Source organism: Paenibacillus sp. P46E (genome assembly GCF_001909095.1).
In the GTDB taxonomy this organism is placed as follows: Bacteria; Bacillota; Bacilli; order Paenibacillales; family Paenibacillaceae; genus Paenibacillus_AQ; species Paenibacillus_AQ helianthi.
This window is the reverse complement of sequence record NZ_LVYZ01000003.1, coordinates 1-57,671: the sequence shown is the minus strand read 5'-3', so window position 1 is coordinate 57,671 and position 57,671 is coordinate 1. Positions and strand designations below refer to the sequence as shown.

Below are 57,671 nucleotides of genomic sequence, written 5' to 3'. Positions count from 1 at the left end.
GCTTCTATATACAACAGGAGCGTAAGATTGAGGCTGTGTCTGAGCAGGCAGGCTCCTTTGGCATAGAGCAGGGTGAGCCGGCTGTGGGGAAAGGTAAGCACCCAATCCCTATTCCGCTGCCCTGGAAAGGAGGCCATATGAAGAAAGGAGATACCCATGCTCACGGTCCACAGCAGGAGGGCAACAGTTATGAACGGAGACCGCTGCGATGTGTTGAAGCCCGGGAGGTACATCCCGAGAAACAGCAGCAGAGGGAATAGGACCAGCACGGTCAGACTGCGCTGCTTCTTGCTGAATCTGGCTGGACGATAGCGGCTGTATTCCAGGCCGATTAGTGTTCTGAGCGCGCTCATGCGAACACTTCCCGGTATCTGGATTCCACTGATTTGCCGGAGCGGCGCAGAGTGTCAACATCCTCGATACCCTGGATTTTCCCTTCGCCCATCAGGATCAGCCGGTCGAACAATAGCTCCATCTCACGGATATCATGGGTTGCAATGAGAAAGGTCCGGGCGCCATCCGCCAGCTCGCTGACCACAGCCGAGGCGATGCGTTCTCTGGAAATCAGGTCAACGCCGGTAAACGGCTCATCCAGCATAATCAGCGGTGCCTTCCGCGACAGGCATGTCAGCAGCTGGAGACGTGCCTCTTCTCCCCGGGACATTGCGGAAATGAGGACCTCGGTTGAGACGGAGAGCTGGAGCAGCAGCTGTTCAGCTTTGTCTGCGTCCCAGTCCGGGTAGATGCCTTGGGCAAAACCAAGCCATTGCTCTACAGTCAGCCAGCCGGGGAGATTCGCGCGGTCAGGCAGCATAGACAGTACACCGAGCCGGTCAACTCCCGAAGGCTTGCCGAAAACCTGTGCAGAGCCTGAATCCGGCAGGGTCAGGCCGGCAAGAATACGCAGCAAAGACGATTTGCCTGCGCCATTCGGTCCGAGCAGGCCGGTAATGCTGCCTGTTGGGATCTGAAAGCTGATTCCGTCCAGTATCATTTTTTTCTTCACTGTTAGTCTTATATCCTTGCACTCCACCGCCACGGGTTCATCATAGGGTACGGAAAGCCTGTTATTGTCTGTCATTTGAATCCTCCTTATCGAAATTCAGCATTTGCTCTGCCGAGAGTCCGAGCGACTCCGCTATGATCTTGAACTCTAGGACGGCCTTGCGCATGATCGTCTTGCGTGCCTCTACAATGACCGCCTCCTCAAGGGTAACGAAGGTTCCCTGGCCGCGACGGGTGACGATTAGACCGATACGCTCAAGCTCCTGGTAGGTTCTGGCCGCAGTCGTCGGATTTACATTTCTTCCCGCGGCCAGCTCCCGAACAGAAGGCAGGCGCGAGCCGGGCGGGATGAGCCCGGTTACGATCCGTCCACGGATGGCGTCAACAAATTGCTCATAAATCGGGAGCGAAGGATTGATCTGGAATTGCTCCGGTAAAAGCTCATAGGATTGCTCCATCGGTTCCTTCCTCCAACCTTTGTTGTTATGTGTGTATGGATACATGCCATACACTTGATGGGTGAAGTGTACCATGTTACACCATACAATGGCAAGAGCAGGAATGATGGATGTAAAATGAACCTTTGTGAAGTTGGGTAATAACGATTATAATTTGTATGTTTATTACGTAAGTTGCGAAAGGATGAGATGTTTGGCTTCACCCATTCCAAAAATTACAAATTTCAGATTTCTGAAGCTGTCTCCGCCGCAGATTCTGGTGCTTGGCTTTGCTGCCGTCATTCTGACCGGGACCTTGCTTCTGATGCTTCCGATGTCGAGTACATCAGGAGTATCGCTCAAATTCATTGATGCATTGTTTACTGCAACCTCGGCTACCTGTGTCACCGGGCTTGTGGTGGTGGATACAGGTACGTACTTCACTGTGTTTGGACAAATTGTAATCATGCTGCTTATTCAAGTCGGGGGACTAGGGTTCATGACGATGGCGACCCTGTTCGCCCTGGTGCTGAAACGCAGAATCTCCCTGCGTGACCGGCTGATTCTTCAGGAAGCCATGAATCAGAGCTCTATGGAAGGCATTGTAAGGCTGATCCGCAAGGTGCTCATCTATTCACTCGTCATTGAAGCAGCGGCTGCAGCCATACTCTCACTGCGCTGGGCATTTGATATGCCGCTGGGGCGTGCCGTCTACTTTGGTATTTTTCATGCGGTTTCGATGTTCAACAATGCAGGGTTTGACATCTTTGGAGACTACCGAAGCTTGACCGGATATGTAAACGACCCTATTGTCAACTTCGTGGTCATGTTCCTGATTATATCCGGAGGCATTGGCTTCATCGTTATGTCAGATTTGGTGGAATTTCGGCACACGCGCAGGTTGTCTCTCCACAGCAAGGTGGTTCTGTCGATGACAGCGGCGCTGATTTTACTTGGAGCAGTTGTTATTTTTGTATTTGAATTCACCAATTCCCGGACCATGGGGCCGCTGAGCTTCGGGGGTAAAATCTGGGCTGCCTTCTTTCAATCCGTCACCCCGCGTACAGCGGGAGCGAATACATTGGACATTGGCAGTCTTCGTCAGGCCTCGCAATTTTTCATCGTCATCCTGATGTTCATCGGTGCTTCACCAGGCTCCACAGGCGGGGGCATCAAGACTACGACCTTCACCCTGATGATCGGTGCAGTAATCTCGATGCTGCGCGGCCGCGAGGATATTGTCTTGTTCCGCTACCGGCTTGCACAGGAACGTGTATTCAAGGCGCTGACGATTACGCTGCTGGCGCTGCTGCTGGTTGTGTCTGTGTCGATGATCCTGTCCACCACGGAGGATCGGGCGTTTCTTATGATACTGTTCGAGACTACTTCGGCTTTCGCTACAGTGGGCCTCAGCATGGGGCTAACTCCGGAGCTGAGCCAGTTCGGTAAAATCCTGATCAGTCTGACCATGTTCGCCGGACGGCTTGGGCTTCTAACACTGGCGTATGCAATTGGGCCGAAACAGGGTAAGCAATTATATAAATACCCGGAAGGCAAAATGATAATTGGATAAGGAGTTACGGATATTATGAAAGCACAGCAGTTTGTCATCATCGGTCTTGGCCGCTTCGGCTCAAGCCTTGCCCTGGAACTGATGGCCATGGGCTATGAAGTGCTCGGTATTGACCATTATGAGGAACGCGTAGAGGAAATGAGCGGCCAGCTGACCCATGCCGTCGTTGCGGATGCCACAGATGAGGGAATCATGCGCTCACTGGGTGTGCGTAACTTCGACTGCGGCATTGTGGCGATTGGCGATAACATGGAGCGGAGCATCCTGGCGGCGATTCTGCTGAAAGAACTGGGTGTGAAGCAAGTGGTGGCCAAGGCGATTTCGATCCTTCACGGACGGGCCTTGTCTAAGCTTGGCGTAGACCGGGTGATTTTTCCTGAACGGGATATGGGCATACGTGTCGCTCATCAGCTGACTACGCCCAACCTGCTGGACTATATCGAGCTCTCCAAGGATTACAAGGTGGTCGAGCTGACTGTTCCCGCCTGCATGGATGGTAAGAGCCTTTCTGAGCTCAATACGCGGGCCAAATACGGCTGCAGCATTATTGCCCTGAACCGGGAAGACGGTGTAATTGTCGCCCCGACAGCCCATGACCATGTGCATCAGGGGGATATTATGGTGGTTATCGGTTCCAATGCAAGCATCGTGGAGTTCGAGGACGAAGCGGTGAATGTGGAGTTGTGAGCAATCGCAGGTAATGTTACACGATAGAAACATAAACAAACGCCCGGATACGCATCCGGGCGTTTGTTTATGTTTGGAGCGAGGCAATGGTGATGAATATCCGTGAGTAGGCATCTTTGATATTGGCGGAATTTACTTTGTCATTGTGTAGTCCGTAGCCCCAAGATTGCATTTTTCCGCCAGCCTGATAATAGCCTGTGATATACATTCCTGACTGCATCTACATCAGGACTCGCTGTCAGGAGAAAATAAAGTTCTCTACTGAAAATAAAGTAATAGACTTGGCAAATATAAAAGTAGACTGGGAAAATAAAATATGGGACTGACGATGCTTCATTAAGCTCTAACGGGCAGAAGAGTGCGGTGGAACGGCTGTTTATTATTGCTTTCTTTTTTGCCAGAGTAACACATCCGCTTCACCTACAATATGATGAGTCTAGAAATCTAAAGAGGTGAGCCAATGGCAGTCGTGAAATCCAGGAAACAGGATATTGATATGTTGGCAAGGTTGCTTCGAGCTGAAGCTGAGACCGAAGGCGAAATGGGCATGCTCCTTGTTGGAAATGTTGGCATTAACCGAATAAGAGCGAATTGCTCCGATTTTACAGGAATCCGGACAATTCCACAAATGATCAACCAGCCGCATGCATTTGAAGCGTTACAACATGGTATGTACTATCAAAACGCAAGGGACAGGGAACGCCGTCTGGCGCAACGGGCTGCGAATGGGGAGCGGAATTGGCCAGGCGAATTCTCCCTATGGTATTTCCGTCCAGGATCGTTCGAAAATCCCGGACCATGTCCGCAAACTTGGTATGATCAGCCGTTCGTAGGACGATGGAAGAAGCACTGTTTTTATCAACCGACCGTGCAAGAATGTGAAAATATATATAATACGTAAACGAAAAGAGCTCATTAGGATCTCTTAACCTGACCTGTCACAGCCATATGTCGGTTGACAAGAACTTTATCTCATTAAGTGCCGCGTAAATCGCGGCTTCTTTGGGTTTAGTTGAATAAAGTTGTTGTCGGGTTAGAGATTGAACTAACGGAGAACTTTAGTTCAATGAAACAGCGACAGTCTTTGACGTTATTATCTCGTCCTTGGCTGTCGCTGTTTCATTTTCTAAGGTCAGTCTAAAACTATTTTTTCTGCTGACACTCGCAATTTTCCCCTTCTGAACTCAACTGCAGGCACAGCAAGGCATCGCTACTCCCGGCCCGGCAGGAACACGGCCTCAGTTACCTGTACGAGGCAGCGTGCAGCCGTGCTCAAGCTTCCGTTGCTTGGATAGATCAGACATGTCGTCCGCTGGGTCTGCTCCAGCTCCTTGATGTGCAGCGAGACCAGGCCTCCGCCGTTCAGCAGCTCGGAGCGCAGATAGGACTTCGGCAGCAGTGCCGCGGCTTTGATCGTCGGCAGCAGCCGGACAATCGCCTCGAAGGAGTCGATCTCCATACGCACATCGGGATCGGTACCGCTGCGCTGAAACAGCTCGTCGGTCATACGGCGGTACCAGGTACCCTTGGAGAAGAGGATCATCGGGAGCCGGGAGAGATCACTCATGGTCAGCTTCGCAGACAGCGCCAGCGGGTGATGCTCCGAGACAACCAGACGGAGCTGATCCTCGAACAGAGGGATGCAGCGCAGACCCGGCTCCTGAGTGGCGGAAGCGATAATTCCGAGATCGGACCTGCCTTCGCTGACCGAGGAGACGATCTCATGCGTCTTGCCGGTGATCAGCTTCAGCTCGGCTGCCGGATACTTCTCCATGTAGGCGTTCACCAGCGGCGGCAGTGTGGTCTGGAGTGTAGTGAGGCTGGCACCGAGTGTTACAAGCTGCGGCTCTCCTTCCTTGAACTTCGATAGCGCTTCCAGAAATTTGGAACGCTGCTGCCTTTGCTCCAGCGCATAGGTATAAGTAAGGCGCCCTACCTCCGTCAGCTCCAGCCGTTTACCGAACCGGTTGAAGAGTGCAACACCGAGCCGTTCCTCCAGCTTGGAGATTTTGCGGGAGAGGGCGGGCTGGGACAAATTAAGCTGGCGCGAAGCCCGGTTCAGGCTGGAATGCTCCACGACGGCAGCAAAAATATCCAGATCATCAAACATAAGCGCTCCTCCTAAAAGTTTTGTAAGCATAAACTTAGTTTTGTGAGCATGACTTCCTGAGTCTACTTCGTAAACCTAAACTTGGTGTCCGTAAATTCAGTCTTGATGGAAAGTGATAAATGACATATCCGTTATAAGGAAGTATCCTTTGCAAGCAAGGGATAGCAAGGCTTTTCCAGTAATTATCACGTTCTAAATGAGAATTATTATCACATTAAAAATATTCTTATGCGTTTATTGTATAACGATTAATAATTAGATTGCAATTCCCTTATAAGAGAAAAAGGAGTAACATGAAAAGTGACACAAGATATTCACATATTGTGAAACATACAGCAAAGTCCGGGAAAACAATGAATAGCGGTGAAAAAAGACATTTTACGGGCTTTCCGAATCCCGATGCCCCCTGTTTCAACTGTACTCCCGGCAGTGTATGCTCATTAATGAAAACGCTGTTTTATATCGGAAAGGGGACACTTTGCATGAGAGGATTTTATTCCAGAAAGATTCATTCCTTGCTTGGCGTTATCCCGCTCGGGTTCTTTTTCCTGGAGCACATGCTGACGAATTTCTCGGCAGTAGAGGGAGGCGCTTCCGGTTTCACGGACAGCGTGTTGTGGCTGAACAGCCTGCCGCTCGTCTTCTTCCTGGAATTGTTCGGCATATGGCTTCCGCTGCTGTACCACGGGGTCTACGGGCTGTATATTGCTTATCAGTCCAAGCCAAACCTGAACCGTTTCAATCTTGAACGGAACTGGCGGTATACGCTGCAGCGGATCAGCGGAGTGATCACCTTCATCTTCATTGTCTGGCATCTGTACGAAACACGGTTTCAGGTGGCGGTCGGCAATGTGGAGCACGAAGAGCTTGGCGGTGTTATGCATAACATCGTAACCCAGCCGCTGCTGCTGGCTGTGTATATTATCGGTATCCTGGCAGCCTGCTTCCACTTTTCGAACGGTCTCTGGTCGTTCCTGATCAGCTGGGGCATTACCGTGGGACCGCGTTCCCAAAGAGTATCTTCCGTAATCTGCCTGGGTCTTTTCGTGATTGTCAGCTTCATGTTCCTGTTCTCCCTGGTTACCTTCCGCGATGATGAGTTCCAGGCTACGGCTTCGGCTGTACAGTCGCTGCGTAGTCTGATTTAAGAAATATAGAAAGCGCGTCCATCTTTGGACGAACCTTAGGATGTAATATACAGGTAGAAATTCCGCATAACAATTAGGAGGGAACAATCATGGCATCAGCCGATATCATTATCGTGGGCGGAGGGCTTGCCGGCCTGATGGCTACCATCAAGGCGGCGGAATCCGGCGCGCATGTACATTTATTCTCCCTTGTTCCTGTCAAAAGATCGCACTCGGTCTGCGCGCAAGGCGGCATTAACGGTGCGGTGAATACCAAAGGCGAGGGCGACTCGCCCTGGGAGCATTTTGACGACACCGTATACGGCGGTGACTTTCTCGCCAATCAGCCTCCGGTCAAAGCCATGTGCGAAGCGGCACCAGGCATCATCCATCTGATGGACCGGATGGGCGTTATGTTCAACCGCACCCCGGAGGGGCTGCTTGACTTCCGCCGGTTCGGCGGCACGAAGCGGCATCGGACAGCCTTTGCGGGCGCGACGACCGGCCAGCAGCTGCTGTATGCACTGGATGAGCAGGTCCGGCGCTGGGAGGCCGAAGGCATGGTCACCAAAAGCGAGAACTGGGAATTCCTCTCGGTGATCCTGGATGACGAGCGGGTATGCCGAGGCATCAGTGCCCAGAATCTCAAGACGATGGAGATTCAGACCTTCCCGGCAGATGCGGTGATTCTGGCGAGCGGCGGTCCGGGGATTATTTTCGGCAAAACGACGAATTCGGTCATCAACACCGGAACGGCTGCCAGCGCAGTCTACCAGCAGGGTGTGCATTACGCCAACGGCGAATTCATTCAGATCCATCCGACCGCAATTCCCGGCGATGACAAGCTGCGGCTGATGTCCGAGTCGGCGCGCGGCGAAGGCGGACGCATCTGGACCTACAAGGACGGCAAGCCGTGGTACTTCCTGGAAGAGAAATATCCTTCTTACGGGAATCTGGTGCCGCGCGACATTGCTACCCGGGAGATTTTTAACGTATGTGTGGATCAGGGGCTTGGCATTAACGGTGAGAACATGGTGTACCTGGACCTCTCCCACAAAGACCCGAAGGAGCTGGATGTGAAGCTGGGCGGCATTATCGAAATCTATGAGAAATTCATGGGCGATGATCCCCGCAAAATCCCAATGAAAATCTTCCCGGCCGTACATTACTCCATGGGCGGCATGTGGGTCGATTATAACCAAATGACTAATATTCCCGGGCTGTTTGCTGCCGGGGAATGCGAATACCAATACCACGGCGCGAACCGGCTCGGCGCGAACTCGCTTGTATCTGCGATCTATGGCGGCATGGTTTCGGGGCCGAAGGCTGTTGAATATATTAAAGGGCTCAAGAAATCGGTACAGGACATTTCCTCTACCGTCTTTGACACCTTCCATAAGACGCAGACGGATAAATATGAGTCTCTGCTGGCGATGTCCGGCACAGAGAATGCCTACGTCATCCACAAGGAGCTTGGAGAATGGATGACCGCCAATATGACGGTCGTACGCGAGAACAAGAAGCTTGAATCGACCATCAGCAAAATCAAAGAGTTGAAAGAACGTTACCGGAGCATCAACATGAATGATACGTCACGCTGGAATAACCAGGGCGTAGCCTTCACCCGCCAGCTATGGAACATGCTGGAGCTGTCCGAGGCCATGACGCTCGGGGCCCTGCTGCGTAACGAGAGCCGTGGTGCGCACTATAAGCCGGAATTCCCGACACGCAATGATGAGGAGTTCCTGAAGACGACCAAAGCCAGCTGGACAGCAGAAGGTCCGCAAATCTCCTATGAAGCGGTAGATGTGTCACTGATCCCTCCACGGGTGCGTGATTACTCGAAGGATTGACCTGCGTGGAAGCAAGTTTTATACGAAGCGATTTCATAGTTGCAATGCTCACAAAACTTTTAGGAGGTAACAGATATGGCGGAAACGGCTGCAGCTCCCAAAAACGTAAAGTTTATCATTACCCGCCAGGATGAACCGGAAACGGCCCCGTATACGGAAGAGTTCGAGCTGGCGTACCGTCCGGGGATGAATGTAATCAGTGCTCTGATGGAAATTCAGCGTAATCCGGTCAATGCCAAGGGGGACAGCACGGTTCCGGTCTGCTGGGAATCCAACTGTCTGGAAGAAGTATGCGGAGCCTGCTCGATGGTAATCAACGGCAAGCCGCGCCAGGCCTGTGCTGCCCTGATCGATAATCTGGAGCAGCCCGTGCGTATCGAGCCGATGAAGACTTTCCCTGTGGTACGCGATCTGGTGATCGACCGCAGCCGGATGTTTAACGCGCTCAAGCGGGTTAAGGCATGGATTCCTATTGACGGCACCTACGATCTGGGCCCGGGCCCGCGTATGCCGGAGAAGAAGCGCCAGTGGGCCTATGAGCTGTCCAAGTGTATGACCTGCGGTGTCTGCCTGGAAGCCTGTCCGAATGTCAATGAGAAGACCAACTTCATCGGTCCGGCGGCCATTTCTCAGGTCCGTCTGTTCAACGCCCACCCTACGGGCGAGATGAACGCCGACGAGCGTCTGGATGCCCTGATGGAAGACGGAGGCATCGACGGCTGCGGTAACTCGCAGAACTGCGTACGGGCCTGCCCGAAAGGCATTCCGCTGACGACTTCGATTGCCGAGATCAACAAGCAGACTACCAAGCATATGTTCAAGCGCTGGCTGGGGGTATAAACAGCAGAACTACATTTGAATTTTCCAGAACCATCCCGGGGCGTGGGTTTCCAGCCAGGCCGGGATGGTTTTTTTTATCTGCTTTCGGCATTGCCCCATTAAATTGCTTGTTCAGCTCTGAAGTGAGAAGGCAGATTTGCGGTTATTTTGTATGAAGAGGCCGTGAATAGCCGCCATAGCCGGGAAACTCCACTCGTGCGCGCCGGATTTAATTTTGCAATGCCCTGTTTTGTTTAATATCGCCTTATGGTGATCCGTCGTTCCCGGGAGGTATGCTAAAGGAAGCTAGTCATCGCCAAAGCGGCGGGAAGAGAGGTGGAGCCAGAGCCGCAAGCGGGCGGATAACATCATGATGCCATTCTCACATTGTACAATGTCCAGTCTTCTTCCGGCCGGTCTGCAGCAGTGGCGAACTACGAATTGGAGGTTACCATGATCAAATCCGAACGCAAAAAAGGACAACGCTTTATCGTATGGTTGGGTGTGCTTGTATTGACGCTGGCGGTCAGCATCCCGTTGTCTCCTGCCTTGGTATCAGCTGCCTCTGCGTTTAGTCAAACGCCTGCTTCCGGCTACAGCAGCCAATCCGGAATCCAGCTTGAGGCCTCAAGCGAAGGCGGTCAGAACGTCGCATTCATTGATAATGGAGATTATATTGCATTTAACAATGTGGAATTCGGCAGCGGTGCGGCTTCCATCGATATAAGAGTCGCGAGCAATAACAACGGCGGAAATATCGAGGTGCGGCTGGACAGTGCCACCGGAACGCTGCTGGGAACGGTTGCCGTTCCGGGAACCGGGGGGTGGCAGTCGTGGCAGACCAAGTCCGCTCCGGTCAGTCCGGTAAGCGGAGTCCATACGCTTTATCTTAAATTCACCGGAGGCACCGGCAATTTGTTCAATGTACTCTGGTTCAAATTCAATGCGCCGTCCTCCGGAGGAGATGTTGTCGGCAAGCTGTTTGCAGGGTATCAAGGCTGGTTCAATGCGGCCGGAGACGGCTCTCCGAACGGCGGCTGGGTACACTGGTCCAAGAACAGCAGCGCACCTGCGGCGAACAGCAGCGTGAACTTTGAACTGTATCCTGATATTCGGGAATACTCCAAGCTGTACCAGACCAGCCTGGGAAGTCTTGGCAACGGATCTCCGGCCAAGCTGTTCTCCTCGTATGATCAGGAGACGGTCAACAAGCATTTTGAGTGGATGCAGACCTACAATATTGACGGGGCTGCACTACAGCGGTTCGGAGCTGATGAAAGTGACGCACCTAATGGCTGGAAGACGAACCGCGACAGTGTGGCGGTTAAGGTTAAAAGCGCGGCGGAAGCGTATAACCGCAAATTCTATGTCATGTACGACACTTCCGGTATGAATGCGGGCAACTGGGTGAACGCGATCAAGCACGATTGGACGGCAAACGTCGTGAATGCCATGCATCTGCCGTCTTCTCCGGCCTATGCGAAGCAGAACGGCAAGACGGTTGTATGTATCTGGGGCATCGGCTTTACGGACCGTCCGGGGACTGCAGCCGAATCCGCCGAGTTGATCAGCTGGTTCAAAAGTCAGGGGATCTATGTGATCGGCGGAGTGCCCACCTATTGGAGAACGGGAAATAATGACTCTAAGTCCGGTTATCTGGACGTCTACAAATCACTGGATATGATTTCACCATGGTTTGTTGGACGCTTCGGCAATCTGGCGGAGGCTGACAGCTTCAAGACGAACCTGCTGCAGCCGGACTTTGCCATGACCGAGCAGAACGGCATCGCCTATCAGCCGGTGATCTTTCCGGGGTTCTCCTGGGCCAACATGACCGGAGGCCCGCAGAACCAGATTCCCCGTGCACACGGCGATTTCATGTGGAGGCAGGCCTATAATATCAAGAGCTCCGGCATCAGCACCGGTTATATTGCGATGTTCGACGAATACGACGAAGGAACAGCGATTGCCAAAGGGGCTGAGAACAGCTCAATGATTCCAGCCAACCAGTATTTTCTGGCCTTGAATGCAGATGGCACTGCGGTGTCTTCAGACTTTTACCTTCGTCTGACAGGGGATATCAACCGGCTGTTCAAAGGTCAGATTCCGCTGACGGTGAATCATCCTACCAGTCATCAGTAGGACTGATGTTATCTTTCGCAGCCTTCAGGGGGACACAGTCTCCCCGGAGGCTTTTTCAAAATAAAGAAATTATATGCTTGAATCCAAAAACCGCAGGAGGATCTTATAAACATGAGAAATCAAAGCATTCCGGCAGACTGCCATAAAACCACATCGATGAACCCTGTGATTACAAGTATTTATACCGCCGACCCTTCGGCGCATGTGTGGGAAGACGGCAGAGTGTACATTTATGCCTCCCATGATGTCGATCCGGCCAGAGGCTGTGACCTGATGGACAGATATCATGTGTTCTCGTCCGGGGATATGGTGAACTGGCGGGACGAGGGGGAGATTCTGGGCTCGGAGGATGTGAAATGGGGCAGACCCGAAGGCGGGTTCATGTGGGCGCCTGACTGCGCATGTAAGAACGGCACCTATTATTTCTATTATCCGCATCCCAGCGGCTCGGATTGGAACAGCACCTGGAAAATTGGTGTGGCAACAAGCCTGGAGCCGACCCGGGGATTCACCGATCAGGGTTATATTCAGGGACTCGGTGGTTTTGCCATGATTGATCCGGCTGTGTTTGTAGACGAAGACAACCGTGCTTATATGTATTACGGGGGCGGCGGGAAATGTGCAGCCGGGGAGTTAAACGAAGATATGATATCGGTCAAAGGCAGCATGAAGGAAATGGAGGGCCTGGAGGACTTTCATGAAGCGGCTTGGGTCTTCAAAAGAAACGGCGTGTACTATCTGACATATTCGGATAATCTGGAAGGCAACAACTGCATGCGGTATGCGACCAGTGATCAGCCGCTGGGCCCGTGGACATACCGGGGGATATTTCTGGAGCCTACCGGCTGTTCGACGACCCATGGCTCCGTGGCAGAATTTAAGGGCCAGTGGTATATGTTCTACCACAACCAGGAGCTGTCGGGAGAAGGAACGCTGCGGAGCGTGTGTATCGACGAGCTCTATTTCAATGAAGACGGAACGATCCGGACGGTAGTGCAGACCCGGGAAGGCGTGAAGCCGGTGGGGGAAGCTCCACTTCCGAATCCGGAGATGAAGAGTTATGATGCAGCGGACAGCGAGGCTGGCGGCGGTGCGTTTATTTCAGTAACGGAGGAGGGGCGAGCTGTTGCCGCTGGTATGTATGCCGCAGAAGCGTACTGCCGGTTCCATGCTGTAGATGGCGGTGCGAAGGGCGGACGGGCTGAGATCCGGCTTCAATATGCTGCGGCAGAGCCGCTTGCCAAGCTGCGGCTTATGGTGAACGGCAAGGACTACTCGCTGATCAATGCGCCTTCAACCGGCGGGAAAACGGCATTTACAGGCTGCACCGGCCTTACTGTACATTTGGAGCCGGGAAGCGGCAATTTCATTACCTGGACAGGCGGCAACGGGGATATCCGTATCAGCGGGATGACCGTCAGTCCGCTGGATTAAAGGCGTCTATGGATTTAGTACAGGAAGTTTAGGGGTACAGGCTTGGAACCGGTGAAGCGAACAGCGGCTGGAGATCCAAGCCTTTTTGCGCTGCTGCGAAATCATAAATACCCGTGAGGAGAAGCGGCTAAGCTGCGGCGCTCTCTTCACGGGTTATATGATAGACATTATTAAGGCTTATGTGGGCTTCGCATAGAACGGCTAGCGTCCCTCCATCCAGGAATACCGGGGCTGCCACCCCAGGGTTTCCTTCGCCAGCCGGTTGCTGACGACAGCTTCCCGGCCTTCGAACCGGCTGCGGCGGTCGTGCACTTCAGGGTAAAACTCATTCAGCAGACGCTCCGTAGGCCAGTTGCTCAGCGTATCATCCGCTGTAATATTGAGATTCTCAGCTGCACCGTCTCCATGCTTCAGTGCCGCAAGGCAGGCATCCGCGGCATCCCGGATGTCGATATAGCTCCATAACGTTTTTTTGAATCTTTCGGGCTGCTCAGGCTGGATATGGGCGTATTCAGCTTCGGTCATCACCGTAGAGAACCGCAGGGAGATAGCCTTCATTTCGCCTCTGCGGTTGAACATGGCGGCAGCAGCTTCATTGACGACCTTGGACAAGCCGTAGCATTCGCGGGGCTGCTGCGGATGCTGCTCATCCACCGGCACATACTCCGGGGAAAAGGGCAGCGGCGCCCAGGCGAAGCCGTAGGAGGATTCGCTGGAGCCCAGCACGACCCTGTGGATGCCAAGCAGTCCGGCAGCTTCCAGAACGTTATAGCCGGAGAGGACGTTATTGGCGAAAATATGGGCCGGCGGATAGAGTAGCGGCGCCGGAATGGCGGCCAGGTGCACAATGGCATCGGCACCCTGCAGCGCACCCGCCAGCTGGCCCAGATCGCTGAGGCCGACCACCAGCTGTCGGCACTTCAGCTCCCCGGACTTATGCTGATCAAGTGAGATAACGCCGTATCCGGCCAGCTGAAGTGCCTGGATGACGGCCGAGCCAAGCTTGCCGCTGCCACCTGTTACGGCTATGGTTTCCATAAGCGGTACCTCCTGTAGAGTGGGATATGCTTCTTAACTCAGGGCCGGATCAGGGTTCCGTCCGCCTTGCGGTCCAGAGGATAGGGATGATAATAGGCCACAGGCTTCCAGCCAGCGCCAAGCAGCCCCTTCGCCTTCACCTCATCGAGCTCTATGCCGAGCCCCGGCTTCTCCGAAGGATATAAATATCCGCCTGTGCGCCGGATATGTCCGGGGAAGGCTTCCAGCTCCTCTTCCCGGAAATGATTGATTTCCTGGATGCCGAAGTTCCAGGCGACCAGGTCCAGGTGAACGGCTGCAGCCTGGTTCACAGGGTCGTTCTCTCCGCCTTCCTGCCAGGCTGTCCGCACGCCGAAGGCTTCGCAGACGGCAGCGATTTTGCGGCAGGCGCTGATTCCTCCCGCCTTGGACACTCTCACGCGCAGGAAATCAATCAGCCGCTCCTGAACCAGCGGCAGCCATTCCTGCGGGTTCGTGAACAGCTCGCCGACTGCCTGGGGGGTTGATGTCCGGGCACGCAGCTGGCGGTACCAGCCGAGCTGCTCCGGCGGCAGGGCATCCTCCAGATAGAACAGCGCATACGGCTCCAGCGACTTCGCCAGCTGGATCGCCGCAATCGGCGACAGATGCTCATGCACATCATGCGTAAAGCCGATAGTGCTGCCGAATTCAGCCCGGAGTTGCTCGAACATGGCGGGCACAGCCTGCAGATAAGCTTGTTCATCAAAGGCCCTGTCCTGAATCCAGGACGGCTCCGGCAGGCGGCTCTGCCCGCCTTGCAGGAAGCCGCCGCCGCCGTAGCCTCCGAGCTGGCAGCGGATGACCGAGTAGCCTTCTTCCAGATAACGTGCGACATCCTCCTTCAATTCGGCCACTGAATTCCCCGTGGCATGCCCGTAGCAGGGAACTGCGGACCTGACCGCCCCGCCGAGCAGCCGGTATACGGGCATTCCGGCCTCCTTGCCGAGAATATCCCACAGCGCCATGTCAATACCGCTGATCGCCGTCTGCGTAACCGAGCCGTTCCGCCAATAGGCGCTGTGCTGCATGGTCTGCCACAGCTCCTCAATATAGGCGGTATCCCGTCCGATCAGCAGCGGGGCGAACAGCTGCTCAATGACCTGCACGACCGCTTCCGGGTTATACAGATCGGAAGCGGAGCCAAGGCCGTACAGCCCATCACAGTCTGTAATGACCTGAACGATGGTCCAGCTTCCGTCCGCTCTTGTGCGGATGCAGCGGATGGCTTTGATTTTGGCCATGCGGATCACCTTCCTTTCTAGCGGACAGTCCCGGGAATCCCTACAGTTACAATCTTGAAGCCCTGTACAGCAAGAGCAGAGCCTATTGGAGCATCGGCGGCTTCTTCCAGAATGGTAGTCTCATAAGGTGCAGCTTCCGTGTGCAGCTTGAGCTCGGTGTCCTCTGCCGCGAGATTGTACCAGCGGGCAACCGCATCCCCGCTGCTCTCGGCGATCTTGAGGCTGGAGAAGGCGAGCCGCTCCCCTGACCACTCGAGCCACCCCGCATCCGGCGGCAGTTCTCCGGTATGCAGCTGCGCAGCCGATGTAAATGCCGGGACGGGGAAGGCGTAAGCCTCACGGTAGGCTTCGTAGCGGTCATCCGCGCCGCCATGGGGAATGATCATCCATTCGGCTTCACAAGGGCCAAGGCACTGGGCCTCCGGTGTCGGGAACACCCCCCAATCTCCCAGCTCTCCCACAGAACGGAGCAGCGTAACGGCAATCGTGCCCTGTCCGTCCTGAAGTACCTCGTATTCATTCAGCCCCTTGCCGGATATCACCAGCCCCCGGTCCGGACCGTGCACATCCACAAACGTCTGCATGTGGTGGCAATAGCTGGGATTCTTCCACTCCGGCGCCGGAACCGTCTGCCGCTCAGCCACCTCGAAGATCGAATCGGCGTAATGCACCGCAGTGTCGATACCGGCGGGGAACAGTGCACGCAGCCGGTGGTCACAGGCCTGATTATCGAAGGAGGCCGTCACCTTCACACCGGCGCCTGAGCGCTCCAGGCTGACCCGGGTTGCGATGCGGAGCGGTACAGTGCTGGCGGAACGTCCGGCCTGACGTTCGTTGAAGAGCACCATTGTACGTACTTCCTCCGCAAGCTGTCCGTCCGCCGCTGCCGGGATTTCCAGGTGATGCACAATCTCTATCGTGGCCCGCCATGGCGTATCCTCCACGAGCGTGATTTCCGCAGGAAGCCCTGCTGTGGTAATGGGAGTTTCTCCAAGCGGCTGGTAGAAAATATACTCATTGCCGATATCCCCGGCATCCTCGTATACTCCCAGGCCTGCATAGGTCATGCCGGTCTTCTTGTCGAGAAGCGTCAGGCTTCCGTTCTGCTCCACAGTTACCCGCATGAAGTCGTTCTCCAGCGTATGGGGGGATACGGCCAAGGAAAGGCTGCGGCCTTCATCCCCAGTCACCGCTGTTAGAGCTTCAACAGGATCTTCACCGGTATCAGGAATCCAGGCGAAGGAGCGGTAGCCTATTCCGGGCAGTCCGCGCGCTTCGAAGGTAATCCGCAGCGCCCGCGCCATATAGGGCTGTCTGAATTTGTCGTCCGGCAGATCGTAACCGAAGCGTACGCCGAGATCGGTGATCTCCGCATCGAGCGCTGTGCCCTGCGCATCAATAAGCCTTCCCGCGGCATGAGAACGCCGCTCCACCTCGCCGGCGATTTCGACCGGATTCTCGCTTTGCTTGAAATAGCGGCGGCTCCACTCCAGCTCCAGTGTCACCACCCGGGATTCACCGTAGCCGCTGGTATTGAACACGGTGAACGGCACTGCATCCGCCCCATAGGCCGAGAAGCTGGAGGTATTGATGCGCGAGCTGATGAAATCTGCACTCGACCGGGCCAGATTTCGTCCGACCTCCATGCTCTTGGCGAACCGGGTTTCCATTTCGCGGTACACTTCATCTACGCTGCAGCCGCAGATGCTGTCATGCGGGTGGTTCTGCATCAGCGTCTTCCAGGCATAGCGGAAGAGCGCATGCGGATAAGGCGAACCCAGCGTATGCGCCAGGGCGGCCAGCGGCTCAGCGGTCTTCTCCAGCAGCGTCTGCGCCTGCTGGTTCAGCTGTTTGATCCACACGCGTGCCGAAGCTGTGTTGACGAGCGAATACCAGCCGTCCGTGCGCTGGCCGCGCAATTCGCCGCGGATGCGGGTCAATTCCCCGGGCAGCTCAGCGCGTAGGCTGCGGATGTAGCTGTCATAGTCCGAGTGCAGGAACTCGGTATCCGGATACAGTTCCCGGGCGGTGCGCAGCGCTGCGGACAGGTTCTGCTGAACGGGCTGGTGATCGCAGCCGTTCAGCAGCAGCAGATGCGGTGTGGACGCATAGCGCGTTGCCTGCTCCAGCCGCTGATCCCAGTAGATCCTGGCTTCTGCGGGATCCTCCGGGATCTCCATGCCGTTGTTATACCAGTTGGCAAAGAGGATGCCAAGCACCTCAGAGCCGTCCGGCGACTCCCAAATGAGCTCCGAGAATGGAGACTCCAGGTGTCCGCTGTCCAAGGCCTGATTATTGAACCCGGTTGCCTTCACGCCCCGGCCGAACACGGCAGTCCCGATTCCGGCCTGGCGGAGGATCTGCGCCGCCTGTCCCATGTTGCCGAAGGAGTCAGGGAAATACCCGAGCCGGGAGACCGTGCCAATCTCCTGCGCATCGCGCAGGCCAATCTGCAGGTTGCGGATATTGGCCTCACTGCTGGTCAGGAATTCGTCCTGCAGCACATACCAGGGGCCGGCGGCCAGCTTGCCTTCGCGGCTGAGCTGCAGCAGCAGTTCTTTTTTCTCGGGATGAACCTGCAGGTAGTCTTCGAATACGATCGTTTGCCCGTCAAGGTAGAAGCTGCGGAATTCCGGATCACGCTCGAAGGTGTCCAGCAGTGTGTTCATCGTTTCGATCAGCCGGACATGATGGGCTTCATAAGGCATATACCATTCCCGGTCCCAATGTGTGTGCGAAACGACATGAACCGTTTGTTTTGCTTTCATGGAGGAGCCTCTTTTCCTTGGGGTTTCGAATATACATCCTTCATTGTAGAAAGGCGGGGGAGGGCCAACAAGGAGACGATCGCAAACTTTAACGGGAATTATTGGCTTATCACGCCGGACCGCTTGTTCCCTCCTGTGCATGGAGGATAAAATAAAGGCACCGGCTTCCGCCGGGTGCCTATGATATAACCGAATGAAATATACAGCATGGGACGGTGGCGTAATTGCTGGCACTTATCGTGGATGATGAATTGGAGATCAGGGAGGGGCTGCGCGCGGGTTTTCCCTGGTCAGCCTACGGAATTGAAAGCGTTTTAACTGCTGATGACGGCGATACGGCACTGGAGCTGGCACTGGCCCGGAGGCCGGATCTGATCGTGACCGATATCCGCATGAAGCGCATGTCGGGGCTTGCGCTGATCGGGGCGCTCGGCCGGGAACGGCCGGACGGCTGGAAGGCTATTATGATCAGCGGCTATGACGATTTCGGCATGGTCCGGGAGGCAATGAAGCTTGGAGCGATGGATTATATTCTGAAGCCGATTAACACAGCTGAGCTGGGGGAAGTGCTGGGACGCGCGATTTCACAGCTGGAGCAGGAGCGGACCGACCGGAAGAACCGGCAGCTGCTCAATGACCAGGTACACAGTGCACTGCCCAAAATCCGCGGCGAGCTGCTGCGGGAAATTCTGGAGCACGACTATGACCCCTACCGGGAAACACGGATTTTTCACCGGCTGCGGACTCTGCAGGCCGACTGGATAGCCAGCGGACCTTCCGTGGTTCTGCTGTTTGAAGCCGATGATCTGAAATCGGTGGAGAACCGGGAAGGCCTCCGCCGGGAAAAAGAACTAATTCTGTTCGGCATCGGCAATGTGGTGAAGCAGACGCTCGAGGAGGATTACCCCGAGCCCTTCATCCTATACGAGGATTCGAAACAGCGTTGGGTCGCCGTGCTAAGATGCGCCATGGAAAAGGGCACGGAACGGATCGAAAAGCTGGGGAATCTGTGTATCGAACGCATCCATGCCTTTGTGAAGGTAAAAGCTAGCGCTGCACTGTGCACCGTTCCCGGGGCGATTTCTGAACTGCATGCCAGATATGCCGAAGCGGAAGAGATTCTGGAGCAGAAGGCGATATATGGAGGGCAGCGCCTCTTAACCAGCCGCGGCTGGGAGCTGGAGTCTGAGCTGGAGAATCCGCCGATTACGAATCCCGATGAAGTGCTGGATCTCATCCGTTACGGTACCGAGGCTGACATCCAGGCCGCAATGAACCGGTTCTACGAACTGGTCCAGTCCTGGTCACTCTGCCAGATCAAGGATATCCAGCAGCATATTTTCGAGTGGCTGCTAGGCATCTTCAAGAAGGCAGCCCAGCTGGGCTGGAGTGAGCAGGGCTGGCAGCGCAATCCGATGATTCTCTGGGACCGGCTGGAGCGCTATGATACGCTGGAATCGCTGCGCGGACAAGCGGAGCTCTGCCTGCTGGAGATGGCGCGCGATTTTGCCGAGCTGGCCTCTTCACCCGGACAAATCATTCAGGAGGCGGAGAAGTATATTCTGCAGCATTATGCAGCTAACCTTACCCTGCAAAGCGTGGCCTCGGAGGTGCATGTAACGCCGGTGTGGCTCAGCAAGCTGTTTAAGAAGGAAAAGCACCAGACCTTCCTGGAGTATCTGACCGAGGTGCGGATGGAAAAGGCCAAAAGAATGCTCGCTGAAGTGAAATATAAGATTTACCAGATTTCCTCCCTCGTAGGCTACAAGGACCCTGTTCATTTCACCAAGCTGTTCAAAAAACAGACAGGATGCACACCGAAGGAGTTCCGTAAGCTGCAGGGTATATTCGATGAGTAAGGCACGGATTGCGCTGGGCTCGCTCCGGAACAAGGTTATTCTGATATTTTTTGCTATTCTGATCGTTCCGTTTCTCTTGTTTGCCTATTACACGCATGTCAAGGCGATAGAGGGGATCTCCAACGCCAATACTTTGGTTTCCCACAGCTTTCTGATTCAGGCGCGCAAAAGCTTCGAGGTGTACCTGTCGCAGCTGAACAGTCAGATGAATGATTTGATCGGGAACAAGCAGCTGCAGGATCTGCTGAAGACTACACCGGAGGGCTGGGAGGATGAAGAGCTGTTTACGGTCAACATGCTGACGCTGCTGAATAATCAGGCGCTTGCGATCGACGCCTTCCGGGTGCATGTCTATCCAATCGACCCCGCCGCTTATACAGACTATATGAATACGATTGGAGAGCCGGGTCTTGAAGGCAGGGAGGAATGGTTTCAGAAGGCCCGTTCTTCGATCAGTCCGGCCTGGCATTTGTCGATGCCAAGCAGCGGACGTTATGCCAAGCCGCTTCTAACCTATACCAAGCGGTTCACAGGCCTGTATGACCGCCAGCCGCGGGGCATCATTGCCGCAGATGTATCAGAGGACCAGCTTGCGCGCTATATCTCCCCGTCGGGGAATATCGCAGGACAAAAGCTGCTGCTCCTGGATGACGACGGGAGCGTCCTGTACGATTCATCTGCCAATGAATGGACGGGACGGCCGGAAATGGCGGGGCGCTTCCACAATCTTACGAATGGCCCGGAGATGTCACGGACGATTGGCATCGGGGGCCAGAAGTATCTGGCCTCCAGCCTGAAGCTGGACAGCCGCCCCTGGTATCTGGTCAGCCTGTCGCCGTTAAGTGAATTAACCGGAACGATCGACGAGATCAACCGGGTGATGCTGATTTTCCTGGTGCTCTATCTGCTGTGCAGCATAGGTGTGGTCATTTATTTCACGGTTCATTTCACCCAGCCTGTCGTCCGGCTCGTCCAGCTGATGCGCAAGGCGGAGAAGGGGTATTTCCGCCACCACTCCGTGTGGTCGAAGCGCAATGACGAGGTGGGCTGGCTGTACCGCGGTTATGCCAGTCTGACGACCCAGATCGAAACTCTGATTGAAGAAGCCTCACGCTCGGAATGGAAGAAAAAAGAACTGGAATTCCAGGTGCTGAGCCACCAGATTAATCCCCATTTCCTTTACAATACGCTGGAATCCATCCGCTGGAAGGCGGAGACACACGGCCGGAGCGATATCAGTGAGATGGTGGCCGCACTTGGCAATCTGCTGCGGCTCAGCCTGAACCAGGGCAAGGAAATTACGACGCTGCGGCGTGAGATTGAGCAGCTTCAGGCCTATGTGCAAATTGAGCAGGCCCGGATGGGCCAGACCATCCGGATCTTGTACGCCATCGAGCCTGAGCTGCAGGCGCTGCCGTTCATGCGGCTGCTGCTGCAGCCGCTCGTGGAGAATGCCATCCAGCATAGCATCCACGACAATTTCGAGCAGGGTAAAATTCTGGTATCTGCCCGCCGCGAGAATGAGGATATTGTCCTCGATATCATCGACAACGGCAAGGGCATCCCGCCGGAGACCCTGGACAAGCTGAACCGGGATACCCAGGAGGAACCCAGCCAGTCCACCGGCAGCAAGGGGGTTGGCCTGAGGAATGTCAACGAACGTCTGCGGCTGTATTTCGGGGACGCCTACCGGCTTCAGATCGAGTCTGATCCCTCTTACGGCACGAAGATCACACTGCGCCATCCGGTGATGAATAAGGAGGAATCCGGTCCGGATGGCGTGGGCACGCCTGCGGCTGGGGCTGCCCGGTAACGCCCGCATCCCTTCACCTGAACCGTTATGTCAACTGCCGTCCGCATGCCGGACGGCTTTGTTGCTGTATGAGGGGCTGGGTGAAAGCATGCCGGGGATAAGCCAATTTTAGACCAGAAAAGAACAAGATAGGCTCATGGTCTTCCCCCTGAGTGCAGCGGTATCATTAAGACATCACCTAAACAGAAAGGTACATGCTAATGAAAACGATAACCGCGACTTCAAGCGTGAAGCCCGGCCGCACCGCTGTCCGCAGGAAATCAGGCGTGCTGAAGGATCTATACCGGAACCGGTCACTGCTGGTGATGTTTCTGCCGTTTGCCGTCCTGCTGCTGCTGTTCAATTACCTGCCGATGGCCGGGCTGGTCATTGCCTTCAAGGATTTTGATTTCAGCAAAGGGATTTTCGGAAGCTCGTGGATGAACCCGCTGCTCAGCAATTTTGAATACCTGTTCTCTTCCGATGCCGCTTTCCGGGCGATGCGCAACACCGTGCTGCTCAATATTCTTTTCATCACAGTCGGATTGGTATTTGAAGTGGGGTTCGCGCTGCTCCTGAATGAGATCCGCCACAAATTTTTCAAAAGGGTTACGCAGTCGATTACCTTTCTGCCCTTCTTCATCTCCTGGATCGTTGTCGGCGTATTCTCCTACAATCTGCTGAACTATGAAAGCGGGTCCATCAACCGGCTGATTGAATGGATGGGCTTCTCCGGGATTGACTTCTACAGCACCTCCGGACTCTGGCCGCTGATCCTGACGATTGCCATCCGCTGGAAGGTTACAGGCTATGGGACGATCATTTATCTGGCAGCGCTGACCTCCATTGACCAATCCTATTATGAGGCGGCCGCCATTGACGGCGCTTCCCGCTGGCAGCAGATCCGGCATATCAGTCTTCCGATGCTGCGGCCGACGGTGATCATACTGACGCTGCTGGCGGTAGGGCGGATCATGAATGCGGACTTCGGAATGTTCTACGCAATGGTGGGCGACGCTTCGCTGCTGTTCCCGACTACCGACGTTATCGACACCTTCGTATACCGCAGCCTGCGCAAGACCGGCGACATCGGCATGGCCTCGGCCGCAGGGTTCCTGCAGTCGGCGGTAGCCTTCGTGCTGGTGCTCAGCAGTAACTATGCCGCCCGTAAAATTGATAAGGATTCTGCCATTTTCTAATCGGCCAAGGAGGTTCTTCCGGCATGACAGCCCAAAAATTCTCAATCAGTCAGCTGATTCTCATGCTTATTGTAGGCGTGTTCAGCCTGACCTGCCTGTATCCGTTCATCATGGTTATCTCAGGCTCACTCAGCAATGAGCAGGACATCGCCGCTTACGGCTATACCCTTTTGCCCAAGCATGTCACCTTCGATTCCTACCGCATTCTGCTGCTGGGTTCTCACCGGATTGTAGACGCTTATGGAGTCAGTATCCTGGTCACAAGCGTGGGTACGGTATTATCGCTGCTGCTCACGGCAATGGCTGCCTATTCGTTATCAAGAAGATCTTTTAAATTCCGCGGGGTGCTGTCGGTATACGTCATTATCACCATGCTGTTTAGCGGAGGGCTGGTTCCCTGGTACATCATCTGTGTGCGGTACCTGGATCTTAAGGATACCCTGTGGGCACTGATCCTGCCTTCACTCGCAAATGCGTTCAATCTGTTCCTCATCCGCAACTTCATGCACTCCATTCCCGAGGAGATCCACGAATCCGCCAAAATCGACGGAGCCGGCGAATTCCGCATCTTCTACCGGCTGATTGCTCCGCTGGCGCTGCCCGTGCTGGCCACAGTAGGGCTGTTCATGGCTCTTGGCTATTGGAATGACTGGTTCCTCGGGCTGATGTTCGTCGATAAGCAGGAGCTTCAGCCGCTGCAGCTGCTGCTGCGCACACTGATCTCGAACGTCGATTTTCTGCGAAGCTCAGGCAATGCAGCCGCAATGCAGCGAATTTCGGCACAGATCCCGTCGGAGTCTATGAAGATGGCGCTCACCGTCGTCACCATCGGCCCTATCGTTTTCCTGTATCCGTTCTTACAGCGTTATTTTGTCAAAGGCCTGATTGTAGGCGCTGTTAAAGGCTGAGTTACCCGTCTACCGGCTTTACCGGCTCCGGCCGCGAAAGGTATATACATTAATCAGCAAGGGGAGAGGTTCTACATGCGAAAAAGGAAATCGGGGTTATTCCTGCTTACCGCCATTTTGCTGCTCAGCTTCACATTATCGGCCTGCGGAGGAGGCGGCAACAATTCCGGAAATGCATCTGACGGCGGCACCAGCGGCAATACCAGCGGCGACAAAAGCAATGACACCAAAGCCAGTGAACCGGAAGTGACGCTCAAATTCTACTTCGGAGGCGATAAAAAAGCGGCCACAGACGAGGTCTGGAGCAAAATCAGTGAATATGTCAAAGGTAAGGGACTGAATGTGAAGTTCGACATTAACACGATTCCATTCGGCGATTTCAAAGACAAAATGCTGGTTATGGCGGCTTCCGGCGACAGCTGGGACATGAACTTTGACGGCGACTGGCTGTCCTACAAGCAAATGGCGGCTAAGGGCTCCTATATGGCGCTTAACGATCTGCTGCCTAAATATGCCCCGAACCTGTACAAAAAATATGAAGAACAGGGCACTTTGTCTGCTGCAACGGTAAACGGTGATATCGTAGGCTTGCCGTGGACCATGAAGATGAATGAACGTAAATTCGCCGGTTGGCGCTCCGATCTTGCCGAGAAGGCCGGCATCCAGATTGCACCGAATTCCGTGAAGACGGTCGAGGATGTCGACAAGCTGCTCCGTGAGTTCAAAAAAGCCTATCCGAACGACAAGCTGTCCCGCACCACGCCGCTGTCGATGTATATGATCCGCGACGAATGGGTGGACCTCAATTTCCATGGTCTCGGCTTCTATCTGAGCGATCCGAAGGTAACCGTTCAGCCGGTGGAGCAGCAGCCGTTCTATCTGGAATCCGCCAAGCTCTCCAAAACCTGGTATGACGACAATCTGATCAACCGGGATGCCATGATCGACAAGGAAGGCGAGGAGGTACAGTGGAGAAACGGCAAGAAGTTCTTTACAGTCACTTCACATGAATGGGCTTACGCTGATCCCGGTTTCGTAGATCCTTCCTACAAACAGGAAATGTCACTGCTCTATCCGGACAAAAAATACGTCAACCGCACCGCGCTGGCCAACGTACTGGCGATCAACCGGAACTCTGAGCATCCCGATCTTGTACTCCGCTTCCTGGATATGGTTGAAACCGACAAGACGCTGTATGACCTGCTGCAATACGGAATTGAAGGCAAAACCTACAAACTTGAAGGCGATATGGCGGTCTATCCGGAAGGCATGGAGTCTTCCACCAGCAATTATATGGAATGGGGAGGACAATGGGCTTTCTGGAAGCCGCAATTCATGCGTCCGACACAAACCTACGGCGCAGGCTTCTGGGAAAGTGAAGCCGCGTTTGCCAGCGAGCCGAATAACGTCAACTCTCCTGTGGATGGCCTCTTCATCGCGGAAGACAACGTGAAGAACGAAGTTGCCAAACGCGACCAGGCTTCCGATGAATTCAGCCGTCCGATTGAATTCGGCGTGGTCAAGAATGTCGAGAAATCCGTCAGCGATTACATCGAAATGCAGAAGAAGAACGGGCTGGATAAGCTGCTCGCCGAAACGCAAAAACAGGTCGATACTTATCTTACAACCCAACAATAGAGCAATAGGACAACAAGCTGGAGGTACGGTTGGTTTGCTGAACGAAGAGCGCCCATAAGCGAATTACGCCCATGGGCGCTTTTTGTTGAACTTATATTCAATTGGATGGAGGTAAGAGAACAGATGGGACAACGATGGACGACAAGGCTTCGGCGTGTGACTTCTTCTCTGCTGACGATGGCGCTTGTGACTGCGGGCTTGTATGCGCCTGCTGCTTCGGCGGAAGTAATGGATTCTGCAGGCATAACTGTCATGCTGGGAGAGACACCCGTAATGAGCGGCATCACCCCCCGGGCAGGCGATAATCCGGCGGGTCTGCGGACGGGCACGCTGGAGGGCAAAACCTACTGGGAGACGAACAAGGCCGAGGACGGCCCGCAGACTGTATATTTCTATATGGATGCGGATGACCAGTACCTGCATGAGAACAGGGATTTCAATGTATCGGTTACGATGGAATACTACGATGAAGGCAACGGTTCGGCAGTGCTGCAGTATGACAGCGAATCGAATGCCTTCAAGGATGCGCCGCTCTTCACGTATACGGACACCCATACCTGGAAAACGCATACGTTTGAGCTGAGTGACGCCTGGTTCGGCAACCGCACGAATGGCGCAGACTTCCGCCTCGGCATTGAGGGCGGCGGAGTAAATGCTGCGGCTAACAGGGATCTTAAGCTGGCTTCTGTCAGCATAAGCAAAAGTCTGAAACTGCTCCCATCGGATGAGGCAGGCATTGTGCTCGGCGCTGCCCCGGTATCCCAGGGTATCACTGCAAGGGGAGGAGATTATGAACCGGGCGTTCTGACAGGTACACTGGACGGCAGGGGATACTGGTCAACGAACCGGGCCGCCCCTGACGGCGGAACACTGTATCTGTACATGAATGTTGCAGACGATTATCTGTACGATAATACGGATCAGGATGTCTATCTTACGGTGGATTACTATGACGAAGGCAGCGGCAGCGTGGTGCTGCAGTATGATGCCGCCTCCGCACCGTTCAAGGATGCCGCTCTGTTCACCTATACGGATACGAAGCAATGGCTCAGCCATACGTATAAGCTCAGCGATGCGAGATTTGCTGACCGCACAAACGGCTCCGACTTCCGGATCGGCATCAGCGGGGCAGGTGCGCCGGATAACAATCCGGATCTTAAGGTAGCGAGGGTCAGTGTGAAGAAATCGCCGCGGATCACAGCACCTTCACAGACGGGTGTCGTGCAGACGGTATACGGGACAGAGGATATTGTTATCGCCAATATTAACGTGAAGGATTACGGGGCTAAAGGTGACGGGGCAACCGATGATACGGCTGCTGTTCAGAACGCGCTTGATGCGGCTTCGGTCCTGGGCGGGGGCGTAGTCTTCGCGCCAGAGGGAACCTACCGGCTGAACGGGCACCTCGTGATTCCCACCGGGGTTACACTCCGCGGCGACCGGCCTGATCCATCGGCAGGAGATGGCACGGTGCGGGGCACGATCCTGGCCGCCTATGAAGGACGCGGTGAGGAGAACGGGACCAGTCTTATCCGGATGGAGCCAGTCAGCGGAGTCACACATCTCTCGGTCTGGTACCCCGAGCAGACACTGGATACTCCGGCAGCCTATCCGTGGACCATCGAGCAGCTGTCGGGGGACAGCGCGACGATCAGCAATGTTACGCTCGTCAATGCCTATAACGGGATCAAGATCGGTCCGGTCTGGAACGAGCTGCATTATGTCAGGGATGTATACGGAACAGCACTGAAAACCGGGATCTTCCTCGATTTCACCACCGATATCGGCCGGCTGGAACGGGTAACGCTGGCTCCTGAGATTTGGTCCGGCTCAGGTCTGCCCGGTGCACCGGAACAACAGGCGCTGTTTGGCTACATGACCGGCCACGCAGAGGGTATAGTGATGGGCCGCTCGGACTGGGAATATATGTCCAATCTTTCCATTTCGGGCTTTAAGACCGGCCTGCGGGTGACGACCCGGACCGACTCGCTGGAAACGGCCAATGCGCAGCTGTACCGGATCCGGATCAAGGACTGCAACGTGGCGCTCAAGATTGAGGGGGTTAATGACTATGGCCTGCTCGTCTCGGACAGCACCTTTGAAGCGGGGGTAGGAGAGGCTCCGGTGGCGATTCAGGCCGCGCAAGGCTTCCATTCCATTGCCCAGTTTAATACGGTAACTGTCGGCGGCAACCCACTGTATGCGGTTGTCAATGACGGCAGCGGAGTACTGTCCTTCGAGAACAGCAGCTTCACGGCTTGGAACGCAGAGGCGGGCGGCTATGCGATTGCGGCCAATGGAGGTTCGCTGCTGCTTGGCCAGTCTTCCTTCGCGATGCCCGGCAGACATGTGCTGCTTGGAGACGCTGCGCGGACGGTGAATGCCATCAATTCCGGCTATGACGGGCAGCTTGAGGTTACCAATGAGAGCGATGCTGCCGAAATTAACGTTCATCAGGATGAGGCGTATGCGCTTGAATTGCTCCCGGAGGGGATTATTACAGACAAGGAGACTGCACCGAAGCCGGCAACGAATCTGCTGTTCGATGTGACGGCCAGTCCCTATAATGCCGACCGGAACGGCTTGCTTGATGGATCTGCGGCAGTGCAGCAGGCACTGGATGATGCCGGGCTGGCTGGAGGCGGGACGGTGTATCTTCCGGCAGGCACCTACCGGATCGACGCCAGACTTACGGTACCTCCGGGTGTGGAGCTGAGAGGCTCCTGGGATGTGCCTCATCATACGATCGGCGGCGGAACGGTGATCTTCACGAATTATGGCGAGGGCAAGCCGGAGGATGAGGCGCTGATTACGCTGGAGGCCTCAGCAGGTATACGCGGGTTATCCGTCTATTACGACAAGCAGAACTGGAGCAATATTAAACCTTACGCCTGGACGGTCCGGGGCAAGGGACACGGCGTTTATGCCATTGATGCCACCCTGGTGAATCCTTATCAGGGCATTGACTTCGGCAGCTATGATACAAGCGGGCATTACATTGACTACGTTGCCGGTTCTCCGCTGAAGGAGGGCATATTCGTGGGCGGGGGGGCGAGCGGAGGGTTTGTGCGCAATGTGCAGTTCAACCCGCATTATTATGGCAGAAGCACCTATCCGAATCATCCTGACAATGATGCAGCCTTCAAGCAGGTGTGGGACTACCAGAAGGACAATCTGGATGCGTTCCGGATTGCTGATGTCAGCGGAGAGACCGTGTTCAATACCTTCGTCTACGGCTCCCAGTATGGCATTCATTTTGCCGCACAGGATGGCCGGGGACCGCAGGCAGTTGTGGTTGGCCACGGGACGGATGGCAGCAAAAAGGGGGCAGTTCTCAACAGCGCTGCACCTGAAGGGCTGACGCTGATTAATACCGAGCTGGTCTCGCTCAGCTCCTCGGATAAGGTTTATGTAACCGTAGGCCAGGACTTCCACTCCAAGGCTACGCTGTTCAACTCCTCTATGTGGGGGGATACGACCAGATCCTTTGATATTTCCGGCGGGACCATAAACATCCAGCAGGCTAATGTCACTACTGTGGGTGAACGGGGGCTGAGTGCGCTCGGCGGTGATATCGCCTTGTATGATTCGTATTTCCAGCAAGCCCGGACCACACATGTCTATGCAGATCCCGCAGTCGGGCGGCTCATCCTGACGAACAACCTGTATAGCGGGGGCCTGCAGCTGGATAACCGCGCACCATCCAGAGTGACGGGTACCGATCTGGTGCCGGTGTCGCTGCAACTTGCTGTTACCCCTTTTGATGAAGCGGGGGCCCGGCCGAATGCTGTATTGACCCTATCCAATATCTCTCAGCCGCAGCCGCTCAAAGGCCGGCTTGAATTGCTGGGGCCTTCTGTCTATCAGAGCATCATGAAGCCCGTGCGGTTCGAAGGTGTGGAGCTTGGCGGCAGCATCGATATTCCGCTGCCCTTCCTGGCCAGTGACTCGCTCAAATTCAAGATTACGCTGGATAACGGAGAAGCTTATGTAACCTCCGTCAAGCTGGGGCAGTCGTTCGCTTCCGGCAGCACAGGCGGTGCCGGCCATGCGGATGCCCCCGCCGTGACGGCGTCTGATACCGATCATTATTTCAGTCTGGGCGGCCAGTGGAAGGGGGCCGGTGATCTCAGTACCGAAGCCAGACTGCGGTGGGATGAAGAGCAGCTGTATGTGACGGTGGCGGTGCATGACGATGTGCACTCGCAGAGCTGGACGGGCGGAGATATCTGGCAGGGAGACAGCCTGCAGCTCGGATTTGACCTGTCCCGGGAAGACGGCAGTGCTAGTATCAACGTCAGTGAGCTCGGCTTTGCCCTGAACGGTCAGGGAACGGTAAGTGCCTGGCGCTGGAGAGCGCCGCAAGGCCTGAATACCGGAATTCTGCCTGGAGTGCAGGCGGACATCAGCCGTGATGAAGAGGAGGGAGTCACGCTCTACAAGCTTGCCATTCCGTTTGCTCAGCTTCATGGACCCGGTACCGCATTCACACCTGGGGATGCTATCGGCTTCACCCTGCTGCTGAACGAGAATGACGGAGCGGGCCGGTCCGGCTTCATCGAATATAATCAGGGTATCGGCACTAGCAAGGATGCCACTCTATATGGCGATTTGTACCTGCTGAAGGGATCATTTACGGAAGCACTGGAAGGATCTGCGGAAGCAGCAGTATCTGCAGCGGAAGCCGGAGTGTCGGTTACGGCAGTTGATGCCGCCGCCAATTTCGTCGCCCTTCTGCCGGAAGGCAGCTTGAAGGACGCCTTGAAGCACCGTCTGGTTCTGCTTGATTCCGGCACAACCCCGCCGACACCGACGCCGACTGCAACACCGACACCAACACCGACACCAACACCGACACCAACGCCGACTCCATCGGCAACACCGGCACCATCGGGAGCGCCGACACCAACACCGGCAGCAGCAGCGCCGGTAACCACTACGCAGCCATCTGCCGTGCCATCAGCGCCTGTAATTACAGTTAGCGGAGATAGAACAGCTGTGATTACGGCAGGAGCTGTGCTTGATTCCGGCTCGCGCACCGCCGGAGTCTCGCTCTCCGCAGAGCTGCTGGAGAAGGCCTTTGGGCAGACAGCGGAGACCGGCGGAGTCCGGAAGGTAGCTGTTCAGATTGCCGGCCTGCCGGGAGCGAAGGGTTACGGACTTCAGCTGCCTTCCGCATTCCTTGGCGGCGCTGCCCCGGACAGGGTCATTGAGCTGATCTCTCCCACAGGGACACTCACTCTGCCCGGCAATATGCTGGATGCGGCAATGCTGGCGGCAGCCGGCCCCAACCTGACGGTGACAATCCGGGAGGCGGACCGGAAGGACTGGGGATCTGATCTGCAGCGGCAGAATACAGGGCGCCCGGCTGTGGATATTGCCCTGACTTCCGGGAACAAGAAGCTCGACTGGCGCAGCAGCATTGCACCGGTGACCGTGTCGCTTCCTTATCAACTTTCCACTGGAGAAGAGCATGAATTCCTGGCCGTCCGTTATATCGATGACAGCCATACAACATCTGCTGTTGCGAGCGGCCATTATAATCTTCCGTCCGGCCGGGTTATTTTCCGGACATCTCATTTCAGCGAATTTGCAGTTGTATCTGCTGCCCCGGCTTTCGATGATCTGAGCCGCTCGTCCTGGGCTAAGCAAGCCATTGGAGCCTTGGCAGCCAAAGGAATTATCCGCGGCCAGTCAGAGACGGTCTTTAATCCGAAGGCTCTGGTCACCAGAGCAGACCTGGTAATGATGTTGTCGGCGGTGCTTGAGCTGAATCAGCAACCGGGAGCAACGCCAGGGAGTATTTACGCTGATGTGCGGCAAGATGCCTATTACGCGCACGCTGTAAGCAGCTACCGGGCGCTGGGAATCGCCGGGGGGACGGGCGGCAACCGCTTTGAACCGGAGAAGGCGGTCAGCAGACAGGATGCCGCCGTGTTTGCACAGCGTGCGCTGGCTCTTATGCCCGGTGTACCCAAGCTTGAGGCTGCACCGGAGGAGCTGTCCCGTTTTGCCGATGTGCAGGCAGTCTCCGGTTTTGCCCGTGACAGCATCAGTCAGCTGCTGCAGGCCAAGTTGCTTCAAGGAGACAATGGCAGGCTGAACCCGCAGCTTGGTATGACCCGCGCTGAGGCTGCGGTATTCATGTATAACTTGTACAATTATATTTACGGGAATTAAACGGGCCTCGCGGTAGATATACAGACCTATCAGGGATTTCTCTCTGGCAGGTCTCTTTTATTTCCTTGTTCCCCACAAGTGTTTTTTCAGTCCCTTCCTGCTGCGGCAGGTGTTTCTTTCAGGCCATGAAAAGGGTACATCATAAGACAGTCTTTTATTGAATCTTGACCATACATAGAGTAACTGCGGACTGCCGGATTCCAATAAATATAGGTGGATATGTTATAATCTCACTAGTCGATGCAATAATCGGGCAGTGGATAAACCAGGGAGGTATGACAGTGATTTGTCGTGAACAGGACGGATATTTGGTAATGCTGAGGCAGCATGAGCACGGTCTGCTGGCCGGCAAATTTGCAGAATGGTTCAAGGAACAGCATGTTCCGGCGGAAGGACGCCGTGCAGAGGTGCTGCGGGCAGTCAGCAATCATGACCGGGGCTGGATCGATCTCGATGAGACCCCTTTCTGGAATGATGCGGAAGGTGCGCCGTATACCTTTATGGATTTTCCGCTTGTGCCGAAGCTAACCTTTTATAGACGTGGACTGGACGAGATTGAGGCGGACACTCCATATGGTGCGTTACTATGCAGCTCACATTATGAGCGGCTGATCGAGGTGTCAGGGGAGGACTGCCCGGAGCTTACCACCTACTTGAAGAACGAGGAGGACCGCCGGGCACGCATCCATCGTCTCCTGGAGAACAGCAAGCCGCTTGCAGAGGGCGAATTGTATTATGATGCGAGATTGCTGCAGTTCTGCGATGACCTCTCCCTTTATCTGGGTCTTAGTGAGCCGGGAACCCCAAAATCGGAGGAGCATCCTTGGTTCCGTGACGGATTCTCGGGAAGTGAGGATTTCAGCTTCACCTCAGGACGCCTGATTTCAGCGGAGTGGCAGGATAAGACTACACTCCTGCTGGATCCTTTTCCATTCACAGAGAATGTCGAGGTGAGTTTCAAGCTGCGCCGGGTCTCCAAAAAGGATGTAGAGCGCAAAGGGATCGCCCTTGCCTTCAGCGGCACCCCCGAAGAAGAATGCCGGATTACTGTGGCCAGCAAGCCGGAATAGGCCGCTTTTATGACATGGAACCGGGAACAGGAGTGTTATGCCCATGGCATGGTGGATGTGGACCCTCAATATAGCTGTAATTGTTATGATCTCATGGTGGTTTTACCGGATGAAGCTGAGCCGGATGGGAAAAGGAGTGCTTTTGATTCCGATTCTGGTCTATACGCTGATCTCCGCCGAAGATCTTCTGAACTGGATTGATCTTCGCACGATTCTGCCCGGGGACCGGGGAATGCGCGCACTGATCCTAATTGTTGCCCTGGCATCCATGCTGTTCTATGTGCTGTTCATTTTTCACCAAATCAAGGAATCCAACAGTAAAGAGGTCAGGATGCAGGAGACGCTCGTGCGTATCAGCATTGCAGCATTCACCTGCATTATTTTTTTCACTGTCGTATATACATCCATATATAAGCTATTTGGACAGTCCTCCTTTGATGGAAATGGACTAGGCGAAGATTTGCTAAGCCAGCTGATTACCTTCCTCTATTTCAGTGTAGCCACTTTCACAACGGTCGGGTACGGAGACGTAGCCCCGGTGGACAATACCTCGCGTCTTGTGGTTGTCATGCAGATCAGCTTCAGCTTCATCACCGTAGCTTATGCGTTATCCATGCTGGGGTTGTTCCGCAAGATTCTGGGTCCAGGCTCGGAAGAGGAGATCGAGGCTGAGATCGATGTGAATATTGAAACAGAGGTTGAAGAACAGGTAGAAGAAGCCAAGGAGGAGATTCAGGCCGGAGAGAATGAGGAATCTTCCCATTCCAAGCCCTCCCAGTAATCTTCGTTCCCCGACAATTATCCTGCAAGAAAGGAGAACCTCTCTATGAATAAAAAATCGTCTGGGGCTTCTCCGGGCCTTATGACAGCTTCTACAAAAGATAGTACCCGGCACAGTGCTCCGCCCCCGCAAACAGGCGGTAGCCGCAAAATCACCCGCCGCCAGTTCCTCGCAAGGGGAGCGGCTACCGTAATTGGGGCAGGTTTGCTTACCAGCGGCTACGCCTGGCAGGGGGAGCCTAACTGGCTGGACATCACCCGGCTGGAATTGTCCTTTAAGAATCTTCCGTCCGCTTTTGCCGGCACGCGGCTGGTTCATTTCAGTGATGTGCATTTAGGCTTTAACAAGGATGTGCATGATCTGAAGCGGCTGGCTGGACATATCAAGGAGGCCCAGCCGGACATTATCTGCTTCACTGGCGATATTGTGGACAGCTATGCCGAGGATCTGAAGGAGTCCGTACCGATTCTGGCAGAGCTGAGCGCACCGCTTGGCAAATATGCAATCCTGGGCAATCATGATTATAAGAATACAGAGCTGCTTACCCGTCTGTTGAACGAGGCCGGCTTCCGCGTGCTGCGGAATCAATCGTATCTGATACAGCAAGGGGGCGCGGCCATCGCGGTTACAGGTATTGACGACATGCTGCATGGCAAGCCTGATCCCCAGGCAGCCCTGAAGGGTGTTCCTGAGGATATGTTCACGCTACTCATGATGCATGAGCCGGATTATGCAGATACGGCAGAAGCATATCCTTTCCATCTCCAATTGTCCGGTCACAGTCATGGCGGGCAGATCCGCCTGCCCTTTCTGGGTGCGGCATTCACGCCATACGGATCAAACAAGTACATAAGCGGTTTGTATTATACGGAGAAGAAGCGAATGCCTGTGTACGTGAACAGGGGTTTTGGCGAAACCTATATGCCATTCCGGTTCATGTGCAGACCTGAACTCACCATTTTCACCCTGCGGAGGGCGTAGTACAAACCGATTCCGGCATAGAAAAGGAGAAGCCCATGAGCACTTTCGATACGGTATTATCCATGGTACGGCAAGGTGAAAAGGTTGAACTAAGGACGATGCCATCCACCGATGCCGGGGTGCTGAGTACGCTGCTGATGCATCCGGAAGTGAAGCCTCATATTCTGCTGCGCCATGGGGACAGTTCACCGCATACCTATCTGGAGAAGCTGGTGACCCGGATGCTGTATGCCTTTGACCCTTGCGCACTTCATGCCGGGATTTATGTCAGAGGACGGCACGAACTGATTGGAACAGCCTCCCTGCAGAACTGGAACCGTTATGAGAACAAGGCTGTCCTTGGCTATATGCTGAATCCGTTATGGTGGGGGCAGGGACTTGCCACTGAAGCGGTCGGGCTGCTGCTGGATTACGCCTTTCAGGAGTTGGGAGTTATGAAGATCGAGGGACGCTGCCGTGGCGACAACCTCAGGTCCGAGCGCGTCATGATCAAGAACGGGCTAACTCTGGAGCGAATCCTGCCTATGCCGGGCAGTTCGGGGGATGTAATGAAAGTATTCACATTGTTACACAAATGAAATAATGCCGTTATGAAACTCTAACAGTGTCCGGTTAAACTAATTACATGACCCCCTTTTGAAAATATAAATGCTGTTGGGACCCGATGATTCGGGTCCATTTTTTTGTGCTGATTCTCCTTTACACCGTTATCGGGAAAATCGAGTAGCTGGTCATGACTGGCGGCCTCCCGGACAATTAGGATATGATGGTCTTTATACAGCAGTAATAGACCAGGAGGTTATCATCCTTTGAACGAAGTGATCCGAACATTAATGAACCACCGCTCCTTCCGGCAGTATCATGAACAGCCTGTGGAGCCGGAGAAGCTAAAAACCATTATTGAAGCCGCCCAGGCAGCCCCGTCCTGGGTTCACGGTCAACAGGTATCCATCATTGCCGTGCGGAGCGAAGAGCGCCGCAAGCAGCTTTCGGTGCTGAGCGGGAATCAAAAGCATGTGGCGGAAGCGCCGGTATTTTTAGTGTTTTGCATGGATTTTTACCGGGCTAAGGTGGCTAGTGCGCTGGAAGGACAACCTTTTGAGGCCGCAAGGGATGTGGATGCTCTGCTAGTAGGGGCTACGGATGTGGGCATTGCCTTATCCAATGCCATTGCTGCAGCGGAGTCGCTGGGGCTTGGTATCATCCCGATCGGCGGAGTCCGCCGTCATACAGCGGAGGTGATAGAGCTTCTGCAACTGCCGGAATATGTATTCCCGATTGTCGGGTTGTGTGTCGGCTACCCTGCCGGGGAGCTGCCGAAGAAGCCAAGGCTACCCATGGAAGCTGTTCTTCATGAGGAGCGGTACAATCCGGAGGTGAAGGGCCTGATTGAAGAATACAATCTGACCCACCGTAAGTTCCTGAATTCCCAGGGATTGACGGAGAGGGATTGGAGCAGCACTATAGCTCACTTCTACACCCTCAATCCACAATATGGAGATGCACAGCATACACTGAAGCAGCAGGGTTTCAACTGCGGTAATCTGACCCAATAACAAAATGCACCACAGCCTCTCACGATAGACGGCAGCAGTCGTCCATCATGTTCAAGGCTGGGTGCATTTTTTGTAGCTGTAGCATAAACTGTATGTTGAACTATTGGAGCGGCACGGATATTTTCCCTTTTTGCTTGAAGTATACCCAATGATCGAACCCGATTTCTTTAAGCCTGGCCACCACAACTTCATGCTGATCAGCGACGCGGGAAGGCTTATGGGCATCGGAGCCGAAGGTGACTTCTACGCCGTAATGCAGCGCGCGCGACAGGATATCATCCGAGGGGTACCATCCGCCGCATAGCTTGGTGCTTCCAGAGGTGTTGATCTCAATAGCGATGCCGCATTCCCCGATTACGCGCAGGCATTCATCGATTTCAGCAGTTGCGGGGATATCCGAGAACTGTGGAAAATTGCCCTTCATGGCATCAATGTGACCGAGGATCTGGAACATTCCGCTGCGTGCGGAAGCGGTAATCAGCCGGTAATACTCAGCCTTGCTGGCAACCTTCCCTTTCAGGTCCAGGCCTTTCCAGCGGCCTTTATTGAAAATGCTCACCCCGTCTACATTGTGCACCGAGCCGATGATGTGATCAAACGGATACGCCGACAAGGTACGGCGGTACAGCTCAGCATGTTCTGGGAAGTAGTCCGATTCGATGCCTAGCAGAACATCAATGGTGCCTGCGTATTCTTTTTGCAGGTCCAGTACCTCTTCTACATAATGCGCTAGTTCGGATTTGGCCATGGCAATATGGGGAAAAGCCTGCTCTGACGGACTACCGAAGTAAGGGGTATGGTCAGAAATGCCAATCACTTCGAGCCCAGCGGCAATTCCGGCTTCAATATAATCCCTGATCGTTCCGTCAGCATGGCCGCAGCGGAAATGATGGGTATGCAGGTCGAATTTCATGGATAGAACATCTCCTTAGGCCAAAATTAGCGGAAGTAAGCTTTAGAAGTATAGTCTTCACTTCGCTGGGGGATTTTATCGGGTGTCCGGAGCATTTGCAATGTATTCAGAATACCTTCACATTGCGGGCTCACTCTGAACCGATAAATTGAGCTTCCGGCATCCCCTTGAGGTCACTTAGAAACTGCCGCATCGCAGAATTGACGTATTTCCCTGATTTTGTAATCACGCCTACAGGATGAGTGACCTCAAGTTCAATAATCGGGACGATCTTAAGGGTACCATTACGAACCTCAGCCGATACTGACTGCTTGGAAATTACCGCCGCGCCGAGATCCAGCTCCACCATCCGTTTGACTTCTTCACTGCTGGTCAGCTCCATAATAACCTGCGGCTGGATGCCATGCTTGGCGAACACATCATCCGCGAATCTCCGGCCGACTGTATCCGGTGAGAGCAGGATGAGCGGGGTATTGCGCAGCGCTTCAATCCCGGCTGTTTTGACCTGCGCGAGAGGATGACGGGGAGAAACCACCAATTCAAAGGTGTCATAGTAGAGTACAGAGGTAGTCATTCCCGGACTTCTACCGATCAAGTAGCCGATACCGACATCCACCAGGCCGTTCTCCACATGCTGATAAATTTGTGACGACGACATGGACGAAATGGAAGTTTTGATATGCGGGAACTGGTCCTGAAAATAAGAAAGGATCCGCGGCAGAATCTGAATGGCGATTGAGGTGGTCGTACCGAGTATAATATGCCCCTGGGGATTCTCATCCAAATCTGCAAGGCGCTGCTTAAGCTCATCGACGATGCTTACAATCTGTTCCGCGTGTGAGAGAAATACCTGTCCCCTGTCAGTCAGAGTTACCGGCTGGTTCCGGTCTACGAGCTGGGTTTTGAACTCTTCTTCAAGGCTTTTGATCTGCGCCGATACCGCCGGCTGGGTCAAATTGAGTAGTTCCCCCGCCTTACGGAAGCTCATGGTTTTGGAGATGGTAATCAGCGTCTCTAGCTGGCTGATATTCATGGACGTACCCCCTTTCGGCCTGATGATGGATGCCGCCTTTTATTTATAGGATAATAAAAAATGTTCTTCACAGGACGCGGGAGTCCTCTTATGGAATAGGGTTATGAATATGGATGGTGCTGGCTTTTCTATACCTTATCTTACGCCGGATGTCGGCATTTGATTAAATTATAGGAGATAACCTCCGGCAGGGCAATGTTGCCCGGAAAACTATCTTCATAATTCCTTCGACAAGACCATTAATTTTTGGTGAATAATACCGATATATGAAGTATAATAAATCATTATTACTTAGGACTTTTGGTACAAGACTAAAGCCTGGTAGAGGGGGGACAGCACTTTCATGAAAGCAGAAGTAATCAATCCGTTTTTAGAATCTGCAAGAATTGTAATTGAACAGGTGATACAGGTCTCGCCATCCACCGGTAATCTGGGCATAAAGGACATTGAACTGATTGATAATCATATATGGATACAGGTGGGAATGACAGGTCAATTGAGCGGGAACATTATTTTTGGAATCGCTGAACAGGTAGCGCTCAAGATCGTGTCGGCCATGATGGGTGGCTATGTGATTACGGAGATGGACGAGATGGGCCAGAGTGCGATTTCGGAACTGGGCAACATGATTAGCGGCAACGCCAGCACCATTTTGTCGAATCAGGGGGTAGCCGTTGATATTACTCCGCCAAAGCTGATGAAGACAGACGGCATGTCGGTAATGCCGCGTAAAGCGCTGAGCATTCCGCTCTTGATGGAAGGTATCGGAGAGCTTGATATTCAGGTAATGATCTCTTAGTCGGACAATTGGAGCTGAACTTCATTCATGGTATTACAAGACAAGGTGGTTGTTATTACAGGAGCTTCGAGCGGGATTGGAGCGTTGACAGCCCAGATGCTCAGCAAACGTGGGGCTGTGCCTATCCTGCTGGCCCGTTCGGAGGACAAGCTGAAAGAAACTGCGGCCGGTATCCAGGGTGTTTTTGGCCTGTATATCTGTGATGTTACCGATGAGGAGCAGGTAGTGAAGACCTTTGCGGACATCCTAAGCACACATGGAAGAATTGATGTTTTGTTGAATAATGCCGGCTATGGAAAATTCGCTTCATTCACCGAGATGGAGTCCCGTGAATTCGATGAGATGATGGATGTGAATTACATGGGCATCGTACGGTGCACCAAGGCTGTAGTCCCGCATATGCTGGAACGGGGAAGCGGACAGATTGTTAATGTGGCGTCGATGGCCGGCAAAATCGGCACGGCACGGTCCGTTGCTTATAGTGCAACCAAACACGCTGTGCTGGGCTTTACGAACGCGTTGCGCCAGGAGCTGCGCCAGCAGGGGATCATCGTCTCGGCAGTTAATCCGGGCCCGATTGCCACGGAATTCTTCCGTACTGCTGATCCTTCCGGCAGCTATGAGAAAAGTGTCGCCCGGATTATGATGACACCCGAACATGTGGCCAAGAAGATGGTAAAGCTGATCGAGAAAGGGAAGGAAGAGATTGATCTTCCCGGCTTCGCGGCGTTGGGTATCCGCCTCTATGGTCTTTTTCCCCGTCTGGCGGACAAGCTTACCTACAATATGATGAACCGGAAATAATATCAATGGCTTTAGAATGGATCAAACGGCCTTCCATTTGGTGGAGAGGCCTTTTTGGCATATAATGAACATATTATCTCAAACGAAAAGGATGAATTACAATTATGAATAAAGCTTCTTTTGCCGCCATCGGGATCCAGGAAGACCTCGTTGCCCGATTGTCGGAATTCGGCATTCAAGATCCATCCCCTGTTCAGGAGCAGACCATTCCCCTGCTGCTGGAGGGAAGAGATGTGCTTGCCGCATCCCAGACAGGAACCGGTAAGACGCTGGCGTACCTGCTGCCGCTGCTCCAGGAAATTAATCCTGAGCAGAAAGGGATGCAGAAGCTGGTGCTGGCACCTACTCAGGAGCTGGCGATGCAGATTCTCCGCGAGGCAGAACGTTATGGGGCTCATCGCGGCATCAAGGTGATGGGTCTGATCGGAGGTGCAGCGATTAAGCGCCAGATTGATAAGCTGCGTGAGCATCCGCAGCTTGTTGTGGGTACTCCCGGACGCATCCGGGAGCTGATTGGTCTGCGTAAGCTGAAGATGCATGAGGTGACCACGATTGTCATCGATGAAGCGGACCAGATGTTCCAGCTCAGCGGAGCAGGCGAGGTGGCGAAGATCGTTAGCAGCGCGCTGCGTACGCGTCAATTGGTCATGCTGTCCGCGACGATCGGGCCGGAGACGAAGGCACTTGCAGCACGGGAGATGAAGAACCCGGCTGAAGTTGGCATTGATCCGGGCGTCATGACCGCGCAGAGCCTTGAGCATCACTACGTGGTCAGTGAGGAACGTAATAAAATAGATATGCTGCGCCGTGTGATCCGCCATTACAACCCGGATCGGGCGATTGTGTTCGTCAATGCCACCGACGATATCGCTGAGGTGACTGCGAAGCTGAACCACCTGGGTCTGACGGCAGCCGCATTATACGGCGATGCGGATAAGGTGACGCGCAGCAATGTGCTGGCCCGCTTCCGTGACGGCAAATTCCGTGTGCTGGTGGCCAGCGACGTAGCCGCCCGGGGTCTGGATATTGAGAATCTGACGCTGGTCGTCAGCTTCGATCCGGCCTTCGACTCGGAGCACTATGTGCACCGGGCCGGGCGGACAGGCCGCATGGGACGCCGCGGCCTATCCGTAACGATCGTCACGGAGCAGCAGACGTTCATCATGCGTAAATTCGCCAAGGAGCTGGACATCCAGCTGGAGGAGAAGGAAATGGTAGGCGGCAAGGTACGCGCCGCCGATGAGGCCCGCAGCGAGTACCGCGGCGGGACGGATTCGGGACGCCGCGAGGGCAGCAGCCCGCGCGCGGACGGCTTTGCGGCGCGCAGCAGCAAGCCGAAGGTGCGGACTTCGGCAGCGGGAGGCGCGGCCTCCGCAGCCGGGGCACAAGCACCGCAGCCGGGTACGGCAGCGGGCTTCGATGAGCGGCGCGAGCAGCAGCGCCGCAGCCCGGGTTCCGCCGCAGGGGCCCGGAGCGGCGCTCCTGCAAGCAAGGCGCGCAGCAGTGCAGAGCGCGAGAAGAACCGCAAGAATAAGGGAGCGCCCAAATGGCTGAAAGACAAAACCCCGAGAGGTGACGGTCAATGAATACTGCCCCCGTATTGCAAATTACGGGCTTAAGCGGAGGATACAGCCTGAACAAGCCGGTGCTTCATGATATCGGCCTTCAGGTGCAGCCTGGAGAAATGGTCGGGCTGATTGGATTGAACGGAGCAGGCAAAAGCACGACGATGAAGCATATTCTGGGCCTGATGTCACCGCATAAAGGCGAGATCACCGTCCAGGGCAAGACCCGGAGCAGTGATCCGGAAGCCTATCATGGAGCGCTGTCTTTTGTGCCGGAGTCGCCGCTGCTCTATGAGGAAATGACGGTCCGAGAGCATGTCGAATTTACCGCCAGGGCTTACGGTGTGGACCGCAGCGATTATGAATCCCGCAGCAGCCAGCTGGCCGCACTCTTTAATATGGAAGACAAGATGGATACCCTCTCCTCGCATTTATCCAAGGGCATGAAGCAGAAGGTCATGATTATGTGCGCTTTCGTGGCGCGTCCGGCACTGTATGTGATTGACGAGCCCTTTCTGGGGCTGGATCCGCTGGGCATCCGCTCCCTGCTCGATTTCATGCTGGACCTGAAGAAATCCGGGGCTTCCATTCTGCTAAGCTCCCATATTCTCTCCACCATCGAGAATTACTGCGACCGCTTCATTGTCCTGCACCGCGGCCAGGTGATCGCGGAGGGTACGCTTGCGGAAATGACCGCGGCTGCCGGGCTGCAGGGATTGAATCTGGAGCAGCTGTTCTACGAATTGGTTCAAGGAGGGAAATGATATGGATTTGAAGGAGCTGCGCCGGCAGCGGCGCAGCCGGTTCACCGGGAGCCTGATTCCTTACATGGGTTATATCATTCAGAGCGGTGTAGCCATGCTGTTCCTGCTGGTGTTAATTATCTTCTCGGCCTGGTATACTTCACTACTCCGTGATATTCCGGCAGGTATTCCAATCCGTTGGATCATGCTGATTCTCCTTCTGCCTGCGGTAGCCCATAGCAGCTTCAGGACCTATCTGCAGAGTCCTGACACCATCTTTTTGCTGCCGCAGGGGCACCGGATGAAGGAATATTTCGCTCCAGCCTGGGTTGCCGGGAATGTCTGGAAGATTCTGCGGCTGGCCTTCGTGCTGATTACACTGTGGCCCCTCTACATACGCACGGATGATTCTCATCAAATGCTGCTTGCCACACTTGTTGTCCTGATCCTGGTGAAGCTGCTGGCAAGCTTTGGCCTGTGGCGGGAGCTTACCATGTTGTCCCGTCCGGCATCTATTGGGTATAACCTGCTGCGCTGGGCAGTCACTGGGCTGATGATTGCCGCATGGCTGTGGCAGCCCTCTCTGCGTGCACTGATCTTCATTGTAATTCTGGCCGCAGCCTATCTGGCGGCGCTGGCGGTTCCCGGACGGCACTCCGTTCCCTGGGAACGCCTCATTGCTACCGAACGCAATCAGGGGGCGATAGCGCTGATGATTCTGGGCTGGTTCGTGGATGTGCCGGGGCGGGAGCAGCGGGTATATACCCGGCGTTACTTGTCTAAATGGGGCGGGGGCATCTCATGGCGGCGTAATACCGCTTACCGCTTCCTGCTGACCAAAAGCTTCGCCCGGGGCGACATCTTCGGCATTGTGCTGCGAATTGCAGTTCTGTCGCTGCTGCTGGTCTGGTGGAACCGGGGCAGCTACGTGGGAAGCGGCATTTATCTGTTTTTCCTGTTCATCATGGGTGTGCAGCTGTCAGCGCTCCGCAAGCTGCACAGTGAGTCGTTCTGGCTTACCGTCTATCCTCTGCCGGAGGGCAGCAAGGCACGCAGTACAATCCAGTTCATTTTCCGCGCGCATCTGCTGCTGGCTGTGCTGACCGGTCTGCCATTCCTGAGCACGGTTGTAGAGCGTCCACTGCCTGTAATCGGCACCTTTCTTGCCGGCGGGCTGCTGGCCTATCTCTTCAAAACCCGTGCTTCCCGCAAAACTGCGCAGGAGGACGACGACATCTAGTGAACTTGGGAGCTTGATGAGCGGTTTATTATTCCATATGGAAAAAGGATCACTACATGAGCTCATTTGGCCCATGGAATATCTTGTGTTGGAAAAAGGATCATTAATTCTGCTGAAAAAGGATATATTGGATGATTATGTGTGAATTAGATGGACGAAATCCCATTAAACCTTCTGAATCCAGGGTTGCAGCCGATTTAGGTCTACTTTTCCACGTAACTTCAGCTCTAACTTCAGCTCTAACTTTAACTTCAACTCCAGCTCCAGCTCCAGCTCCAGCTCTACCTTTAATTCCTAAGGAGCTTCATTGTTTTCGTCATGGCTTTCAAGTCTCCAGTTCAAGCAGTATCATTCTATATCTGAAAAAGACGCCTTGGCAGGAGCATTAGCTCCGCTCAAGGCGTCTTTTCTAAAATCATGAATCACAAGACTATCTAGAGGTACATCTGGAATTGAGAATTCCATCTTTACTTCCGCATGGAGCAGGGAATGGAGTACAGCGCAGGTAGGACGGGAGAGAGCCGGGGCTCCCTCCCGGGATGGTTATTCCCGGTTAGACAAAGAGTGAACGGCTGATGATGACCAGCAGGATAAAGAGAACCAGAATTGCACCAGTGCTTGTAAACATAGGGTGTCCATATCCGCCTCTAACTTCTTCGCTCATGTTCATTCCCCTTTCGCGTGTGAGTTGTTGTACTTGAGTACACCGTATTGTATGTGTGAAGGGAACAACGTGTATAGGCCAATGCCATAACCGCCTGCAAAAAAAAGTCAGCCCCGGTACGCCGGGGCTGACTCCTATGGTCAAAACTTGGTCAATCAGGCTTTTTCCAGATCGCGGATTCCGGAATAGACCATGTCGAACAGATCCTCAAGCTGATCTTCTTCAATACAGGAGAAGGCCACGCGCAGATCGGTCTCACCCAGGGCAATCGTGCCCAATCCATAGTTATGGATCAGGTGCAGACGCAGGGCATCAGCGTGAACAGTATGCAGCTTCAGGCACATGAAGTATCCGGAGTTGAAAGGATAGTAGGTCCAGACCTCGTCGCCGTATTTGCCGCTGTCCAGCAGTGCCTTCACTTTATTGGCACGGCCCTTCATGATCTGGAACTTCTCTTCCTTCTGATCCGCAAATTTAGGCGACTTGAGCGCGTCCAGCACAAAGGTCTGCGAAGGATGCGGTCCACTGGAAATGGTGGCGCGGATAATCCCCATCGTCTTTTGTTCCAGGGCAGCGAGCACTTCCTTGCTGTCTGAAGCAAAAGTGATGAAACCGACGCGGAAGCCCCAGACAAACTCCTCTTTGGTCGCTCCGTCAATCTTCACAGCGAGTACACGCGGATGCAGATTAGCCAGACGGCCGAAGAGGGACTCCTTCAGTGAATCTTCGAAAAAGAGACCGAAATAAGCGTCGTCACTGACCACCACGACATTGATGCCTTCTTCTGCAGCGCGCAGAATAGAAGCCACGATCGCTTCGCCTTCCTTGATGCCCGGAGTATAGCCTGTAGGGTTGTTCGGGAAGTTGAGCAGCACAATGGCTTTGCCGCGGTCCTTCTGGGCCAGCAGTGCATCGAGCAGTCCCTCGCTGTTGAAGCTCATATCTTCAGTGAAAAGCGGATAGGTGACGGTATCGCTGAGACGGCGCACGCCGAAGGTCAGCTCGTAATTCTCCCAGTTTTTGTCCGGATAGATGATCGCATCGCCTTGATCGGCGAACAGGTCGGCAACGATGCTGAGCCCGTGGGTCAGGGCATTGGTAACGATAGGGTTACCGAAGGACTTGCCTTCAAGCGACGGTGTCTCGCGAAGCATTTTCTCGCGCCATACGGTACGCAGCTCCGGTTTGCCTGCTGGCGGAGCATAACCATACAAGTCCTTGGGGCTGTAAGCTGAGAGCTTATCCTGAATAACGCCGAGGTGCATAGGTACACCTTTTTCAGTGGCAATGCCAATGGTTGCATTGTATTTCTTGGCATGAGCGGCCGCTTCAGCGGATTGGCTCAGAATACCCTCTTTGGGATAATACAGCGCTTTGCCAAGATTGGAGAGCATATCGTATACATGTTCATTGCCTGCCTTGATGCTGTCATTCAATTGTCCAGCCAGTGGATTCATCGGTTTCATCCTTCCGGTATTCTTCTGGGATATACGTTAACATTGCCTAACATTATATCACCGTGATTCACCGCCGTCACTGATGAAAGAGGCAATTTCCATTACTTTTAAAATATTTGTGGCGGATCCTCCCAGACCTGAACCTCGATATAGCGCTCTGGCCCATGGGTTCCCCCGGCATTCCATTCCTGAGGCCAGCCGAATTGTGAAATGACTTCCCGGATCTCTGTAAGCAGGTATACCTGTCCCCGGTAAGGCTTACCGTCCAGAACTCTCATTGTGGGAAACAAATCGCCATACGTGAAGCTTATACAGTTAGGAGAAAAGCAGTCTACCGGAATCCTCAGCTCCATACCGTTAGGATACCATTCCAGCAGCCACGGACAGCTTCCAAAGGTCATATAGTGGGGCTGCTGGCGGACGGGGTGGCCTCCTTTGGCAATAAAAGCCTCCCGTGCCTTGTGCTCCAGGCTGCGCCGGATATCGAGATAATCTGCTGAGCGTTTGCTGGCAAACCCTTTGTTCTTCTGGCGTATGTCCGCAAGAACATGCTCTGCTTCCTCGGGTGCCAGGTCTGATAAATTCCGAAACGGTCCGGCAGATTGATCATAGTAGTGGTACAGATACTCCAAATTCCATCCCGCCAATCTACCATGAAATATTCAAATAGATAACAGCTATATTCTACCACTCAGGAGTGGTAGGGGCAGTATTTTTCCATCATGGCGATGGTTTCGGCATCACGTGCCCCGTTTCTGTCCTGAAGCCCCTGAGTAACGGCATTCCTTGCATCTTCCTTCAGATTCTGGCCGAATTTGAATTTGGCGGTTACTTCTTCGGGAACGATCCGCACAACGGCAACACCCTTCAGGGCTGGGCGGTATCTGGGGTCTTCGGCATCAATCGGGGCATAGCCTCCTTCCGGCTGGAGCTTTTGCATAAAAAGAGTAAGCACGGCTGCTTTTTCGGCAGCGTCTTCTACAAGCTCCGCTTGTCCGTAAGCCGTTACGCTTTTGAAATAGGCGGTGGCAGGGCAGGCAAGCTCAGGATCGCTGAAATAGGAAGGAATGATGGCATATTCGTCGGCAACCGTGAAGCATACCCGCTGATTGTGGCGGATGCTCTTCATTTTGCCTCCGGCGTGACTTCCATGGAAATAGAAGTTTCCCTCCATATAGACAAAGTTGAGCGGCGTTACACGCGGCAACCCCTTCTCATCACTGGTCCCGAGAAAACCAAAGCTCATTCCGTTTAGAAAAACGGCCAGCTCCTCTTCCTGCTCTACCTGAAATTCTTTTCTGCGCATATCGGCACATCCTTTTCTCAATAATGGCGGAGCCCTACGCTCCGGGTTAAGCGGTCATCTTAGAATAGAAGAAGAATTGACAATAAAAAAGGACCGGTTTACATTAATTTTATTAGTCCACTTTGATGTGGAGAGGGTGGGGACATGAATTTCACGTTGCCTTATGACCAGTATTTGCAGGTTCACCGCTACAAGTATCTGGCCTTATACCATGCGCTCCGCGCGGCTATTCTTGGCGGGACTCTTCCGGGTGGAACCCGGCTTCCATCCACCCGGAAGCTGGCGGAGCTGTACCAGATCTCACGCGGCTCGGCATCGCAGGTGTACGACATGCTGCTGGCTGACGGCTACATCCGGACGGAGACCGGCCGGGGCACCTATGTCGCCAATGACAGCTTTGAACCCGTGGAGCAGGAACGGGTGGGGGCGGTTCAGGAAATTGAAGGTGCTGTAGCTGCGGCATCGGCTTTTGCTGGGTCAGAAGGTTCAACGGATGCGGTTACGGGCGCATTTGCAGATGTGGGAGCAGCTTGTGATAAAACCGGAATACCACTATCCGGCTGGGGACAACGCCTTATGGAGAGGAATGTTCTCATCTATGAACAAGAGGAAGAGAACTTCGTCAGCTTTCGCAGCCGGGGGATGCTCATGGAGTACTTTCCTTATGAGGAGTGGCGGAGCGCACTGAAATATGCTGGCGGCAAAAGCGGCGGGAGGATGGAAGGCTACTGCCCTCCCCAGGGCGAAGAAAGCCTGCGGCTGGCAATTGCCGCCCATCTCCGAGTGACGCGCGGCATCCGGGCAGAGGCGGAGCAAATTGTCCTGTTCAACGGATCGATGCAGGGTATCGTCCTTCTGACGCAGCTCCTGCTGGAGCCGGGAAGCCCCGCTGTTGCCGAGGACCCCGGATTTCACGGCATCCGCAGAGCTGTGGAAATCTCAGGCGGGAAGCTGCTGCTGGGTAAGGTGGACGGGAGCGGGCTGGTGCCGCAGGAATGGGCGGCCCGGCTGCTGTTCGTTACCCCAAGCCGCCAGTTCCCCACTGGCGCCGTGCTGCCGCTCGACCGGCGGCGCCGTCTGCTGGAATGGGCGCGGCGGCAGGAAGCGCTGATAGTGGAGGACGATTACGACAGTGAATTCCGCTGGGGCGGGCGGCCCATAGAACCGCTGAAGGCACTCGACCGTGAAGAGCGGGTCGTTTACCTGGGCTCATTCTCAAACAGCATGTTCTCCAGCCTGCGGCTGGGCTATGCCGTGCTCCCGCCCTTGCTGATCCGGCCGGTGACCGCCGCCAAGGCGCTGTATGAGCCGCTTCCGGGCGGCCAATTGGAGCAGCGTGCTCTGGCGCGCTTCATGCAGACCGGCGGCTACAGCCGGCATCTGCGGCGGATGACGCGCCTCTATGGCGAGCGTGCCCGGCGCCTCCGCTCGCTGCTGTCCGAGCGGCTCGGTCTGCTGTTTGAGCTGCTGCCCGGCGATGCGGGGCTGCATATCTACGCGCGCTGGCGGCGCAGCAGAGCGGAATTCGCCGCCTTCCGGGCGGCTGCGCTTAGGCGCGGCACGGATTTCCGGGACGCAGCGTTGTACCAGGCTGCACCGGGCGTTCCGGCGGCCTGCTTTTCTTTTGCCCATTTGGATAGTGCACAGCTCGAGAATGGGGTCAACCGTCTGCTGCTGGCCTGGGAGGATGTGCAAAATCGAATGTGACAAGGTATTATGGGAAGTATGGAACGGTTAGGATGCTTCCGAAGCGAGTTTGTACGAAGCATATTCAGGAAGTAGAGCTCACAAACTTTTAGATGATGCTTCCGAAGTGAGTTTTGCTGCAAAGTGATCTCGAAGAAGTAGAATTCCGCAAAACTTAAGATAATGCTTCCGAAGCGAGTTTGTACGAAGCGTATTCAGGAAGTTGAGCTCACAAACTTTTAGGAGGGAACATTATGTTGCATGCATCGCCGTCCTCTTTTGTGATCCTGCCGGCCCTGGCGAAGATTGTCTGCGAACCGGGCTGGAAATGGCAAAAAAGAGAGAAGCCGCTGCAAAATTATGATTTGTTCTATGTCTGGAGCGGGGAAGGCACGGTAGTGCGCAGAGGAGTCCCTTATCAGGTGGGGAAGGGGAGCTGCTTCCTGTTCCGTCCGGGGGATCATACCAGCGCGACCCATAATCCGCAGAAGCCGCTTGTGCTTACATACATTCATTTTGATGTGACTGAGAGTGTGACAGATATTCCCGAGCCTTACCGTGAACTGTCCGAGACGGTGGAGTTCGAGCATTTGCTGGCGCGGTATGTCCGCCTGTTTCTCGTCAAGACCTTTGCGGCAGAGGAGGAAGGCCAACTGATTCTGAAGCAGCTGATGATCCATCTGCTCCGTGAGGATCAGGTGATGCCGGTGGAACGTCATGTAAGTAACCAATTGGCTGAGGTCATTCATGAGGTAGCCAACTATGTCAGCCAGCATCCCGGAGCGGTACACCGGGTGGAGGATCTGGCGGCGCGTGCCGGGCTGTCCCCGCGTTATTTTTCGATCAAGTTCAAGGAGATTACCGGCTCTTCTGTCCAGTCCTACGTGATCCGCACCCGAATTGAGCGGGCACAGCATCTTCTGCTGTATGCCGGAATGAACGTAACCGAGGTGGCGGATGCGCTGGGTTACCGCGATATTTTCTTTTTCAGCCGCCAGTTCAAGCAGCACACCGGCAAAAGTCCGTCCGAGATCCGCTGATCCCCTGTTTGTTTACATATTTTCGGCCGGGTGAAGCAGAAATGTCTGCAACCACAGGAGACGATTGAAGAATAGCAGTGTGGCAGCTTCGGATCATTGGTTTTGATCATTTGTCCTAAAATAGTAGCTTATCCAGATCAACGAAGGGAACCGGGGCCGAACAGGGCTTCCGGTCTTTTTGATTATATTAGGAAATTATACTGTGGAAAAACGGTGGATCACTCCGATTGAAAGTGAGAGGGATAAACATGAAGAAACAGGCCGGAGGAAACGAAATGAACTAAACGGGCCTAAGAGGAAATACCTCTGATCTGGCCGTAAACGGGCTAGTGGGCAGAATGAGAGGTAGAAATACCTCTGATCACACCGTAAACGGGCTAGCGGGCAGAATGAGAGGTAGAAATACCTCTGATCACACCGTAAACGGGCTAGCGGGCAGAATGAGAGGTAGAAATACCTCTGATCTCGCCATAAACGGGCTAGCGGGCGAAATGGGAGGTAGAAATACCTCTGATCTCACTGTAAACGGGCTAGCGGGCAGAATGAGAGGTAGAAATACCTCTCATTTGTGAGCAATGCCGTTACCTGCGGCAATGAGATGCTGGATTCACCCGTTAGGGTGATTTTGTTCTTTCAGGAGGTTTGAAGGTTTGCATGTATTAGGGCATCTGGGCCGGGGGATAAGGATAAAGAGCGTAAGTCTTGAACAACCCGTTCAGGAGGCCTATGATGAGTATAGATAGAACGATAAAGAAACTACAGGCTGGAGGAGAGAGAATATGTACGAAATCGTGTTGATACGCCATGGCGAGAGCGAGTACAACCGCCAGAATCTGTTCACAGGCTGGAGCGACCCCGATCTGACAGAGAAGGGGATAGAAGAGGCCAAAGCAGCCGGCAAGCTCCTGAAGGAGGCGGGCTATACTTTCGACCTGGCCTTTGCATCTGTGCTGAAACGTTCGATCAAGACACTTAACTATGTCCTGGATGAGATGGACCTGTTGTGGATTCCCGTGCAGAAGTCCTGGAAGCTGAATGAGCGTCATTACGGCGCGCTGCAGGGGCTGAGCAAGAGCGAAACTGCGGTAAAATACGGCGAAGAGCAGCTGCATATCTGGCGGCGCAGCCTGTCTGTCCGTCCTCCGATGCTGGAGCCGGATGATCCGCGTTATGCCCGGAACGATATCCGCTACAAGGAGGTCCGCCCCGGCGATATTCCCCGCGGTGAGAGCCTGGAGGATACCGTGCACCGCGTCGGTGATTTCTGGAGCAATCGTATTGTGCCGCTGGTCCGCAAGAAGGAACGGGTGCTGATCTCGGCGCATGGCAATACGCTGCGGGCCTTGATCAAATTCATGGAGGATATTGACGAGAAAGCCTTGCTGGATCTGAATGTTCCGACAGGAGTCCCTCTGGTCTACAAGCTGGATGATAACGTGAAACCGATTAGCCGCTTTTATCTCGGGGAGCCGGAGGAAGTTCAGCAAAAGGCCCGCGATGTGGCGAATCAGAGCAAGGTGACGGAATAATCTGTCTGATATAGATGTTCAACTAAAAAGGCAGCAGGTCTTTCCGATTGTTCCGGAGGCCTGCTGCCTTTGGTTAAAATATAAGAATTTATTCACACTATACGCTTAATAATCCTTCTATTTCTCGCTGAAACGGATGCCGGTCTATTATGAGGCGTATCCGTTTCTCCTTAGGTTCCCCTACACCGGGCGCTGCAGCTCGCCCAGCAGTTCGCCCATCTTCACCTTGGTTCCGCTGGCAAGTCCAGATCGGGGGGTGAAGCTGCCGTTCTCGAGGAGCAGTACCACGGTAGAGCCGAATTCGAAATAGGCCAGGTCGTCGCCGATCTCCCAGGCATCGGCCGCCTCATCCGCATAATGGATACTGCTGACATTCATCGCACCGACCTTCACTACTGCGGTTTCACCGTTTGCTCCGGCGATATAAGTAATCAGCCGTTCATTGCGGCTCAGTACACCCTTCATATGTGTCATCCCGAATTCATTGACAGGGTATGCTCTCCCGCGGATATGCTCACTCTCGACTTTGCGCCCGGTAAGGGGGGCATGAATCCGGTGATAATCCGTTGGGCTTAAGTACAGCACGAAGAAAAAGCCTTTTTTGTACAGCTCCAGGTGCGGGGAGTGGTTCAAAAGCTCCTCCAGTTCATAATCCTGACCTTTTACATTCATTATGGTTCCAGAATGAATCTCGCCCATGGCGGTAATCAGCGCATCTACCGGACTGGCTACGGCATTCTCGCCGCTGGCAACCGGACGCATGCCGGATTTGAGATGACGGCTGAAAAATTCATTAAGTGTAAGGTATTCCCCGGAAGGCTTCTCTGCTTCAGAAGCGGGAATATGATAAGTCCGAATAAATACCGGGATCAAATAACGGCTGAGTCTGCTATGGGAAAAAGCCCCCATCAACCGGGAAAGCCATCTGTGCGAGGACAACTCGGTCATCAGCCGCAGCAATTGTTTTACCATGAGTATCTCCCTTCCATCATGCAGCAGCACGGCCCTGGGTCCAGGACCGTTTCCGCTCTGCATTATATTGACATAGAATAAGAGACAAATCAATAACTGATGTACTGTGAAGGATGGTCAAGCAGATATCGCGCATAGGCTATCGGCTTCCGGTAGCTCTCCTTCCATGCCCCGGTCAGCCCGGCTTTGCGGAAGCCGTAGCGCTGATCACGGCCGTTACATTCGATGAAATAGACCCGGCCTTTTTCCGTGACGCCCATGTCCAGCCCGATGTCTGCCAGTCCGGGCAGGTTCCGCGCCAGCTCGTGTGCAATGCTGAGGCTGTAAGCCAGAACGGACATGCGGATACCTGCCGCCGCTTGCCCGGAAAATGCCTGCTCCAGTGCATATGAAGAGTCAAGTGCTTCTCCTCCCCGGGCAATGTTGGAGACGAAGCCCCCCGGCGCCGCCCGTTTGGCGAATAGTCCGGTGACCTGCCATTCCCCGCCCCACCCACGCTGCACCGTGACACGCAGATCAAACGGACGGCCCCCAATCTCTGCCAGCGGGATGCGTTCCTGAACCAGGTAAGGGGCGGAGGCCAGACGCATCCGCAGGGCTCTGGGCAGTGCATCCTGATTAATCTGGGTGCTGACCCAGTTGCGGGAGCCGAAGGGCAGATAACTCCAGTTCCACAATTCTGGACTACTCCGCGTCAGGCGCATTACGCCTTGACCGATACTTCCGCGGCAAGGCTTGAGAATAAGGTCGGAGTAGCGGGACATCATCTCTTTCAGTCCGGATAGACCGGCTGAGGTGGCGGGCAGAAGTCCGCGCAGTCTGGCATTCTGCTCCAGCAGTCCGTGGATCTGATCTTTGCCATAGCGGTTGCATGTATTATATACCAGTACGCCACTGCCCAGCAGTCTGTCGATCCCCTGGCTGCCCGGGTCGTAGATAGCCCGGTTGTGAATGACGTCCGGCGTTGGAATGACCACTCTCCTGTAGCCCCTAGTATGCTTCATGTAGGCAATGCTGTAGCCGGTTTTCGTATCGATGTCGGACAGTTTCAGGAAGCAGGGGGCCAACCCGTATGCAGCGGCGGCTTCCTCGTAGCTTTTCAGCGACTCCTGTCCCGTTTTTTGCCGGGGAACGCCCCGGTGCATAGCGGCATTTAGCAGTATTCCCACGAGCTTTTGCCCCATGTTCGTTCCTCCCGTTATCTTCTATAGTTCCGGCAGTTCCTCTTCCTGTGTCATTGTATGTGTGTACTCGCCCTTTAGGGTGGACGAATGTGCGGTGGCAGATGCCCTTTTTTGGGGAGGGCAGAATTTACAGGCTTGGTGTAAACGGGTGTCATCCGCCTAGTGCGCTGCATATGATGCCAAGGAGAAACAATAGATGGAAGGAGGAGACTGCTTGTGAAGAGCTCCAGGAAAAATCAGCACCGCAGTTCCAAAAAACCGCTCTATATTGTGGACAATCCGAATATGAAGGAACTCAGCATGCTGGGAAGCAGTCCCAAGATACAGGAGGTTACAGACACCTCCGGAAGCGAAGTGCCGGATACCGGGAGTACAACTTTGAAGGTTAGCGGGGTAGATACGCTTGCAGCGGAGGATTCCGTGGAATCTGCCGTTCTTGATCAGCAAGAGCCTCAGGAACAGGTGGCGGAACCTCCAGTTTCGGCTGCTGAGCCTTTGCCGTTGACTCCTGAAGCCGTGCTGCCGGTGGTGGAAAAAGAACGCCTGCAGCCTGTATATACGGATGATTTGTCCGACGCTGCCGTTACCGGAAGCAAAATCGCCCCCCGGACCATTGACGGGTCCAAGCTGAAATTCGGCATCATCGGAACGCCCTGGCTGCAGGATTATGCCGTGCAGAGCATCAATATCGCGGACAAGGCAGTAACTTCCTCTAAGCTGGCCCCAGAATCCGTAACGGGTGAGCATTTGGCAGAAGGAAGTATCAGCGGCGGCAAGCTGTTGGATCATTCCATCGGCGGCGAAAAACTTAAGAATGGCAGTATTGGTCCGGAAAAGCTGGCCGACCGGATCATCGGCGGAGGTCAAATTGCCGATCAGGCCATTACAAGCCGCCATCTTAGCGACTGCATTATTACGGCTGACCTGCTTGAAGATGGAGCAGTGACGGGCGAGAAAATTCTGAGCAGCACCATCGTCAGCCGGCATCTGGCGAACGGGAGCGTTGACCGTTCCAAGCTGGCGGACGAAGCGGTAACGGGGGACAAAATAGCTGACGGAGAGATCAGCGGGGATAAGCTGGGGGACGCCGTTATTGAGAGCCGCCATATCAGCGGCGGCGCCATTACAGCGAAGCATCTGGCTCCGGGAGCCATAGGGCCGGAACAGCTTGCTAGCCGTTTGATCGGCAAAGAGCAGCTCCAGTCCGGGATCATCGACAGCGGTCACCTTGCCGATGGAGCGGTAGGTCCACGCCAGATTGGCAAGGAGGCCGTACGGGGACAGCACTTAAGCCCGGAAAGTGTGAATGGCAGCCATATTGCCGACGGGGAGATTGCCAGCAGGCATTTGGCGGACCGCAGTATTTCTTTTGTGAAGCTGGCGGAAGGGGCAGTTGGAACAGTTCAGCTTGTGGAGCAGGCAGTTACCTCTTCCAAAATAGCGGATCAGAGCATCCTTGCCCATAAGCTGGCTGATGAAGCGGTAACGACACGGCACATCGCCAAATCTGCGGTACGGGGGCCGCAGCTTGCCATGCAGGCAGTTGCTTCGATCCATCTGCAGCGTGAGTCTGTCGAGCACTCCCATCTGGCGGCGGAATCCGTCGGGTCTGTGCAGCTGCAGGAACAATCGGTACTCACGAGCCATCTGGCAGATGGGGCAGTTACGGGGGAACAGCTGGCTTCTGGATCGGTTGACGGAGAGCATCTGCGCCCGCATAGCATCACCCCGGACAAATTGGCGGATGGTAGCGTCATTGCCGCCAAGCTGGCTCCGGGTGCTGTTAACGGCAACGCAATTGCGCGGGAAGCCGTCAGCGGGGAACATATTGCTTTTTGTACGGTAGAGGAAAAAAATCTGGCAGATGCCAGTGTCAGCGGTCGTGTATTGCAGCGGGCCGTTGTGGATGCCGAGCACTTGGCACCGGGGGCTGTAGAGCGCAGACATCTTGGGGACAACAGTGTAACCTCCTCTGCCCTGCAGCCAGGTTCGGTAGTGGGTGAGAAGCTGGCAACCGGCGCGGTGAAGGAGGTCCATCTCTCTGCCGGTATCGTTCAGCCGCATCATTTAGCTGATCATGCCGTCACGTCATTGAAGCTGTCGCCGGAAAGTGTCTCAACCGATAAGCTGGGCGATCTGGCAGTTACAGCAATGAAGCTGGCGGATGGCAGTGTGGAAGCTGCGAAGCTGGCGGCATCAGCAGTTCAGGCAGAGCACTTGAGTGCGGGGGCGGTTGGCTCTGGTGCAGTCAGTGACGCCGCTGTGCAGGGAAGACATCTTGCGCCGGGGAGTGTTAGCGGGGCACATATTCGGCCGATGTCCATCGGTAATGGACATATCGGCCCGAGCTCCATCTCGTCTATTCAGATCCAGGATGGCAGCATCAGCGGAGCTAAGCTGATAGAAGGTGCAGTCTCATCCCGCCACCTCGCACCCAGTAGTGTGGCAGGCAGCCATTTGGCGGAAGCTTCAGTGGAAGGAAAGCATATCGGGCAAGGCGGTATCACCTTAGCGCATCTTGCTGAAGAAGTCCGCAGCGGCCAGATTTTGCCGGACGGCAGTATTGGCGGTGAGAAGCTGGCAGCGGGTGCTGTGGGGTCCTACCATCTGGCCTCTGGAAGTATAGGGGCCGGGCATCTGGCGCCGGGAGCGGTAGAGGGACAGCATATTCGAGACGGAGAGATTACCCTGGCGCATCTGGCGGAAGAGACACGCAGTGCAGACATCCTTCCGGATGGAAGCATCAGCGGTTCCAAACTGGCCGAGGGCTCGGTAGCGGCATTCCATCTGGCTACAGGCAGTGTGTATGCAGATCATTTGACAACGGACGCGGTAGACAGCCGCCATATCCGCTCCGGCAGCATCCGGCTTGAACATCTGGCCAAGGAAACACTGACCTCTGAATTGCTGCCGGATGGCAGTATTGGAAATGGGAAGCTGGCCGCTGGTGCGGTGAGTTCGCTGAATCTCCAGCAGGAAAGCATTTATGGTGAGCATCTTGTAGACGGAATACTGCAGGAACGGCATTTGCGTCCAGGTCTGATCAAGCTTGAACATCTTGCAGATGAGTCCCGTAGTGCAGCGCTGCTGCCGGACGGCAGCGTGGGCGGAAGCAAGCTGGCGGCAGGCGCAGTAGGTTCGTCTCAGCTGGCTTCCGGCAGCGTATTGGGAGGGCATTTGGCAGCGGATGCGGTGGATAGCCGCCATATCCGTGCCGGCAGCATCCAGTTGGCTCATCTGGCTGCCGAGACGCTGAGCGCGGAGCTGCTGCCGGACGGCAGCGTAGGCGGAAGCAAACTGGCGGAAGGTGCGGTAAGTTCGCAGCATCTGCAGCGGCAGAGCATCCAAGGCGAACATCTCGCGGATGGAACGCTGGAAGAACGCCATTTGGGCAGCGGCATCATCAAGCTTGAGCATCTGGCAGATGAAGTCCACAGTGCGGAGCTGCTGCCGGACGGCAGCATTGGAAGAAGTAAGCTGGCGGCAGGTGCAGTAGGTACGCAGCATCTGCAAGCCCGGAGCATTCAAGGCGAACATCTGGCAGATGGAACGCTGGAGGAACGTCATTTGGGCAGCGGGATCATCAAGCTTGAGCATCTGGCGGAGGAAGTCCACAGTGCGGAGCTGCTGCCGGACGGCAGTATTGGAGAGAGCAAGCTGGCGGTAGGTGCGGTAGGTACGCAGCATCTGCAGCCGCAGAGCATCCAAGGTGAACATCTGGCGGACGGAACGCTGGAGGAGCGTCATTTGGGCAGCGGCATCATCAAGCTTGAGCATCTGGCGGATGAAGTCCACAGTGCGGAGCTGTTGCCGGACGGCAGTATTGGAAGAAGCAAGCTGGCGGCAGGGGCAGTGGGATCGCATCACTTGCAGCCGCAGAGCATCTACGGCAGGCATCTGGCGGATGGAACGCTGGAGGAGCGTCATTTGGGCAGCGGGATCATCAAGCTTGAGCATCTGGCGGAGGAAGTCCACAGTGCGGAGCTGCTGCCGGACGGCAGCATTGGAGAGAGCAAACTGGCGGTAGGTGCGGTAGGTACGCAGCATCTGCAGCCGCAGAGCATCCAAGGTGAACATCTGGCGGATGGAACGCTGGAGGAGCGTCATTTGGGTAGCGGGATCATCAAGCTTGAGCATCTGGCGGATGAAGTCCGCAGCGCGGAGCTGCTGCCGGACGGCAGTATTGGCTGCAATAAGCTAACGGCAGGCGCGGTGGGATCGCAGCATCTGCAGCCGCAGAGCATCTACGGCGGGCATCTGGCGGATGGAACGCTGGAGGAGCGCCATTTGGGCAACGGCATCATCAAGCTTGGGCATTTGGCGGAAGAAGTCCGCAGCGCGGAGCTGCTGCCGGACGGCAGTATTGGCGGCAATAAGCTAACGACAGGCGCGGTGGGATCGCAGCATCTGCAGCCGCAGAGCATCTACGGCGGGCATCTGGCGGATGGAACGCTGGAGGAGCGCCATTTGGGCAACGGCATCATCAAGCTTGGGCATTTGGCGGAAGAAGTCCGCAG

Annotated in this window: 43 protein-coding genes (1 of these 43 running past the window's edge); 28 read left to right on the top strand and 15 right to left on the bottom strand. The window is 54.6% G+C overall.

Going from position 1 to position 57,671, the window contains the following annotated elements:
* The 3 genes in view from A3849_RS02930 to A3849_RS02920 are tightly spaced (each overlapping or abutting the next) and all read right to left on the bottom strand, a layout consistent with a single transcriptional unit that may run on beyond the window.
* Positions 1 to 353, bottom strand: the 5' end (the start) of a protein-coding gene (locus A3849_RS02930) for a hypothetical protein (RefSeq protein WP_074110105.1). 1,204 nt of this gene lie to the left of the window's left edge; the window shows 353 of its 1,557 coding nt (coding positions 1–353); its start codon is at positions 351 to 353; its stop codon lies off the left edge, out of view.
* The gene (locus A3849_RS02925) at positions 350 to 1,081 is read right to left on the bottom strand and encodes an ATP-binding cassette domain-containing protein (RefSeq protein WP_074110104.1); all 732 of its coding nucleotides are present in this window, start codon (positions 1,079 to 1,081) and stop codon (positions 350 to 352) included. The genes A3849_RS02930 and A3849_RS02925 overlap by 4 nt, the downstream gene beginning before the upstream one ends.
* Positions 1,068 to 1,463: a GntR family transcriptional regulator gene (locus A3849_RS02920; protein WP_074110103.1), complete on the bottom strand. Its 396-nt coding sequence runs from the start codon at positions 1,461 to 1,463 to the stop codon at positions 1,068 to 1,070. Before A3849_RS02920 ends, A3849_RS02925 begins: the two co-directional genes overlap by 14 nt.
* Positions 1,464 to 1,656: 193 nt before the next feature.
* On the opposite strand from A3849_RS02920, the gene A3849_RS02915 reads away from it, so the two are divergent.
* The 3 genes from A3849_RS02915 to A3849_RS02905 all read left to right on the top strand — a co-directional run bounded on the left by A3849_RS02915 (position 1,657) and on the right by A3849_RS02905 (position 4,603).
* Complete coding sequence (locus A3849_RS02915; protein WP_256700630.1) at positions 1,657 to 3,015, top strand: TrkH family potassium uptake protein; 1,359 nt, start codon at positions 1,657 to 1,659, stop codon at positions 3,013 to 3,015.
* A 15-nt stretch (positions 3,016 to 3,030) separates the two neighbouring features.
* Positions 3,031 to 3,702: a potassium channel family protein gene (locus tag A3849_RS02910; RefSeq protein ID WP_074087152.1), complete on the top strand. Its 672-nt coding sequence runs from the start codon at positions 3,031 to 3,033 to the stop codon at positions 3,700 to 3,702.
* 460 nt (positions 3,703 to 4,162) lie between these two features.
* Positions 4,163 to 4,603, top strand: a complete 441-nt coding sequence (locus tag A3849_RS02905; protein ID WP_074110102.1) for a cell wall hydrolase — start codon at positions 4,163 to 4,165, stop codon at positions 4,601 to 4,603.
* Positions 4,604 to 4,912: 309 nt separating this feature from the next.
* On the opposite strand, the gene A3849_RS02900 is transcribed toward A3849_RS02905, so the two are convergent.
* Positions 4,913 to 5,812, bottom strand: coding sequence for a LysR family transcriptional regulator (locus tag A3849_RS02900; RefSeq protein WP_074110101.1), 900 nt, complete (start codon positions 5,810 to 5,812; stop codon positions 4,913 to 4,915).
* Positions 5,813 to 6,294: 482 nt separating this feature from the next.
* Here A3849_RS02900 and A3849_RS02895 point away from each other — a divergent pair, with 482 nt between their 5' ends.
* From A3849_RS02895 to A3849_RS02875, 5 genes are all read left to right on the top strand, one after another.
* The gene (locus A3849_RS02895; protein WP_074110189.1) at positions 6,295 to 6,960 is read left to right on the top strand and encodes a succinate dehydrogenase cytochrome b558 subunit; all 666 of its coding nucleotides are present in this window, start codon (positions 6,295 to 6,297) and stop codon (positions 6,958 to 6,960) included.
* A gap of 89 nt (positions 6,961 to 7,049) precedes the next feature.
* Positions 7,050 to 8,792, top strand: a complete 1,743-nt coding sequence (gene sdhA, locus A3849_RS02890; protein WP_074084063.1) for a succinate dehydrogenase flavoprotein subunit — start codon at positions 7,050 to 7,052, stop codon at positions 8,790 to 8,792.
* A gap of 75 nt (positions 8,793 to 8,867) precedes the next feature.
* Positions 8,868 to 9,632, top strand: coding sequence for a succinate dehydrogenase iron-sulfur subunit (sdhB, locus tag A3849_RS02885; protein ID WP_074110100.1), 765 nt, complete (start codon positions 8,868 to 8,870; stop codon positions 9,630 to 9,632).
* Between the two features lie 432 nt (positions 9,633 to 10,064).
* The gene (locus A3849_RS02880; RefSeq protein ID WP_083613344.1) at positions 10,065 to 11,753 is read left to right on the top strand and encodes a carbohydrate-binding protein; all 1,689 of its coding nucleotides are present in this window, start codon (positions 10,065 to 10,067) and stop codon (positions 11,751 to 11,753) included.
* A 111-nt stretch (positions 11,754 to 11,864) separates the two neighbouring features.
* Positions 11,865 to 13,187: a family 43 glycosylhydrolase gene (locus A3849_RS02875; protein ID WP_074110099.1), complete on the top strand. Its 1,323-nt coding sequence runs from the start codon at positions 11,865 to 11,867 to the stop codon at positions 13,185 to 13,187.
* A 201-nt stretch (positions 13,188 to 13,388) separates the two neighbouring features.
* On the opposite strand, the gene A3849_RS02870 is transcribed toward A3849_RS02875, so the two are convergent.
* The 3 genes from A3849_RS02870 to A3849_RS02860 are packed head-to-tail and all read right to left on the bottom strand — an operon-like array spanning position 13,389 to position 18,255.
* Positions 13,389 to 14,225 (bottom strand): NAD-dependent epimerase/dehydratase family protein, encoded by an 837-nt coding sequence (locus A3849_RS02870; RefSeq protein WP_074110098.1) that lies wholly within the window; start codon positions 14,223 to 14,225, stop codon positions 13,389 to 13,391.
* A 38-nt stretch (positions 14,226 to 14,263) separates the two neighbouring features.
* Positions 14,264 to 15,487, bottom strand: a complete 1,224-nt coding sequence (locus tag A3849_RS02865) for an enolase C-terminal domain-like protein (RefSeq protein ID WP_074110097.1) — start codon at positions 15,485 to 15,487, stop codon at positions 14,264 to 14,266.
* 17 nt (positions 15,488 to 15,504) lie between these two features.
* On the bottom strand, positions 15,505 to 18,255 hold the full coding sequence (locus A3849_RS02860; protein WP_074110096.1) for an alpha-mannosidase: 2,751 nt from the start codon (positions 18,253 to 18,255) through the stop codon (positions 15,505 to 15,507).
* 224 nt (positions 18,256 to 18,479) lie between these two features.
* Between A3849_RS02860 and A3849_RS02855 the strand changes: the two genes are divergently transcribed.
* From A3849_RS02855 to A3849_RS02805, 11 genes are all read left to right on the top strand, one after another.
* Positions 18,480 to 20,114, top strand: a complete 1,635-nt coding sequence (locus tag A3849_RS02855; RefSeq protein ID WP_074110095.1) for a response regulator — start codon at positions 18,480 to 18,482, stop codon at positions 20,112 to 20,114.
* Positions 20,107 to 21,927: a sensor histidine kinase gene (locus A3849_RS02850; protein WP_074110094.1), complete on the top strand. Its 1,821-nt coding sequence runs from the start codon at positions 20,107 to 20,109 to the stop codon at positions 21,925 to 21,927. The genes A3849_RS02855 and A3849_RS02850 overlap by 8 nt, the downstream gene beginning before the upstream one ends.
* 200 nt (positions 21,928 to 22,127) lie before the next feature.
* The gene (locus A3849_RS02845) at positions 22,128 to 23,105 is read left to right on the top strand and encodes an ABC transporter permease (RefSeq protein ID WP_083613343.1); all 978 of its coding nucleotides are present in this window, start codon (positions 22,128 to 22,130) and stop codon (positions 23,103 to 23,105) included.
* A gap of 23 nt (positions 23,106 to 23,128) precedes the next feature.
* Positions 23,129 to 24,013, top strand: coding sequence for a carbohydrate ABC transporter permease (locus tag A3849_RS02840; protein ID WP_074110093.1), 885 nt, complete (start codon positions 23,129 to 23,131; stop codon positions 24,011 to 24,013).
* Positions 24,014 to 24,088: 75 nt separating this feature from the next.
* Positions 24,089 to 25,651, top strand: coding sequence for an extracellular solute-binding protein (locus tag A3849_RS02835; protein ID WP_074110092.1), 1,563 nt, complete (start codon positions 24,089 to 24,091; stop codon positions 25,649 to 25,651).
* Positions 25,652 to 25,774: 123 nt separating this feature from the next.
* A complete protein-coding gene (locus A3849_RS33860) occupies positions 25,775 to 31,831 on the top strand; it encodes a glycosyl hydrolase family 28-related protein (protein WP_074110091.1) in 6,057 nt (2,018 codons plus the stop codon).
* A gap of 281 nt (positions 31,832 to 32,112) precedes the next feature.
* On the top strand, positions 32,113 to 32,901 hold the full coding sequence (locus A3849_RS02825; protein WP_178382589.1) for a DUF3891 family protein: 789 nt from the start codon (positions 32,113 to 32,115) through the stop codon (positions 32,899 to 32,901).
* 43 nt (positions 32,902 to 32,944) lie between these two features.
* Positions 32,945 to 33,682, top strand: a complete 738-nt coding sequence (locus A3849_RS02820; protein ID WP_074110089.1) for an ion channel — start codon at positions 32,945 to 32,947, stop codon at positions 33,680 to 33,682.
* Between the two features lie 45 nt (positions 33,683 to 33,727).
* Entirely contained in the window at positions 33,728 to 34,663 is a 936-nt protein-coding gene (locus A3849_RS02815) for a metallophosphoesterase (RefSeq protein WP_083613342.1), read from the top strand.
* Positions 34,664 to 34,698: 35 nt separating this feature from the next.
* On the top strand, positions 34,699 to 35,241 hold the full coding sequence (locus A3849_RS02810; RefSeq protein WP_074110088.1) for a GNAT family N-acetyltransferase: 543 nt from the start codon (positions 34,699 to 34,701) through the stop codon (positions 35,239 to 35,241).
* Positions 35,242 to 35,481: 240 nt separating this feature from the next.
* Entirely contained in the window at positions 35,482 to 36,219 is a 738-nt protein-coding gene (locus A3849_RS02805; RefSeq protein ID WP_256700635.1) for an NADPH-dependent oxidoreductase, read from the top strand.
* Between the two features lie 100 nt (positions 36,220 to 36,319).
* Here the strand turns inward: A3849_RS02805 and A3849_RS02800 are convergent, their stop codons facing one another.
* Positions 36,320 to 37,132 carry a histidinol-phosphatase gene (locus A3849_RS02800; protein ID WP_074110086.1) on the bottom strand — a complete coding sequence of 271 codons (813 nt, stop codon included), beginning with the start codon at positions 37,130 to 37,132 and terminating at the stop codon, positions 36,320 to 36,322.
* Positions 37,133 to 37,262: 130 nt separating this feature from the next.
* Entirely contained in the window at positions 37,263 to 38,165 is a 903-nt protein-coding gene (locus A3849_RS02795) for a LysR family transcriptional regulator (RefSeq protein WP_074110085.1), read from the bottom strand.
* Between the two features lie 343 nt (positions 38,166 to 38,508).
* Here A3849_RS02795 and A3849_RS02790 point away from each other — a divergent pair, with 343 nt between their 5' ends.
* From A3849_RS02790 to A3849_RS02770, 5 genes are all read left to right on the top strand, one after another.
* Positions 38,509 to 38,964: a chemotaxis protein CheX gene (locus A3849_RS02790; protein WP_074084072.1), complete on the top strand. Its 456-nt coding sequence runs from the start codon at positions 38,509 to 38,511 to the stop codon at positions 38,962 to 38,964.
* A gap of 27 nt (positions 38,965 to 38,991) precedes the next feature.
* Positions 38,992 to 39,768, top strand: a complete 777-nt coding sequence (locus tag A3849_RS02785) for an SDR family NAD(P)-dependent oxidoreductase (RefSeq protein ID WP_074110084.1) — start codon at positions 38,992 to 38,994, stop codon at positions 39,766 to 39,768.
* A 104-nt stretch (positions 39,769 to 39,872) separates the two neighbouring features.
* Positions 39,873 to 41,354 carry a DEAD/DEAH box helicase gene (locus A3849_RS02780; RefSeq protein WP_074110083.1) on the top strand — a complete coding sequence of 494 codons (1,482 nt, stop codon included), beginning with the start codon at positions 39,873 to 39,875 and terminating at the stop codon, positions 41,352 to 41,354.
* A complete protein-coding gene (locus A3849_RS02775) occupies positions 41,351 to 42,097 on the top strand; it encodes an ABC transporter ATP-binding protein (protein ID WP_074084075.1) in 747 nt (248 codons plus the stop codon). The genes A3849_RS02780 and A3849_RS02775 overlap by 4 nt, the downstream gene beginning before the upstream one ends.
* A gap of 1 nt (position 42,098) precedes the next feature.
* Positions 42,099 to 43,316: an ABC transporter permease gene (locus A3849_RS02770; protein WP_074110082.1), complete on the top strand. Its 1,218-nt coding sequence runs from the start codon at positions 42,099 to 42,101 to the stop codon at positions 43,314 to 43,316.
* 553 nt (positions 43,317 to 43,869) lie between these two features.
* Here the strand turns inward: A3849_RS02770 and A3849_RS33285 are convergent.
* The 4 genes from A3849_RS33285 to A3849_RS02755 all read right to left on the bottom strand — a co-directional run bounded on the left by A3849_RS33285 (position 43,870) and on the right by A3849_RS02755 (position 46,743).
* On the bottom strand, positions 43,870 to 43,980 hold the full coding sequence (locus A3849_RS33285; RefSeq protein ID WP_208619449.1) for a YjcZ family sporulation protein: 111 nt from the start codon (positions 43,978 to 43,980) through the stop codon (positions 43,870 to 43,872).
* A 155-nt stretch (positions 43,981 to 44,135) separates the two neighbouring features.
* The gene (locus tag A3849_RS02765) at positions 44,136 to 45,437 is read right to left on the bottom strand and encodes an aminotransferase class I/II-fold pyridoxal phosphate-dependent enzyme (RefSeq protein WP_074110081.1); all 1,302 of its coding nucleotides are present in this window, start codon (positions 45,435 to 45,437) and stop codon (positions 44,136 to 44,138) included.
* 107 nt (positions 45,438 to 45,544) lie between these two features.
* On the bottom strand, positions 45,545 to 46,069 hold the full coding sequence (locus A3849_RS02760) for a hypothetical protein (RefSeq protein WP_074110080.1): 525 nt from the start codon (positions 46,067 to 46,069) through the stop codon (positions 45,545 to 45,547).
* A gap of 59 nt (positions 46,070 to 46,128) precedes the next feature.
* Complete coding sequence (locus tag A3849_RS02755; RefSeq protein WP_074110079.1) at positions 46,129 to 46,743, bottom strand: pyridoxamine 5'-phosphate oxidase family protein; 615 nt, start codon at positions 46,741 to 46,743, stop codon at positions 46,129 to 46,131.
* 144 nt (positions 46,744 to 46,887) lie between these two features.
* On the opposite strand from A3849_RS02755, the gene pdxR reads away from it, so the two are divergent.
* From pdxR to gpmA, 3 genes are all read left to right on the top strand, one after another.
* Entirely contained in the window at positions 46,888 to 48,450 is a 1,563-nt protein-coding gene (gene pdxR / locus A3849_RS02750; RefSeq protein ID WP_074110078.1) for a MocR-like pyridoxine biosynthesis transcription factor PdxR, read from the top strand.
* Positions 48,451 to 48,683: 233 nt separating this feature from the next.
* Complete coding sequence (locus A3849_RS02745; RefSeq protein WP_074110077.1) at positions 48,684 to 49,469, top strand: helix-turn-helix domain-containing protein; 786 nt, start codon at positions 48,684 to 48,686, stop codon at positions 49,467 to 49,469.
* A gap of 779 nt (positions 49,470 to 50,248) precedes the next feature.
* Positions 50,249 to 50,998, top strand: a complete 750-nt coding sequence (gene gpmA / locus A3849_RS02740) for a 2,3-diphosphoglycerate-dependent phosphoglycerate mutase (RefSeq protein WP_074110076.1) — start codon at positions 50,249 to 50,251, stop codon at positions 50,996 to 50,998.
* A 180-nt stretch (positions 50,999 to 51,178) separates the two neighbouring features.
* Here the strand turns inward: gpmA and asd are convergent, their stop codons facing one another.
* Both asd and A3849_RS02730 read right to left on the bottom strand, forming a co-directional pair.
* Positions 51,179 to 51,970 (bottom strand): archaetidylserine decarboxylase, encoded by a 792-nt coding sequence (asd, locus tag A3849_RS02735; RefSeq protein ID WP_074110075.1) that lies wholly within the window; start codon positions 51,968 to 51,970, stop codon positions 51,179 to 51,181.
* Between the two features lie 89 nt (positions 51,971 to 52,059).
* The gene (locus tag A3849_RS02730) at positions 52,060 to 53,154 is read right to left on the bottom strand and encodes a YheC/YheD family endospore coat-associated protein (protein WP_074110074.1); all 1,095 of its coding nucleotides are present in this window, start codon (positions 53,152 to 53,154) and stop codon (positions 52,060 to 52,062) included.
* Between the two features lie 216 nt (positions 53,155 to 53,370).
* Here A3849_RS02730 and A3849_RS02725 point away from each other — a divergent pair.
* Positions 53,371 to 57,671: hypothetical protein (locus A3849_RS02725; protein WP_074110073.1), on the top strand; the 4,301-nt coding region annotated here is incomplete at its 3' end.

Coding starts and splice junctions, on each gene's coding strand:
- A3849_RS02925 (WP_074110104.1), bottom strand. CDS start 1,081: ATGACAGACAATAACAGGCTTTCCGTACCCTATGATGAACCCGTGGCG.
- A3849_RS02920 (WP_074110103.1), bottom strand. CDS start 1,463: ATGGAGCAATCCTATGAGCTTTTACCGGAGCAATTCCAGATCAATCCT.
- A3849_RS02910 (WP_074087152.1), top strand. CDS start 3,031: ATGAAAGCACAGCAGTTTGTCATCATCGGTCTTGGCCGCTTCGGCTCA.
- A3849_RS02905 (WP_074110102.1), top strand. CDS start 4,163: ATGGCAGTCGTGAAATCCAGGAAACAGGATATTGATATGTTGGCAAGG.
- A3849_RS02900 (WP_074110101.1), bottom strand. CDS start 5,812: ATGTTTGATGATCTGGATATTTTTGCTGCCGTCGTGGAGCATTCCAGC.
- A3849_RS02895 (WP_074110189.1), top strand. CDS start 6,295: ATGAGAGGATTTTATTCCAGAAAGATTCATTCCTTGCTTGGCGTTATC.
- sdhA (WP_074084063.1), top strand. CDS start 7,050: ATGGCATCAGCCGATATCATTATCGTGGGCGGAGGGCTTGCCGGCCTG.
- sdhB (WP_074110100.1), top strand. CDS start 8,868: ATGGCGGAAACGGCTGCAGCTCCCAAAAACGTAAAGTTTATCATTACC.
- A3849_RS02880 (WP_083613344.1), top strand. CDS start 10,065: ATGATCAAATCCGAACGCAAAAAAGGACAACGCTTTATCGTATGGTTG.
- A3849_RS02875 (WP_074110099.1), top strand. CDS start 11,865: ATGAGAAATCAAAGCATTCCGGCAGACTGCCATAAAACCACATCGATG.
- A3849_RS02870 (WP_074110098.1), bottom strand. CDS start 14,225: ATGGAAACCATAGCCGTAACAGGTGGCAGCGGCAAGCTTGGCTCGGCC.
- A3849_RS02865 (WP_074110097.1), bottom strand. CDS start 15,487: ATGGCCAAAATCAAAGCCATCCGCTGCATCCGCACAAGAGCGGACGGA.
- A3849_RS02860 (WP_074110096.1), bottom strand. CDS start 18,255: ATGAAAGCAAAACAAACGGTTCATGTCGTTTCGCACACACATTGGGAC.
- A3849_RS02850 (WP_074110094.1), top strand. CDS start 20,107: ATGAGTAAGGCACGGATTGCGCTGGGCTCGCTCCGGAACAAGGTTATT.
- A3849_RS02845 (WP_083613343.1), top strand. CDS start 22,128: ATGAAAACGATAACCGCGACTTCAAGCGTGAAGCCCGGCCGCACCGCT.
- A3849_RS02840 (WP_074110093.1), top strand. CDS start 23,129: ATGACAGCCCAAAAATTCTCAATCAGTCAGCTGATTCTCATGCTTATT.
- A3849_RS02835 (WP_074110092.1), top strand. CDS start 24,089: ATGCGAAAAAGGAAATCGGGGTTATTCCTGCTTACCGCCATTTTGCTG.
- A3849_RS33860 (WP_074110091.1), top strand. CDS start 25,775: ATGGGACAACGATGGACGACAAGGCTTCGGCGTGTGACTTCTTCTCTG.
- A3849_RS02820 (WP_074110089.1), top strand. CDS start 32,945: ATGGCATGGTGGATGTGGACCCTCAATATAGCTGTAATTGTTATGATC.
- A3849_RS02815 (WP_083613342.1), top strand. CDS start 33,728: ATGAATAAAAAATCGTCTGGGGCTTCTCCGGGCCTTATGACAGCTTCT.
- A3849_RS02810 (WP_074110088.1), top strand. CDS start 34,699: ATGAGCACTTTCGATACGGTATTATCCATGGTACGGCAAGGTGAAAAG.
- A3849_RS02800 (WP_074110086.1), bottom strand. CDS start 37,132: ATGAAATTCGACCTGCATACCCATCATTTCCGCTGCGGCCATGCTGAC.
- A3849_RS02795 (WP_074110085.1), bottom strand. CDS start 38,165: ATGAATATCAGCCAGCTAGAGACGCTGATTACCATCTCCAAAACCATG.
- A3849_RS02790 (WP_074084072.1), top strand. CDS start 38,509: ATGAAAGCAGAAGTAATCAATCCGTTTTTAGAATCTGCAAGAATTGTA.
- A3849_RS02785 (WP_074110084.1), top strand. CDS start 38,992: ATGGTATTACAAGACAAGGTGGTTGTTATTACAGGAGCTTCGAGCGGG.
- A3849_RS02780 (WP_074110083.1), top strand. CDS start 39,873: ATGAATAAAGCTTCTTTTGCCGCCATCGGGATCCAGGAAGACCTCGTT.
- A3849_RS02775 (WP_074084075.1), top strand. CDS start 41,351: ATGAATACTGCCCCCGTATTGCAAATTACGGGCTTAAGCGGAGGATAC.
- A3849_RS02770 (WP_074110082.1), top strand. CDS start 42,099: ATGGATTTGAAGGAGCTGCGCCGGCAGCGGCGCAGCCGGTTCACCGGG.
- A3849_RS33285 (WP_208619449.1), bottom strand. CDS start 43,980: ATGAGCGAAGAAGTTAGAGGCGGATATGGACACCCTATGTTTACAAGC.
- A3849_RS02765 (WP_074110081.1), bottom strand. CDS start 45,437: ATGAATCCACTGGCTGGACAATTGAATGACAGCATCAAGGCAGGCAAT.
- A3849_RS02755 (WP_074110079.1), bottom strand. CDS start 46,743: ATGCGCAGAAAAGAATTTCAGGTAGAGCAGGAAGAGGAGCTGGCCGTT.
- pdxR (WP_074110078.1), top strand. CDS start 46,888: ATGAATTTCACGTTGCCTTATGACCAGTATTTGCAGGTTCACCGCTAC.
- A3849_RS02745 (WP_074110077.1), top strand. CDS start 48,684: ATGTTGCATGCATCGCCGTCCTCTTTTGTGATCCTGCCGGCCCTGGCG.
- gpmA (WP_074110076.1), top strand. CDS start 50,249: ATGTACGAAATCGTGTTGATACGCCATGGCGAGAGCGAGTACAACCGC.
- asd (WP_074110075.1), bottom strand. CDS start 51,970: ATGGTAAAACAATTGCTGCGGCTGATGACCGAGTTGTCCTCGCACAGA.
- A3849_RS02730 (WP_074110074.1), bottom strand. CDS start 53,154: ATGGGGCAAAAGCTCGTGGGAATACTGCTAAATGCCGCTATGCACCGG.